This window comes from Pseudoxanthomonas taiwanensis (assembly GCF_010093135.1).
GTDB lineage: Bacteria > Pseudomonadota > Gammaproteobacteria > Xanthomonadales > Xanthomonadaceae > Pseudoxanthomonas > Pseudoxanthomonas taiwanensis.
On record NZ_PDWK01000004.1, the window covers coordinates 1 to 56,525 of the forward strand.

The window sequence follows — 56,525 nt, forward strand, 5'->3', positions numbered from 1 at the left end:
AATGACATTGCCCGCCTGCTCAACGGCCGACCGAGGGAAACGCTGGGGTGGAAAACCCCGGAAGAGGTCCTGGCCGAAGAGATGGCGAAATTCTCATCCGGTGTTGCGCTTGCAAGTTGAGACCAAGGTTCCAGTAGAGCTGGCGCTTGCCGGTCTCGGTGACGTACTCGACCCGCCCGCCATTGACCAGTACCCGGCAGTGCTCGAGGTAATAGAGGTTCGCCCGCTTGGAATGCAGGATCGTCCTGAGATCCGACGGCGACAGCTCGTCCATTGCAGCCTCCGCAGCTCCATCGGGGGCTGATGGCGCCAATCCGTTCCGCAGCCCCTCGCGGAAATCATCCGTGCGGAATGTCTCAGAGCGCGCGACGGATGCAAAGTGGGGGGCGCCGGACATCGTCGCCGGCGGCGGGCGGACTCAGAACACCTGCGGAGGCTCGCCGCCGACGATCACGATGTCGGCCGGACGGCGGGCGAACAGGCCCACGGTGACCACGCCGGGGATCTGGTTGAGCTCGGCCTCCAGTGCCACCGGGTCGGTGATGCGCAGGTTGTGCACGTCCAGGATCCAGTTGCCGTTGTCGGTGACCACGCCCTCGCGCCACACCGGCTGGCCGCCGGTCAGGGCCAGGATGCGGCGGGCCACCAGGCTGCGCGCCATCGGGATCACCTCCACCGGCAGGGGGAACCTGCCCAGCACCGGCACCTGCTTGCTCGGGTCGATGATGCAGACGAAGGTCTCGCTGGCCTCGGCGATGATCTTCTCGCGGGTCAGCGCGGCGCCGCCGCCCTTGATCAGGCGCTTGTGCGGGTCGCACTCGTCGGCGCCGTCCACGTACAGCTTCAGCGGGCCGGCGGCATTGGCGTCCAGCACCTCGATGCCCAGCGCCTTCAGCCGCGCGGTGCTCTGCTCGGAGCTGGACACCGCGCCGGCGATGCGGTCGCGGATCCGGCCCAGCGCCTCGATGAAGTAGGCCACGGTGGAACCGGTGCCGACGCCGACGACCATGCCGTCCTCGACGTACTCGATGGCCTTTTCGCCGGCCAGGCGCTTGGCTTCGCTCATGGATGTGCGGATGCGGGATGGAGGATGGGGCAGGTGGCGCGGCGGGCGCGGGTCATTCCAGCGACAGCAGCAGCTTCCACTGCGCGGCGGTGACCGGCATCACCGACAGGCGGTTGCCGCGCGCGACCAGCGGGAAGCCCTCGCCCAGCGCGTCGGCGTGGCGCTTGATCTCTTCCAGCGGGATCGTGCGGCGCAGCTTGCGCTCGAACTTCACGTCCACCAGGTACCAGCGCGGCTGCTCGCGGGTGGCCCTGGGGTCGTAGTACTCCGACTTCGGATCGAACTGGGTCTCGTCCGGGTAGGCGTGGCTGGCCACGCTGGCGATGCCGACGATGCCCGGCACCGCGGTGTTGGAGTGGTAGAACAGCACGCCGTCACCGACCTGCATGCCGTCGCGCATGAAGTTGCGCGCCTGGTAGTTGCGCACGCCGTTCCACGGCTCCACGCCCACGCGTTCCAGGTCGTCGATGGAGAAGGTGTCCGGCTCGGACTTCATGAGCCAGTAGCGCTTGCGGGGCGTCATGCGAGCAGGGCGTCGGGGTTGCGGAGCAGGGTGGCGGTCTCGGTGCAGATCGCGTCGGGCACCACGTCCCAGGCCTGCGGCTCCAGCCGCGGCACCTGCTGCACGTCGAAGCCGGCGCCGACCAGCCAGGGCGGCGCGGCGCGGCCGAGGCGGAACGCGAAGCTGCGATCATACCAACCGCCCCCCATGCCCAGCCGCTGGCCGGCCGCGTCGAAGCCCACCAGCGGCATCACCACCAGGTCCATCGCCTCGGCCGGCAGCGCCGAGGCCGGCGCCACGTCCGGCTCGGGGATGCCGTAGCGGTTGGTGACCAGCGGGTCGCCCGGGCGCCACGGCGCGAAGCGCAGCAGCCGGTCCGGTTCGTGCAGCACCGGCAGGCAGTAGACCAGGCCCGCCGGCAGGCGCAGCTGCAGCGCGTGCAGGGCGATCTCGCCGTCCAGCGCCCAGTAGCCGGCCACGTAGCCGCGCGCCGGCAGGAACGGCAGGGCGAGGATGCGCCCGGCCAGCGCGTCGGCGGCGGCGATGCGGGTCGCCGCGGGCAGTTCGCGGCGGCGTTGGCGCAACTGCGTGCGCAGCGTGGCCCGGTCCTGGGTCATCGGGGGTTCCGGCATGGGGGTGGCCGCATCATCGCGGACCGGGCGCGCCACGCCAAGCCGGGGCCCGGATACGACAACGCCTCCCGTCGGGGGGGAGGCGCTGTCCGGATGAGGCATTCTCCGCCATGCCGATGCGGCAAAACGACCTTGAACCCGAGGTTCAAGTGGGGAGGCTCAAGAGGCCATCGGGCTTCCCGCTGCGTGGCGGACATGCACTCCCGGCCCCATCGCGTCCCCGGTGTCGTTTTTAAGGGACAAGGTGAATGTTTGGCCAGCTGTCGCACACGGCAGAGAACGCGGGAGCCATTATAGCCGCCCGGCCGGGCGTGCCTAGTCCGGGCCGCGTGTTCAGGCAAGGGAATCTGTCGATCCGCGCGGCCGGACGGCCAAGACGTGGTCAATCGTGCACGGCCGGCGCCGGCCCCAGCAGGCCGTCCAGGCGCCTGTTCAGGGTGTCCAGGGTGCGGGCCAGCTCCCGGTCCAGCGCCTCGCGCTCCTGCCGCAGCTGCTGCAGCTCGTGGGCCAGGTTGAGCGCGGCCAGCACGGCGATCCGGTCCAGCGAGACCATGCGGTTGTTGCCGCGCAGCTCGCGCATGCGCGAATCCAGCAGGCGGGCGGCCGCCATCAGGCTGTCGCGCTCACCGCTGGGCACGCCCACGGTGTAGTCGCGGTCGAGGATCCGGACTTCGACCGGTTCGGTGGCGCTCACGTGTGCTGCTCCAGCGACTTCAGCCGCGCGATCATGGCCTCCACCCGCGACCGCGCCATCTCGTTCTTGTGCAGCAGCTGGGCGCGCTCGCCGATCAGCTGCTCCTGCTGCTGGCGCAGGCTGCGGTTCTCGTCGGCCAGGCGCTGGCAGCGGTCGGCCAGGGCCTCGACGCGCGCGGCCAGGGCACGGAGCTGGGCGATGACGTCGGTGGCGGGGTCCATGGCGGCCACGATAGGCAGCGCCCGCCGGCCCGGTCAAGCAGGCCGCCACGGCTCAGGCCGGCAGCGCTTCCTGCTGGCGGATGAAGGCCAAGCACTCGTCGCGGGGCATGGCCGCGGCGATGTAATGGCCCTGGATCTCGTCGCAGCCCTGCTCGCGCAGGAGCTGCAGCTGGCCGGCCGTCTCCACGCCTTCGGCGACCACGGTCAGGGCCAGCGAGTGGCCCATGGTGATGACCGTGCTGGTGATGGCCTCGTCGTCCGGGTCGCGGGTCAGGTCGCCGATGAACTCGCGGTCGATCTTGAGCGTGGTCAGCGGCAGGCGCTTGAGGTAGGCCAGCGAGGAGTAGCCGGTGCCGAAGTCGTCCACCGCCACACCCACGCCCAGGGCGCGGCAGGCATGCAGCACGCTGGCGCTGCGCTCGATGTTGGCCATGATCGCGCTCTCGGTCAGCTCAAGTTCGAGCAGGCCGGAGGCCACCCCGGTCTCGGCCAGGATCCGGGTCAGGGTGCCGGGCAGGTCGCCGCGCAGCAGCTGGATGGCCGAGACGTTGACCGACATGCGCAGGCCGTGCAGGCCGGCCTCGCGCCACTGGCGCAGGGTGGCGCAGGCCTCCTTCAGCACCCACTCGCCGATCTCCAGGATCAGGCCGGTGTCCTCGGCCAGCGGGATGAACTGGTCCGGCGGCACCGCGCCCAGCTCCGGGGTGCGCCAGCGCAGCAGCGCCTCGGCGCCGACCACGCGGCGGTCGCGCAGCGAGTAGCGCGGCTGGTAGACCACGGTCAGCTCGTCACGCTCCAGCACCCGCCGCAGCAGGCTGGTCAGGGTGGCGCGGCGGCGGACCGATTCGTCCATGTCGGCCGAGTAGACCTGCCAGGTGCGGCGGCCGGCGGCCTTGGCCTGGTACATGGCCGTGTCGGCGTGCTTGATCAGCTCGGTCGGCACCTGGGCGTGGTCGGGGAACAGGCTGATGCCGATCGAGGGGCAGATGCTGATCTCGTGGTGGTCGCCGAACACCAGCGGCGGCGCGAACGCCTCGATCACCCGGCGCGCGGCGTCCTCGGCCTGCTCCAGCGACTCCACGCTCTCCAGGACCACGGTGAACTCGTCGCCGCCCAGGCGGGCGACGGTGTGGTGCGTGCCGACCGCCTGCTGCACGCGCTCGGCCGCCGCGCGCAGCACCTTGTCGCCGGCGGTGTGGCCCAGCGAGTCGTTGACGTCCTTGAAGCGGTCCAGGTCCAGGAACAGCACCGCCACGCGGCCGCCCTCGCGGCGGGCGCGGACGATGGCCCGGGCCAGGCGCTCGGACAGCAGGGCGCGGTTGGGCAGGCCGGTGAGCGGGTCGTAGTTGGCCAGGTAGCGCAGCTCCTGCTCGGCACGCTTCTGCTCGGTGATGTCCGACAGCACCACCACGTGGAAGCTGTGGTCGCCGGCGGCATCCTGGATGCCGTTGTGGCGGACGTGGCAGAGGATTTCCTCGCCGTCGCTGCGGGTCATCCACAGGTTGCCCTGCCACTGGCCGTGGCGGTCGAACTCCATCTGCAGCGGCCGGGCGTGCTCGCTGCGGCTGTCGGCGTCCAGCAGGGCGAACGGGCGGCCCAGCACCTGCACGTCGCTGTAGCCGGTGATGCGGCTGAAGGCCGGGTTGACCGCGACGAAGTGCAGGTCGCGGTCCAGCACCGCCACCGCCTCGCTCATGCTGCGCAGCACCTCGCTGGCGATGCGCCGCTCGGCGTCGGCATGGCGGCTGGCGGTGGTGTCGCGCGCGGTGCCGGCCAGGCGGCGCGGGCGGCCGTAGTCGTCGCGCTCCACCGTGCGGCCGCGCACCCGTACCCAGATCCACTCGCCGCTGCCGTCCGGGTCGATGCGGTGCTCGGAGGTGAACAGCGGCTCGGCGCCGCGCAGGTGCGCGCGCAGGCGGCGCAGCACCTGCGGGCGGTCGTACGGGTGCACCGGTGGCAATGCGATGCGACGCGTGGTCACCGCCAGGCCGGTGCCGCCGCCCGGCTCGCCCTCGTCGCTGTGCAGCAGGTGCAGCTGGCGGCGGCGCAGGTCGAAGTCCCAGAAGTGCTCGCCCGAGCCCCACAGCGCCAGGGTCAGGTGTTCCTCGCGCGCGCGCAGTGCCTCGGCCTGTTCGGCGTGGCTGCTGCGCCAGTGCCAGAGCAGGACCAGCACCAGGAGCAGCAGCCCGACGGCGACCGACATCAGTAGCGCGGTCATGTGCGGCGGGTCCGGCGGCTGGGTCCACACGGGCGGATGCGCGCGGCGACGGACGGCATGGAGGACCGGTGGATTGGGGAGCTATTCAGGCGAGTGTAGGCACGGCCGCGTGCCGGCGACAAGCCATCCACGGGCGCGGTTGCTACACTGCGCGCATCCGGCGCGGCGCATGCCCGCCGCGCCCTTCCCGCCGGGAGCCAGGTGCCCATGCAAGAACGGCCCAACCCCCACGAGGTCGCCGCCGCCAGCCGCGAGCTGGGCCTGGCCGTGTCCGCCTCCGAACTGCACGGTGCCCTGTGCGGCTGGCTGGCCGGGGGCGGGGGCGACGGGGCCGACTGGCTGGGCAGGGAGATGGCCAACCCGGACCTGCCGGTGCCGCCGCGCGACGGCACCCTGGACCGTCTGCGCCGGGCCAGCGCCGCGCAGCTGGGCGACGGCGACTTCTCCTTCCAGCTGCTGCTGGAGGAGGCCGACGCGCCGCTGCGCCATCGCGCCCAGGCCCTGTTCGACTGGTGCCGCAGCTTCCTCGGCGGCTTCGGCCTGGCCGCCGGCGCCACCCCGCCGCTGTCGGAAGAGGGCGACGAGGCGCTCAGGGACCTGGCCAAGCTCGCCGCCGCGCGGGTGCAGGACATCGAGGAGGACGAGGAGGACGAGTCCGCCCTCTCCGAACTGGAGGAATTCGTCCGGGTGGCGGCGCTGCTGCTGCACGGCGACTGCGTCCTGGGGCCGCGTCACCGCCGCAGCCTGAACTGACCATGCTGCGCGCGCTCACCGGCATCCCGGCGGCCGAGTTCGCCCGCCGCCGCCGCCAGCTCATGCGCATGGCCGGCGAGGACGCCATCCTGATCCTGCCGGCGGCCCCGCAGCGGGTGCGCAGCCACGACACCCATTACCCGTACCGCCAGGACTCGGACTTCTGGTACCTGTGCGGCTTCCCGGAACCGGAGGCGGTGCTGGTGCTGGTGCCCGGCCGCCGCCACGGCGAGGCGCTGCTGTTCTGCCGCGAGCGCGATCCCGAGCGCGAGGCCTGGGACGGCCCGCGCGCCGGCCAGGAGGGCGCGGTGGCGGACTTCGGCATGGACGACGCCTACCCGATCGACGACCTGGACGACATCCTGCCGGGCCTGCTGGAAGGACGCTCGCGGGTCTACTACCACTTCGGCCGCGACGCCGAGTTCGACCTCAAGCTGATCGGCTGGGTCAACCGCGTGCGCGCCCAGGTGCGGCACGGCGCGCAGCCGCCGCACGAGTTCCTCGAGCTTGGCCACCTGCTGCACGAGATGCGCCTGTTCAAATCGCGCGAGGAGGTGCGGCTGATGCGCAAGGCGGCCGAGATCAGCGTGCGCGCCCACGAGGCGGCCATGCGCGCGGCGCGCCCGGGCATCCACGAGTACGAGCTGCAGGCCGAGATCGAGCGCGTGTTCCGCGCCGCTGACGCCTGGCCGGCCTACGGCACCATCGTCGGCGCCGGCGCCAATGCCTGCGTGCTGCACTACGTGGCCAACAACGCCCGCGCCCGCGACGGCGACCTGGTGCTGGTCGATGCCGGCGCCGAGTACCGCAACTACGCCGCCGACATCACGCGCACCTTCCCGGTGGGCGGCCGCTTCAGCCGCGAGCAGCGCGCGCTGCACGACCTGGTCGGCCAGGCGCAGGCCGCGGCGCTGGCGCAGGCACGGCCGGGTGTGCCGTTCGCGGCCATGCACGAGGCGGCGGTGGCGACCTTGACCGAGGGCCTGCTGCGCCTGGGCCTGCTGCGCGGCAGCCTGGAGGAGAACATCGCCGAGGGCCGCTACAAGCGCTTCTACCCGCACAAGAGCGGCCACTGGCTGGGCCTGGACGTGCACGACGTGGGCGACTACCGCATCGACGGCGAGCCGCGCCTGCTGGAGCCGGGCATGGTCCTGACCATCGAGCCGGGCCTGTACGTCCGTCCCGACGACACCGGCGTGCCGGCCAGGTGGCGCGGCATCGGCATCCGCACCGAGGACGACGTGCTGATCACCGCCGACGGCCACCGCGTGCTCACCGAGGGCCTGCCGCGCTCGGCCGACGAGATCGAGGCGTTCATGGCCGCGCGTGGCTGAAGGCCGGCGCATTGCGCACAAAACGCCGGCCAGGGCAATAAGCCGAAGATCGAAGGACGGGGCGCGCCCCGCGCCGGACCCCCTCGCGGTGGCGGCCGTTACAATCGGCTGTTCCCCTGCGTCTTGCTCCCCCACCACCATGACCAAAGAGCGCATCGCCCACGCCGGCCTGGCGTCCCGGCTCATGTCCGCGGAACAGGCCGCCGCCCTGATCGAACCGGGGATGGCCGTGGGCATGAGCGGCTTCACCGGCGCCGGCTATCCCAAGGCCGTGCCGCAGGCGCTGGCCGCCCGCATCGAGGCCGCGCGCGGGCGCGGCGAACCGTTCGCCATCCGCATCCTCACCGGCGCCTCCACCGCGCCGGAGCTGGATGGCGCCCTGGCGCGCGCCGGCGGCATCGAGTTCCGCCTGCCCTACCAGTCCGACCCGGAACTGCGCGGGCGCATCAACGGCGGCCAGATCGAGTACATGGACGTCCACCTGGGCCACGTCGCCCAGCATGCGCTGTTCGGTTTCCTCGGCCGGATCGACCTGGCCATCGTCGAGGTCACCGCGATCCTGCCCGACGGCCGCCTGGTGCCCTCCACCTCGGTGGGCAACAACAAGACCTGGCTGGACCTGGCCGACAAGGTCATCCTCGAGGTCAACCACCGCCAGCCGCTGGGGCTGGACGGCATGCACGACATCTACTACGGCACGGCCAAGCCGCCGCACCGCAAGCCGATCCCGCTCACCCATCCGGGCGACCGCATCGGTGAGCCGTACCTGAAGGTGGACCTGGACAAGGTGGTGGCGGTGGTGGAGAGCGACGCGCCGGACCGCATCGGCCGCTTCGCGCCGATCGACGAGGTTTCCCGCGCCATCGCCGGCCACCTCGTGGAGTTCTTCCGCCACGAGATCAGGGCCGGGCGCCTGGGCGAGCGGCTGCTGCCGCTGCAGTCGGGCGTGGGCAACATCGCCAACGCGGTGCTGGCCGGCCTGCACGAGGGCGGCTTTCGTGGCCTGACCGCGTTCACCGAGGTGATCCAGGACGGGATGCTGGAGCTGATCGGCAACGGCACCATCGAGGTCGCCTCGGCCACCTCGTTCTCGCTCAGCCCCGAGGGCGTGGAGGAGTTCAACCGCAACATCGAGCTGTACCGCAGGAAGATCATCCTGCGCCCGCAGGAGATCTCCAACCACGCCGAGCTGGTGCGCCGCCTGGGCGTGATCGGCATGAACGGCATGGTCGAGGCCGACCTGTACGGCAACGTGAACTCCACCCACGTCTGCGGCACCAGCATCATCAACGGCATCGGCGGCTCGGGCGACTTCGCCCGCAACGGCTTCATGTCCTGCTTCCTGAGCCCGAGCACGGCCAAGAACGGTGCCATCTCCGCATTCGTGCCGATGGTCAGCCACGTGGACCACACCGAGCACGACGTGGCGGTGCTGGTCAGCGAGCAGGGCCTGGCCGACCTGCGCGGCCTGTCGCCCAAGCAGCGCGCGCGGGCCATCATCAACCACTGCGCGCACCCGGACTACCGGCCGCTGCTGCAGGACTACTTCGACCGCGCCATGCGCGACAGCAAGGGCCGGCACACCCCGCACCTGCTGGCCGAGGCGCTGTCCTGGCACCAGCGCTACCTGGAGACCGGCTCGATGAAGCCCTGACCGCGGCTTCCCGCCGGGCGGAACGAAGAAGGGCGGCCGTCGGCCGCCCTGCCGGTCTTCCGGGCAACGCGGGCCGGATCAGCCCAGCGATTCCAGCCACTCGTCGTCCGAGCCTTCGTTGATGCCCTCGAACAGCGGGGTGGAGAAGTAGCGCTCGCCGGTGTCCGGCAGCATGGCCAGCAGCACCGAGCCTTCCGGGGCGTCCTCGGCCACCTTCAGCGCCGCGGCCACGGTGGCGCCGGCGGAGATGCCCACGAAGATGCCTTCCTCGGCCGCCAGCCGGCGCGCGGTGGCGATGGCGTCCTCGTCGGACACGCCGATGATGCGGTCGGCGACCTGGCGGTTGAGCACGGCCGGCACGAAGTCCGGGGTCCAGCCCTGGATCTTGTGCGGCTTCCACTCGTTGCCGGCCAGCAGCGAGGCGTTGGCCGGCTCGGCGGCGGTGATCTTCACCTCCGGGCGGGCGGTGCGCAGTACCTCGCCCACGCCGGTCAGGGTGCCGCCGGTGCCCCAGCCGCTGATGAAGTGGTCCAGGCGGCGGCCGGCGAAGTCGCGCAGGATCTCCGCCGCGGTGGTCTGGCGGTGGTAGGCCGGATTGGCCGGGTTCTCGAACTGGCGGGCCAGGAACCAGCCGTGCTTCTTCGCCAGTTCCTCGGCCTTGCGCACCATGCCGCTGCCGCGCTCGGCCGCCGGGGTGAGGATGACCTTGGCGCCGAAGGCGCGCATCAGCTTGCGCCGCTCCACCGAGAAGGTCTCCACCATGGTGGCCACGAACTTGTAGCCGCGTGCCGCGGCGACCATGGCCAGGGCCACGCCGGTGTTGCCCGAGGTCGCCTCCACGATGGTGTCGCCGGGCTTGAGCAGGCCCTTGGCCTCGGCATCGAGGATGATGGCCAGGGCCAGGCGGTCCTTCACCGAGCCGCCGGGGTTGAACGCCTCCACCTTGGCGTAGAGCTCCACGTGTGGCGGGGCGACGCGGTGCAGCCGCACGACCGGGGTGCGGCCGATGGTGTCCAGGATGCTGTCGTAGATGGCCATGGGAGTGTCCTTGGGTGATGCGGGGAATGGGGGATTCAGGCGGCGCGCGCGACGCCGGGCATGGGCGGCCCCGGCGGCGCGCCGCCGAACCAGTGCAGCCGCCCGGCCAGGGCGGCCACTTGGCCCAGTATCAGCAGCGCGGGTGAGGCCACTGCATGCGCGCGGGCGGTGGCCGGCAGCCCGTCCAGGGTGCCGGTGAGCACGCGCTGCCCGGAGTGCGTGCCGTTCTCGACCAGGGCGAAGGGCGTGGCCGGGTCGGCGCCGGCGGCCAGCAGCCGGTCCTGGACCTGCTCCAGGGTGCCCACGCCCATGTACAGGGCCAGGGTCTGGCGCGGCCGGGCCAGCGCCTCCCAGTCCAGCGTGTCCAGCGAATCGCGGCAGTGCGCGGTGGCCAAGCGCAGGGACTGGGCGTGGTCGCGGTGGGTCAGCGGGATGCCGGCGTAGGCGGCGCAGCCCAGCGCCGCGGTCACCCCCGGCACCACCCGGTAGGGGATGCCGTGGGCGCGCAGGAACTCCAGCTCCTCGCCGCCGCGGCCGAACACGAACGGGTCGCCGCCCTTGAGCCGGACCACGCGCCGGCCGGCGCGGGCATGGGCGAGCATCAGCTCGTGGATCTGTTCCTGGCGGACGCCGTGGCCGCCCGAGAGCTTGCCGACCGGCACCAGCCGCGCGTCCGGATGGGCCAGGGCCAGCACGCCCTCGCCGACCAGGCGGTCGTGCAGCACCACCTCGGCGGCCTCGAGGGCGCGCAGGGCATGCAGGGTCAGCAGGCCGGGGTCGCCCGGGCCGGCGCCGACCAGGGCGACGCTGCCGGGCGGGAAATCGGCAGGCGGCATGGTGGGGCGGGGCACGCGCACGTGGGGCTCGCTACGGTCCGGAACGGTGTTGGCGAACCTAGCGCCAGCTCATAACCAGCGGAAATTACCAAACGCCGCCTGTTTATAACTTTCAGTTATAAGAAACGCCGGCTGTTTCTTTTAAATTCAGGACGTCGCTGGCCAGGCATGCCCTCCATGACGCTCACCCAGCTGCGCTACCTCGTCGCCATCGCGGATGCAGGGTTGAACATCACCCTGGCGGCACAGCGCGTGCACGCCACCCAGCCCGGCCTGTCCAAGCAGATCAAGCAGCTGGAGGACGAGCTGGGCTTCCTGCTGTTCGTGCGCAAGGGACGCAGCCTGGAATCGATCACGCCCGCCGGGGCCGAGGTGCTGGAGCGGGCGCGCGTGATCCTGGCCGAGGCGGCCAACATCCGCGCCTACGCCGCCAACCGCCGGCGCGAGAGCCAGGGGCCTCTGACCCTGGGCACCACCCACACCCAGGCGCGCTTCGTGCTGCCGCCGGCCATCGCCCGGATCAAGCGCGAGTTCCCGCAGGTGAGCGTGCACCTGCAGCAGGCCGCCGAGGGCGCGGCGCTGGACCTGCTGGGGCGGGGCGATGCCGACATGGCGGTGGTCAGCACCGCCGGCCCGGCGCCGCAGGGCGGGGTGGCCGTGCCGCTGTACCGCTGGCGACGCCTGGTGGTGGTGCCGCGCGGCCATGCCCTCGACCGCGCCGGAACCGCGCCGGACATGCACGGGCTGGCGCGCCATCCGCTGATCAGCTACGAGTCGTCCACCCGGCCCGAATCCTCGCTGCGCCGCGCCTTCGCCGGCCTGGGCCTGGAGCCGCACATTGCCCTGACCGCGCTGGACGCGGACCTGATCAAGACCTACGTGCGCGCCGGCCTGGGCGTGGGCCTGCTGGCGGAGATGGCGGTCAGCAGCGGCGATGCCGACCTGCGCGCCTGGCCGGCGCCGGCGGCCATCCCCGAGTGCACCGCCTGGGCGGTGCTGCCGCGCGACCGCGTGCTGCGCGACTACGCGCTGGAACTGGTGCACGCGCTGGCTCCGCAGATCGACAAGCGCGACCTGCGCCGGGTGCTGGACGGCAACCTGGAGCCGCGCTGGCCCGAGCCGCCGAGCTGGGAGTCGCTCACCCAGACCATCACCAGCTGAGCCGGGCGCGGCGCAGGCCGCCGCGGCGACCCGGTCGGCCCGTCCGGCGGCGGCGCTCAGGCGCCCCATGCCGAATGCTTCCTGCGCGGGTGCACGCGCGGTGACCGGACGCATCCGTCGCCTCGCCGCTGCCCCGGTTCCTGTGGACGGGGGCTCAGATGTCATGGATGCCGCACTCGCGCTTGAGGCCGAAGAAGCGGGTGTCCTCCTCGCGCATGCCCGGTTCCCAGCGGCGGGTGGTGTGGACGTCGCCGATGGACACGTAGCCCTGGTGCCACAGCGGGTGGTAGGGCAGGTCGTGCTTCTTCATGTACCGCCACACGTCGCGGTCGCTCCAGTCGGCGATCGGGTTGACCTTCAGCCGGTGCCCGCGGCGCTGCAGGATCGGGGTGTTGGCGCGGCTGGCCGACTGGCTGCGGCGCAGGCCGGTGAACCAGGTGCCCACGTCCAGCTCGTCCAGGGCGCGGCGCATCGGTTCGACCTTGCGCAGCTGGTTGTAGTTGTCCAGGCCTTCCACGCCCTGCTCCCACAGGCGGCCGTGGCGGGCCTCCATCCATGCGCGGCTGATCAGCGGGCGGTACACCTTGAGGTTGAGCTGCAGCCGTTCGGTCAGCTCGTCGGCGAAGCGGTAGGTCTCGGGGAACAGGTAGCCGGTGTCGATCAGGATCACCGGGATGTCCGGCTTCTGCCGGGTGACCATGTGCAGGGTCACGGCCGCCTGCGCGCCGAAGCTGGAGGACAGCGCCGGATTGCCGTGGCCGTAGGCCAGGGCCCAGGCCACGCGCTGTTCGGCGTCCATGGCCTCCAGTTCGGCATTGAGCGCTGCCAGGTCCGGCTCTTCGGGGTCGGGGGCGTTGGCGGCGTCGCGCGGTGCGGTGAGGCTCATCGGGGCAACTCCGGAAGCAGGGGATGGTTTCAGGCGGTGGCGGCGGCGGGCTCGGCTTCGGCCTGCGCCGCTTCGACCTGGACGTGGGTGGGGTAGGGCGGCAGGGCGATGATCCCGGCGCGGTGCAGGAAATCGCCAAAGCGCTCGCCGGGCAGGCGCTCGGCGGCGTAGCGGCCCAACAGCGGGTCCAGCGCCTCGAGGATCTCGGTCTCGGTGACGTTCTCGCGGTACAGGGTGTTGAGCCGCGTGCCGCGGTGGTCGGCGCCCAGCATCAGGTTGTAGCGGCCCGGCGCCTTGCCGACCAGCGCGATCTCGCCCAGGTACGGACGCGAACAGCCGTTGGGGCAGCCGGAGATGCGCAGCAGGATCGGCGCCTCGGCCAGGCCGTGCCTGTCCAGCAGCGGCTGCAGCTTCGCGGTGAAGGCCGGCAGGTAGCGCTCGGCCTCGGCCATGGCCAGGCCGCAGGTGGGCAGGGCCACGCAGGCCATGGCCGTGCGCGCCAGCGCACTGGGCGCGCGGCCGTCGGCGTCCAGGGCGTGGGCGCGCACCAGCGCCTCGATGCGCGCGCGCTCGCCGGCCGGCACGTCGGCGATGACCAGGTTCTGGTTGGCGGTCAGACGGAAGTGGCCGCGGTGCACGTTGGCGATCTCGCGCAGGCCGGTCAGGTGCGGCCGCCCCGGCAGGTCGGCGATGCGGCCGCTGGCGATGGACACGGTCAGGTGCCAGCGGCCTCCTTCGCCCTCGACCCAGCCGAGGCGGTCGCCGTTGTGGTCGAAGCGGAACGGACGCGCCGGCTGCAGCTCCAGCCCGGCCTCGGCCTGCATGCGCGCGACCACCGTTTCCAGGCCGTGGCGGTCGATGGTGTACTTGAAGCGGGCGTGCTTGCGCTCGCCGCGGTCGCCCAGGTCGCGCTGCACCACCAGCGCGGCGCGGGCGATGTCCAGCACCTGCTGCGGTGCGACGAAGCCGACCACGCTGGCCAGGCGCGGGTAGGTCGCCGGATCGCCGTGGGTGGCGCCCATGCCGCCGCCGATGACGACGTTGAAGCCGGCCAGGCGGCCGTCCTCCCCGGCGATGGCGATCAGGCCGAAGTCGTTGGCGAACACGTCCACGTCGTTGGTCGGCGGCACCGCCACGGCCATCTTGAACTTGCGCGGCAGGTATGCGCGGCCGTAGACCGGCTCCTCCTCCTGGCCGCTGTCGGCCAGCTTCTCCCCATCCAGCCAGATCTCGTAGTAGGCACGCGTACGCGGCAGGAACGCCTCCGACAGCCGCCGCGCCCATTCGTGCACCTCGGCGTGCAGGCGCGACTGCAGCGGGTTGCTGCTGGCCACCACGTTGCGGTTGACGTCGCCGCAGGCGGCGATGGTGTCCAGCACCGCGGCGTGGATGGCCTGCATCGTCGCCTTGAGCTCGCGCTTGACCACGCCGTGGAACTGGAAGGTCTGGCGGGTGGTGATGCGCAACGAGTGGTTGGCGAAGGTGCGGGCGATGTGGTCCAGCTTCAGCCACTGCGCCGGGGTGAACACGCCGCCGGGGGCGCGGATGCGGATCATGAACTGGTAGGCCGGCTCCAGCTTCTGCCGGCGCCGCTCGTCGCGCAGGTCGCGGTCGTCCTGCTGGTAGCTGCCGTGGAACTTGATGATGCGCTGGTCCTCCTCCGACAGCCCGCCGGTGGTCGGGTCGGCCAGGCCCTCGGCGAGGGTGCCGCGCAGGCCGCGGCTGCGGATCTTGGTGTCTTCGACGGAGTGGCTCATGGCGGCTCAGTAGACGTCGCGGCTGTAGCGGCCGGCCGCCTGCAGGGCGGCGAGGTGTTCGGCGGCGGCTTCGGCGTCACCGCCGGTGTGCGCGGCCACGATCTCCAGCAGCGCGGCGTGCACGTCGCGGCCCATGGCCACGCTGCCGCACACGTACAGGTGCGCGCCGCCCTCGAGCCAGCTCCACAGCTCGCGGCCGTGTTCGCGCATGCGGTCCTGCACGTGGACGCGCCCCGGCTGGTCGCGGGAGAAGGCCAGGTCCAGGCGGTGCAGCAGGCCGCGGCGCAGCGCGTCCTGCCACTCGGCCTGGTACAGGAAGCCGGTCTCGAAGTGGCGCGCGCCGAAGAACAGCCAGTTGCGCCCGCTGGCGCCGGTCTCGGCGCGCTCCTGCAGGAAGCCGCGGAACGGGGCCACGCCGGTGCCGGGGCCGACCATGATCATGTCGACGCTGCCGTCGGCCGGGACGCGGAAGCGTTCGTTGGGTTCCAGGTACACCGGCACCCGCGCGCCTTCCTCCAGGGCGGCCAGGAAGGCGCTGGCCGCGCCGGTGTGGTCGTGGCCGTGGGCGTGGTAGCGGACCACGTCCACCGCCAGGTGTGCCTCCTCGCCCACGTGCTTGCGGCTGGAGGCGATGGAGTACAGGCGCGGCGCGGCCGGGCGCAGTGCCTCGACGAAGGCGGTCGGGTCCCAATCCGCCGGCCAGCGGCGCAGCAGGTCGACCAGCTGGTGGTCGGCCAGCAGCGCCGCCCGGCCGGCAGGCTGGGTCGGGTCGAGCAGCCGGCGCAGCGCCTGCGCCCCGGACCGCTCGGCGTGCGCGGCCAGGAACGGGCGCGACAGCCGGGTCAGCTCGCGGCGCGCGGCCAGCCACTCGTGCAGGGGGAGAGTCTCGCCGCCGAGCGTGACGGGCGTGTTGCCGTCCAGGCGCGCGGCCTGCAGCACGGCCTCCACCAGCGGCGCCGGGTTGCGGTGGACGATGCCCAGGGCATCGCCCGGCGCGTAGGCCAGGCCGGAACCCTCCAGCGACAGCTCAAGGTGGCGCACGTCCTTGTCCGGCCCGGCGTAGCGGCGGAAGCCGGTGCCGCGGAAGGCGCGCCCGGGGATCCGCTGCGGCGCCAGCAGTTCGGCGGGGAGCGGGCGTTCGCGCGACCGGGCCGCGGCGGGGCGCAGCGGGGTGACCGTGGCCGGCGGCACCGCCGGTGCCGGCGCACGTTGCAACAGCTCGCCGGCGCGGGCCAGCACCTGCTCGCGCCAGGGTGCGGCCACGGTGTCGATGTCCAGGTCGGCCAGCGCGGCCTCGGCCACGCGCTGCGCGCCCAGCTCGGCCAGGCGCGCGTCGATGCGCCGGGCGATGCCGCAGAAGTCCGCGTAGCTGCTGTCGCCCAGGCCCAGCACCGCGTACTTCAGCTCCGGCAGCTTCGGCGCGCGCCTGCCGAACAGGAACTCGGCGAAGCCGGCCGCATCGTCCGGCGGGTCGCCCTCGCCCTGGGTGCTGATGACGATGTACAGCAGGCGCTCGCCGGCCAGCTCGCGCGCCGGATAGGCGTCGGCGCGGACCAGACGCACCGCCAGGCCGGCCGCTTCCGCCGCCTGGGCCAGCTTCTCGGCCTCGCGGCGGGCGTTGCCGGTCTGGGTGCCGTACAGCACGGTCAGGCGCGCGCCGGACTGCGCCGCCGTGGCCGGTGCCGCGCCGCCCGGCAGCACCGCCAGCTGCGGCGCGCCGTGGCCCTGGGCCAGGCCGGCGGCGTAGCCGGACAGCCACCACAGCGAAGGGGCGTCCAGCCCGTCGACCAGGCGGGCCAGCAGGGCACGGCGGGTCTCGTCCAGCGGACTGGGCAGCGCGGTGGGCGCGGCGGTCATCTCGGGCGGCCTGGCGGAAGCGTCGGCTTCGACGGGGCATCGATCCTATGCAGGCGCGCGCCGCCACAGAAACGGCGCGTGGTTATTGGCTTATACTCTGGCCTTATTTCCGGACGTGACCGCGCGCCCGGATACTGGCCGGCCTGGCGGATGGCCCGCTCCGCCGGCCGCCAGCCCACGGGTCGCCGCGGCATACACGAACCGAGCCGAATGAGCCCAGCCCCCCTCTCCCACCTCGATCGCCTGGAAGCGGAAAGCATCCACATCCTGCGCGAGGTCGCGGCCGAGTTCCGCAACCCGGTGCTGCTGTATTCGGTGGGCAAGGACAGCTCGGTGCTGCTGCACCTGCTGCTGAAGGCCTTCGCGCCGGCGCGACCGCCGATCCCGCTGCTGCACGTGGACACCGGCTGGAAGTTCCGCGAGATGATCGCCTTCCGCGACCGCCGCGCCGCGGAAACGGGGGTCGAACTGCGCACCTGGACCAACCCGGAAGGCCTGGCCCAGGGCATCAATCCGATCACCCACGGCGCCACCGTGCACACCGACGTGATGAAGACCCGGGCGCTGAAGCAGGCGCTGGACAGGTGGGGCTTCGACGCGGCCATCGGCGGCGCGCGCCGCGACGAGGAGAAGTCGCGCGCCAAGGAGCGCGTGTTCTCCTTCCGCGACGCCAACCACCGCTGGGACCCCCGGCGCCAGCGCCCGGAACTGTGGAACCTCTACAACACGCGCATCCACAAGGGTGAGAGCGTGCGTGTGTTCCCGCTGTCCAACTGGACCGAGCTGGACGTGTGGCTGTACATCTACCGGGAGGGCATCCCGGTGGTGCCGCTGTACTTCGCCGCGCCACGGCCGGTGGTCGAGCGCGACGGCACGCTGATCATGGTGGACGACGAGCGCCTGCCGCTGCGCCCGGGCGAGGTGCCGCGGCTGCGCAGCGTGCGCTTCCGCACCCTGGGCTGCTATCCGCTGACCGGCGCGATCGAGTCGCGCGCCGACACCCTGGAGAAGGTCATCGCCGAGATGCTGGAGGCGACCACCTCCGAGCGCCAGGGCCGGGGGATCGACCACGATCCGTCCGCCTCGATGGAACGCAAGAAGCAGGAGGGCTACTTCTGATGGGCGCCGACGCCACCGCACCGGAAGCGGCCGGCGGCCTGGCCGCGCGGCTGCGCCAGCACGAGGCGCGCCCGCTGCTGCGCCTGATCACCTGCGGCAGCGTGGACGACGGCAAGAGCACCCTGATCGGGCGTCTGCTGTACGAGACCGGCCGGGTGCCCGAGGACCAGCTGGCCGCGCTGCGGGCCGACAGCCGCCGCCATGGCACCCAGGGCGGGCGCATCGACTACGCGCTGCTGCTGGACGGGCTGTCCGCCGAGCGCGAGCAGGGCATCACCATCGACGTGGCCTACCGCTACTTCGACACCGAGCGGCGCAAGTTCATCGTCGCCGACTGCCCCGGCCACGAGCAGTACACCCGCAACATGGCCACCGGCGCCTCCACCGCCGACCTGGCGGTGGTGCTGGTGGACGCGCGCAAGGGCCTGCTGCCGCAGACCCGCCGGCACAGCTACATCGTCTCGCTGCTGGGCATCGGCCACGTGGTGCTGGCGGTCAACAAGATGGACCTGGTCGGTTACGACCAGGCCACCTTCGAGGCCATCGCCACCGGTTACCGCGCGCTGGCCGCGCAGCTGGGCATCCCGCACGTCCAGGCCATCCCGCTGTCGGCGCTGGAGGGCGACAATCTGCTTGCACGCTCGCCCAACACGCCCTGGTACGACGGTCCGGCGCTGCTGGAGCACCTGGAGTCGGTGGAGGCGGGCGGCGCCGCGGACGCCGGCCCGCGGCGCCTGCCGGTGCAGGGGGTCAACCGCCCGCACCAGGACTTCCGCGGCTTCGCCGGCACCATCGCCGCCGGCAGCGTGGCCCCGGGCGACGAGGTGGTGGTGCTGCCCTCCGGCCGGCGCTCGCGGGTGGCCGCGGTGCTGGGGCCGGACGGCCCGCTGCCGCGCGCCCGTGCCGGCCAGGCGGTGACCCTGACCCTGGCCGACGAGATCGACGTGGGCCGCGGCGACGCGCTCGCCGCCGCCGGCGACCCGCCGCAGGTGGCCGACCAGTTCGCCGCGCACGTGCTGTGGATGGGCGAGGCGCCGCTGCTGCCCGGCCGGCCGTACTGGCTGAAGATCGGCACCCGCACCGTGGCCGCCAGCATCAGCGAGATCAAGCACCGGGTGGACGTGGACACCCAGGAGCGGCTGGCGGCCAAGCGCCTGGAGCTGAACGAGGTCGGCTACTGCAACCTGGCGCTGGAGGCGCCGGTGGCCTTCGCCCCGTACCGGGAGAACCGCACCCTGGGCGGCTTCATCCTGATCGACCGGCAGAGCCACGACACCGTCGGCGCCGGCACCCTGGACTTCGCCCTGCGCCGGGCCAGCAACGTGCACTGGCAGCACCTGGACGTGGACCGGGCCGCGCGCGCCCGGCTCAAGGGACAGGTGCCGAAGGTGGTGTGGTTCACCGGCCTGTCCGGCGCCGGCAAGTCCACCCTGGCCAACCTGGTGGACAGGCGCCTGCACGCGATGGGCTACCACACCTTCGTGCTGGACGGCGACAACGTGCGCCACGGCCTGAACCGCGACCTGGGCTTCACCGACGAGGACCGGGTGGAGAACATCCGCCGCGTGGCCGAGGTGGCCCGGCTGATGACCGACGCCGGCCTGATCGTGCTGGTCAGCTTCATTTCCCCGTTCCGGGCCGAGCGCCGGATGGCGCGGGAGCGCTTCGCCCCCGGCGAGTTCATCGAGGTCTTCGTGGACGTGCCGCTGGAGGTGGCCGAGGCGCGCGACGCCAAGGGCCTGTACCGCAAGGCCCGCGCCGGCCTGATCCCCAACTTCACCGGCATCAGCTCCCCCTACGAGCCGCCGGAGCGGCCGGAGCTGCACCTGGACGCCACCGCCCCGCCGGAGGCGCTGGTGGAGCAGGTCCTGGCGGCCCTGGACCTGGACGGACACGGCGGCGTCACGCCTCCCGCCTGACCCTGCGACCATGCGCCGGCGTTTGCCGGGCTTGGTCCCGCCCCCGTGCGGCGGCGCATGTCAACCATCGGCACATCCGGGCGCCGGCGGCCCCGGCTAGACTCGGTGGTTTGTCATGGTTGCAGTCCCGAGGGTTTCGATGTCGTCACGTTTCCTGGCCATGGGCGCGGTCCTGGCGGCCGCCATCGCGGTTGCCGCATGCAGCCGCGAGGCGTCCGGCCCGCGGGCCCCGTCCGCGGTGACGGTCACCACCCGGACCGTGCAGCCGGTGGCCTGGAGCGACACGGTGCAGGCCCTGGGCACGGCCCGCGCCCGGGAGTCGGTGGAGCTGACCGCCAAGGTCAGCGAGATCGTCGAGCAGGTGCACTTCGAGAGCGGCCAGCAGGTGCGCGCCGGCCAGCCGCTGGTGACCCTGCGCGGCGAGGCCCAGGAGGCCGCGCTGCGCGAGGCCCAGGCCGCCTATGAGGAGGCCGAGCAGCAGCTGCGCCGGCTGGAGGGCCTGGCCGCCCAGCAGCTGGTCTCGCGCCAGACCCTGGACACCCAGCGCGCCACCCGTGACGCCGCCGCCGCGCGCGTGCGGCAGATGCAGTCGGACATCCGCGACCGTCACGTGCGCGCCCCGTTCGACGGCGTGCTGGGCATCCGCCGGATCAGCCCCGGTGCGCTGCTGACCCCCTCCACGGTGATCGCCACCCTGGACGACATCTCGCGCATGTACGTGGACTTCCAGGTGCCGGAGACGGCGCTGGCGGCCATGGTCCCGGGCGCGCGGGTGGTGGCCACCGCCGCGGCCTGGCCGGACCGGGAATTCAGCGGCGTGGTCGAGACCGTGGACGCACGGGTGGACCCGGAAACGCGCGCGGTCACCGTGCGCGCGGTGTTCGACAACCCCGAACGCCTGCTGCGCCCGGGCATGCTGCTGCAAGTGCACCTGTTCCGGCCCGAGCGCCAGGCCCTGGTGGTGCCGGAGATCGCGGTGACCCAGATGGGCCGCGACTCCTACGTGTACCGCGTGGACGCCGAGGACAGGGTGCAGCAGGTGCCGGTGCGCACCGGCGTGCGCCGCGACGGCCAGGTGGAGATCGTGGAGGGCCTGGCCGCCGGCGACCGCATCGTGGTCCACGGCACCGGCAAGGTGCGTCCCGGGATGAAGGTGGCCGAGGCCCAGGCCGGGGCCCCGGCGGCGGCGCGGGACTGAAGCCATGAAGCTGTCCGACCTGTCGATCCGGCGGCCGGTGCTGGCCGTGGTGATCAGCCTGCTGCTGATCGTGCTGGGCGTGATGTCGTTCACCCGGCTGACCCTGCGCGAGCTGCCCAACATCGACCCGCCCATCGTCTCGGTGCAGGTCAGATACCCGGGCGCCTCGGCGGCGGTGGTGGAGACCCGCATCACCCAGATCCTCGAGGACGCGCTGTCGGGCATCGAGGGCATCAACACCATCCAGTCGCAGAGCCGCAACGGCCGCGCCGACGTCACCATCGAGTTCCGCCTGACCCGCGACATCGAGGCCGCGGCCAACGACGTGCGCGACCGTGTCAGCCGGGTGATGGACCGCCTGCCCGACGAGGCCGACCCGCCCGAGGTGGCCAAGGTCGAGGCCGACGCCGACGTCATCCTCTGGCTCAACATGCGCTCCACCACCATGGACACGCTGGAGCTGACCGATTACGCCGAGCGCTACGTGGTGGACCGGCTGTCCTCGCTGGATGGCGTGGCCCGCGTGCAGCTGGGCGGCAGCCAGCGCTATGCCATGCGCATCTGGCTGGACCGCGACGCCATGGCCGCGCGCGGCATCACCGCCAGCGACGTGGAGGCGGCCCTGCGCGCGGAGAACGTCGAGCTGCCGGCCGGCCGCCTCGAGTCGGAGGCGCGCGACTTCACCCTGCGCGTGGAGCGCGGCTACCGCAGCGCCGAGCAGTTCGCCCAGCTGCCGATCCGCAAGGGCGCGGACGGCTACGTGGTGCGCCTGGGCGACGTGGCCACCGTCGAGCTGGGCCCGGAGGAGCGCCGTTCCTACCTGCGTAGCAACGGCGTACCCAACGTCGGCCTGGGCATCGTCCGCACCTCCACCGCCAACGCCCTGGACGTGGTCCGCGCCGCGCGCGCCGAGGCCGAGCGCATCCAGCAGTCGTTGCCGGAGGGCACCGACATCTTCGTGGCCTACGACAGCACGGTGTTCATCGACGCCTCGATCAAGCGCGTGTACTGGACCCTGGTCGAGGCCATCGTGCTGGTGGTGGCGGTGATCTGGCTGTTCCTGGGCAGCCTGCGCGCGGCGCTGATCCCGGCGGTGACCGTGCCGGTGTGCGTGATCGCCGCGTTCATGGGCCTGTACGCGTTCGACTTCTCCATCAACCTGCTCACCCTGCTGGCCCTGGTGCTGTGCATCGGCCTGGTGGTGGACGACGCCATCGTGGTGCTGGAGAACGTGCAGCGGCGCGCCGACCTGGGCGAGCCGCCGCTGGTGGCCGCGCGCCGCGGCACCGCGCAGGTGGCCTTCGCGGTGATCGCCACCACCGCGGTGCTGGTGGCGGTGTTCCTGCCGGTGGGCTTCATGGAGGGCAACACCGGCCGCCTGTTCCGCGAGCTGTCGGTGGCCCTGGCCACCGCGGTGGCGCTGTCGGCGTTCGTGGCCCTGACCCTGACTCCGATGATGTGCTCCAAGCTGGTGCGCCCGCACGCGCGCCAGTCCGGCTTCAACGCCTGGATGAACCGCCAGCTCGCGCGCCTGAGTGCCGGCTACGGGCGCCAGGTGGCGCGCCTGGTGGCACTGCCGCCACGGCGCGTGCTGCTGATGGTGGTGCTGGCCATGGCGGCGTGCCTGGCGCTGACCGCGCTGCTGTTCTGGAAGGTGCCCAGCGAGCTGGCCCCGGCCGAGGACCGTGGCCGCTTCTTCGTGATGGTGGACGCGCCCGAGGGTGCCGGCTTCGACTACACCGTCGAGCAGCTCCAGCAGGTCGAGAGCATCATCGCCGCGCACACCGGCGAGGACCAGCCGATCCAGCGCGCCAATTCGCGGGCCCCGCGCGGCTGGGGCGGCGGCGAGGAGATGCACACCGCTCAGGTGGTGGTGTTCATGCAGGACTGGCGCGAGCGCACGGTCAGCACCGAGGAGGTGGCTGCGCAGCTGCGCCGCGAGTTCGCCCGGCTGCCGGGCGTGCAGGCGCGCGTGAACCTGCCCGGCGGCCTGGTCGGCAGCCGCGGCCAGCGCTACCAGCTGGTGCTGGGCGGCCCGGACTACGAGGAGCTGGTGCAGTGGCGCGACCGCATGCTGGCGCGCATCGCCGAGAACCCGGGCCTGGTGGACATCGACACCGACTACAAGGAGACCCGCCCGCAGATGCGCGTGGTCATCGACCGCCAGCGCGCGGCCGACCTGGGCGTGTCGGTGCAGGAGATCGGCCGCACCCTGGAGACCATGATGGGCTCGCGCCGGGTGACCACCTTCGTGGACAACGGCGAGGAGTACGAGGTGATGGTGCAGGCCGGGCGTGAGCGCCGCGCCTCGCCGGCCGACCTTGCCAACACCTACGTGCGCGGCCGCGGCGGCGCGCTGGTGCCGCTGTCCAACCTGGTGACCCTGACCGAGATCGCCGAGCCGGGCACCTTCAACCGCTTCAACCGCCTGCGCGCCATCACCATCAGCGGCGGCCTGGCGCCCGGCTACACCATGGGCGAGGCGCTGGCCTGGACCCGCCAGGTGGCGGCCGAGGAGCTGCCGGACTACGCGCAGATCGACTGGAAGGGCGAGTCGCGCGAGTACCAGGAGGCCGGTGGCGCGATCGTGGTGACCTTCACCCTGGCGCTGCTGGTGGTGTACCTGGTGCTGGCCGCACAGTTCGAGAGCTTCATCCACCCGTTCGTGATCATGCTCACCGTGCCGCTGGCGGTGCTGGGCGCGCTGATCGGCCTGTGGGTGACCGGCGGCACGCTCAACCTGTTCAGCCAGATCGGCATCGTCATGCTGGTGGGCCTGGCGGCCAAGAACGGCATCCTGATCGTGGAGTTCGCCAACCAGCTGCGCGACGAGGGTCGCAGCGTGGTCGCGGCCATCGCCGAGGCCTCGGCGGTGCGCCTGCGCCCGATCCTGATGACCGCCGCGGCCACGGTGATGGGCGCGGTGCCGCTGGTGGTGGCCGGCGGCCCCGGCTCGGCCAGCCGCGCGACCATCGGCGTGGTGGTGATCTTCGGCGTCAGCTTCGCCACGCTGCTGACCCTGTACGTGGTGCCGGCGTTCTACGCGCTGCTGGCGCCGTTCACCCGCTCGCCGGAGGCGGTGGCGCGCGAGCTGGAGGCGCTGGAGCGGCAGACCCCGCCGGTGGGCGGCCATGGCTGAGGCGGGGTGCCCGGACGCGGTTCGGCGGCAGGGCCCCGGCTTCGTCCCGCGCCGCCGGCGGCGGGCAGCCTGGCGGCACCGTGCTGGACGGCCCCCGGCCCCAGCCCGGGTGCCGCCGAAGAACGGTTTCCGGAGGAGGGCGTGCGGTGCGCCGTGCCGGGATGGACGGCACGCACGACGTGCGCCTGTTCGGCCGCCCGCGGGGCGGAACGCGGGTTTTCCGCCGCCGGCCAATTGGTAGAGAATCGGACCGCCCCGCCGCGGGGCGTTTTCATCATCTGGGGGAGCCAGTGCAATCCATCATCAATGCCATCAACGGCATCATCTGGAGCGATGCCCTGATCGCGCTGTGCCTTGGCGCCGGCCTGTGGTTTTCCTTCCGCACCCGCTTCATGCAGGTGCGCGGCTTCCCCGAGATGTGCAGGCTGACCGTCGGCGGGCAGAAGTCCGAGGCCGGCGTGTCCTCGTTCCAGGCCCTGGCCATCTCCATGGCCGGGCGCATGGGCATCGGCAACATCGCCGGCGTGGCCACCGCCATCGGCTACGGCGGCCCGGGCGCGGTGTTCTGGATGTGGGTGATGGGCCTGCTGGGCGCCTCCACCTCCTACGTCGAGTGTACCCTGGCGCAGATCTACAAGGAGAAGGACGCCGAGGGCCGCTACCGCGGCGGCCCGGCCTACTACATCGAGAAGGCCATGGGCCTGAAGGCCTACGCCATGGTCTTCGCGGTAGCCACCATCGTCGCCGCCGGCTTCCTGATGCCGGGCGTGCAGGCCAATGCCATCGCCGACAGCGCCAGCAACGTCCTGTGCGGCAGCCAGGCCGCGCTGTGCGATTCGCTGGGCGGCACGCCCTGGCTGAAGCTGTGGGTCGGCCTGGCCGTGGCCGGCCTGCTGGCACTGATCATCTTCGGCGGCATCAAGCGCATCGCCGCCTTCGCCGAGCTGGTGGTGCCGTTCATGGCCGCCGCCTTCATCCTGATGGCGGTGCTGGTGATGCTGTTCAACCTGGAGAAGGTGCCGCGCATGTTCGCCGACATCTTCTCCAGCGCCTTCGGCGCGCACGCCGCCTTCGGCGCGATCATCGGCCAGGCCGTGGCCTGGGGCGTCAAGCGCGGCGTCTACGCCAACGAGGCCGGCCAGGGTACCGGCCCGCACGCGGCCGCCGCCGCCGAGGTCTCGCACCCGGCCAAGCAGGGCTTCGTGCAGGCCTTCGCCATCTACTTCGACACCATGCTGGTGTGCACCTCCACCGCCTTCCTGCTGCTGTCCACCGGCATGTACAACACCTTCCGCGTGGTGGTCGAGGACGGCGCCGAGAAGCTGGAGGCGGTGGTGACCGGCGTGCCGGGCCTGCTGCCCTCCGAGGGTGCGCAGTTCGCCCAGGCCGCGGTCGAGTCGGTGCTGCCGGGCTGGGGCGCGGGCTTCGTGGCGCTGGCGCTGTTCTTCTTCGCCTTCACCACGATCATGGCCTACTACTACATGGCCGAGACCAACCTCACCTACCTGGCCGGCGTGCGCAAGACGCATCCGCTGGCGACCTTCCTGCTGCGCGTCGGCATCATCGGCATGGTCGTGTTCGGCGCCTACCACAACGCCGCCACGGCCTGGACCCTGGGCGACATCGGCGTGGGCGTGATGGCCTGGCTCAACATCATCGCCATCCTGATCCTGCAGAAGCCGGCGCTGCTGGCCCTGCGTGACTACGAGCGGCAGAAGAAGCTGGGCGTGGACCCGGTGTTCGATCCGGACGCGCTGGGCATCCGCAACGCCGACTTCTGGAAGCGGCAGGGCTGAGATGGCCGCCGGGGAGCGCCGCATGCCGCCCCGTGGCGGGACCGGCGGCGCCCCGCGGCGGGCGTCCCCGCCGCCGCGCCCGCCGGCCGCGCGCACTGAGGAGGTGCGCCTGTACGGCCTGAACGCGGTGCGCGCGGTGTTCGAGCGCCGCCCGCAGGCCATCCGCAAGCTGTACCTGGCCGAGGCGCGCATCCCCGCGCTCAAGCCGCTGCTGGCCTGGTGCGTGCGCCAGCGGGTGGGCTACCGTGTGGTGGACACGCAGGACCTGGACCGGCTGGCCGGCAGCACCCACCACGAGGGCGTGGTGGCCGACGTGCTCAGGTCGGCGCCGCTGCCGCTGCAGGCCTGGCTGCAGGCGCTGCCGGCCGGACCGGCACTGGCGATATGGCTGGACGGCGTGGGCAACCCGCACAACTTCGGCGCCATCCTGCGCTCGGCCGCGCACTTCGGCGCGGCGGTGCTGTTGCCGCCGCAGTCCGCCCTGGCCGTGTCCGGCGCCGCCGCGCGCGCGGCCGAGGGCGGCGCCGAGGCGGCGCCGCTGGTGCGCCTGGACGAGGTGGCCGTTGCGCTGGCGCGGCTGCGCCGGGCCGGCTTCAGCCGGGCGGCGACGGTGGTGCGCGAGGGCGCGGACCTGTTCGCCACGCCGCTGCCGGCGCGGCTGGTGTACGTGATGGGCGCCGAGGGCGAGGGTATGGATCCGGCGCTGGCCGCGGCCTGCGACCTGCGGCTTTCGATCCCGGGCACCGGTGCGGTGGAGAGCCTCAACGTGGCCGCCGCCACCGCGGTGTTCCTGGCGCAGTGGGCCGCGCGCGGGGACCGCCTGTAGGAGCCGCACCGGCGGCGACGCGACGGGGCATCCGGTCGCGTCGCCTGCCCCCGTATCGATGGTGCGTGCGTGCCGCTCCGGTTGGGGTGGTGCTTGGCGCGGGCAGCGGATGCGGCGGCCGGGTCGCCGCGTACGTGCTGTCTGCAGGGGCGCAGTGCATGCCGGGCGCGCCGTCCGTGGCGCGCCGTGGGGTCACCTGGCCGGGGTGGCCACGTGGCTGCCGAAATCGCCCTCGGCCTCGGCGGCCAGCCAGGCGAACACCGCCCAGGCGGCGCCGTTCTGCGCCAGCGCCTCCGGGTCCACCTTGTCCAGGGTGTCGTCGGCGGTGTGGTGCAGGTGGAAGTAGTCGCTGCCGTCCTGCGCCAGCCAGGCCCAGGTCACGCCCCTGGCCGCCAGCGGGCCGATGTCCGGGCCCGGGCCGCCCTCGCCGGGCGCGTACTCGATGCCCAGCGGGGCCAGCGCTTGGGCGATCTGCTCGGTGGCCTTGCGCGCGTGCTCCGGCGCGCCGGTGTTGAAGGCGTAGACGCGGCCGGCACCGAAGTCGCTCTCGGCAGCCAGGACGTGGCGCGCGGCCTCGCCGGCGTGGCGCTCGGCGTAGGCACGCCCGCCCAGCAGGCCCTGCTCCTCGTTGGCGTAGGCCACCACCCGGATGCTGCGCGCCGGGCGCCGCGGCATCTGCCTGATCAGGTGCGCGGCGGCCATGGTGATGCCGATGCCGGCGGCGTCGTCCACCGCGCCGGTGCCCAGGTCCCAGGAGTCCAGGTGCGCGCCCAGCAGCACCACCTCCTGCGGGCGGCTGCGGCCGGTGATCTCGCCGATCACGTTGTACGAGGTGTAGGTGCCGTCCCAGCCGCAGTCCAGGGCCAGGCGCACGCGCACCGGTCCGCGCTCGAGCAGGCGCGCCAGCTGGTCGGCGTCGGGATTGGCCAGGGCGGCCGAGGGCACCGGTTCCAGACCCTCGTCGAAGCGGGTGATGCCGGTGTGCGGCAAGCGGTGGCTGTCGGTGCCGGCCGAGCGCATCAGGAAACCGGCCGCGCCCTTGCGGATGGCCAGCGACGGGCCGCGCGAACGCACCGCGCCGCCGGGGCCGTAGCCGCGGCCGTCGCGCGCGGCTTCCATGCGGTAGTCCACGAAGGCGATCTTGCCGGCCAGCGAGCCTTCCGGCGCGGCCTCCAGCGCGGCCAGGTCGGCGAAGCGCACCACCTCGCCCTCGACCGTGCCGCCGGGGCTGCCACCCAGCGCGGTCACCGCCAGCGGCTGGGCGTGCGGACCCAGCACCTGCGCGCTCTCGGCGCGGCGCTCCCACTTCGGGAAGGTGACCGGCTCGGTCCAGACCTTGTCGAAACCCAGCTCGCGGAACTTGGCCTGGGCCCAGGCCACGGCGCGCGCGTCGGCCTCGCTGCCGGCCAGGCGCGGGCCGATCTCGGTGGTCAGCGACTCGGTGACCTGCCAGGCGGTAGCGTCGGCCAGGGCGCGCTCGCGCAGCTGCGCGGCCGCTTCCAGGGCCGGGGCGGGGATGCGGGTTTCCTTCGGCGCGGCGTGCGCGCAGCAGGCGAACAGGGCGGCGGCAAGCAGTGCGAGGCGTGGCATGCGGGCTCCGGCTCCGGGTTGGGATTCCGCGAAGCCTAGCAAAGCGCCCGCGGCCGCTCCCGTGCACCTGGTCACGGGAGCGGCGGGGCCGTGCCTCAGCGCTTGAGCGCGTCGCGGATCTGGCGCAGCAGCAGCACTTCCTCGCTCGGCTCCGGCGGCGCGGCCGGGGCTTCCTCTTCCTGCTTGCGGCGACGGGCCAGGCGGTTGACGCCCTTGACCAGCATGAAGATGGCGAAGGCCACGATCAGGAACTGGATGACGGTGTTGAGGAACTCGCCATAGCCGATCACCACCGCCGGGATCTCGCTGCCGTCGGCGGCCACGCGCGCCGGCGCGAGGGTCCAGGCCAGGTCGGAGAAGTCGACGTTGCCGATCAGCCAGCCCAGCGGCGGCATGATGACCTTGTCCACCAGCGCGGTGACGATCTTGCCGAAGGCGCCGCCGATCACCACGCCCACGGCGAGGTCGATGACGTTGCCGCGCATGGCGAATTCCTTGAACTCGCTGATCATGCCCATCTCGTTCTCCTTCTCTGTCTACGGGTGCCCGCGGCACGGGCGCGAAGCGTAACCCGCGCCGGGCGCGGGCGGCGATCAGGCGGCGACGCGGCCGTGCAGGGTGGCGATGCCGTCCAGGCTGGCGGCGAAGGCGTCACCGGGTCGCAGCGCGGCCACTCCGGCCGGGGTGCCCATGAACACCAGGTCGCCGGCGCGCAGTGCGTACAGCCTGGACAGCTCGTGCAGGATCTCCGGCACGTTCCAGATCAGGTCGTCCAGCGAGCCGCGCTGGCGCGGCTGGCCGTTGACCTCCAGCTCCAGCACCCGGCCGTCGAGCGCGCCGGCCGCGGCGGCCGGCACCAGCTCGCCCACCGGCGCGGAGTGGTCGAAGCCCTTGGCCGTGTCCCAGGGCAGGCCCTTGGCCTTGGCCGCGGCCTGCAGGTCGCGCCGGGTCAGGTCCAGGCCCACGGTGTAGCCGAACACCAGTGCCTGAGCCTGCTCCACCGGCAGCACGCCGGCCGGGGCGTCGGCGCCGATGGCCACCACCAGCTCCACCTCGTGGTGCAGGTCGGCGGTGGCCGGCGGGTACGGCACCACGCCGTCCACCACCACGGCGTCGGCCGGCTTCATGAAGAACACCGGGGTGCCGCGCTCGGCCTTGCTGCCCGGCACCGCGGCGCCCATCTCGCGGGCGTGGTCGGCGAAGTTGCGGCCCACGCAGTAGATGCGGCGCACGGGGAACTGGCCGCCGCCGCGCACCGGGACGCGCGGGACGGACGGAGCGGGGATCACGTCGTCGGTCATCTGGGGTATCCGGCCGGAGGAACGGGCCGGACAGTCTACGCGTTGCGGCCCTCAGCGCGAGGCCGGCAGCACCGGCTTGCGCAGCACCCGGTACTCGGCGTCCACCACCTGGGCGCCGTTGCGCACCGGCGAGCCGCCGCCGCGGCGCAGCAGCTTCCAGGCCAGGCCGCCGGCCACCATCGCGGTGCCGACGAACAGGCCCACCACCACCAGGCACGCCAGCAGCACCACGCCCACCAGCCCCAGGGCCAGGCGCACCAGCGGCGAGCGCGGCTTGCGCGGGGCCGCGAACAGGGAGTGCAGCCGGGTGGTGTGGAAGCGGAAGGAGCGGAATTGCATGGGAGCTGCCGTGCCAGAATGGCGGGGTGGCCGGCAGTATCGGCCGGAAGCCTGTCGAGGTTGTGATGAGTTCGTTAAACGCGCCGCCCTTGGTCAGCCTGGAGGCGATTCCCGACGGCGGCCTGGTGGCCGTGGACGCGGTGCTGGACGGGGAAACCGAGTCGCTGGTGGTGCACCGCGCCGGCGCGGCGGTGCGGGCCTGGCTCAACGTCTGCCCGCATGCCGGGCGCCGCCTGGACTGGGCGCCAGGGAAGTTCCTGCTCAGCCGCGAGGGCCAGCTGGTGTGCGCCGCACACGGGGCCAGCTTCGAGCTGGAGGGCGGCCAGTGCGTGGCCGGACCGTGCCGCGGCGACGCGCTGCGCGCGGTGCCGGTGGCGGTGCGCGATGGCCAGGTGTGGCTGGCGGAGGCCTGAGCCGGCTCAGCGGCCCCAGAACATCAGGTTGACCACGCTCACCGCGATCACGGTGTACAGCAGCGACAGCGGACCGCCCACGCGCCACAGCTGGCGCGAGGTGTAGCCGGCCGGGCCGGTGATCATCGAGATCACCGGGTTGGAGGCGGTCATCAGGTTGTTGGAGGCCGACAGCGCCGCGACCAGGGCGAAGGCGGTCGGATCGCCGCCCACCGCCAGGGCCAGGTTGATGGCGATGGGCACCATCACGATGGTCGCACCCACGTGGCTGATCACCAGCGAGAAGCCGGTGGTCAGCAGCGCCACCACCACCTGCAGGACCCACGGCGGCGTGCCCTCCGGCAGCCGTTCCAGGGTGTTGCCGGCCACCCAGGCGGCCGCGCCGCTGCTGTCCATGGCCCAGCCCAGCGGGATCAGGCAGGCGGTCAGGAACACCGTCTTCCAGTTGATGGCGGCGTAGGCCTCGTCCATCTTCAGCACGCCGGCCAGCAGCATGCCGGCCACGCCGGTCATCAGGGTCAGCGACACCGGCAGTTTGCCGGTGAGGGCGATGGCGATGGTCGCCGCGAAGATCGCCATGGCGATCTTGAACTTGTGCGGGCGCTGCTCGCCCTTGGGGTAGTCGGTGACCACGGCGAAGTCGCGGCTCTCGGCCGCGCGCGCCAGGTCCTGCCAGAAGCTGTGGAACACCAGCATGTCGCCGGCGCGCAGCGGCACCGAGCGCACGTCCTCGCGGATGACCTGCTTGTCGCGGTTGATCGCCAGCAGGCTGATGCCGTGGCTGTGGCGCAGGCGCAGCTCGCGCGCGCTCTTGCCGATGAAGCGCGAGGTCGGCGGCACCACCGCCTCGGAGATGCCGGCGCGCGCCGGGTTGAACAGGTCGCCGAGGTGGCGCAGGCGCGAGGACATGCGCAGGAACTGGTTCTGGGCGAAGTCCGCGACCTGCTGGCGCGGGCCCATCACGCCCATCACGCTGCCCACCCAGATGCGCATGTCCGCCGGCGGCGCCAGGCGGGTGTCGTTGCCGGTCTTGAGGGCCAGCAGCAGCGGCGCGTCGTGCAGCGACTCGGCCTCGGCCACGGTCATGCCCACCAGCGGGCTCTCGGTGGTGACGGTCAGCTCGAACACGTCACCCTCGATGCCGTAGGTGCGGGCGAAGTAGCTGTCGGTGCGCGCGGGGGTGACGTTCTCCCCGCCGGCCGCGGTCTCCAGCTCGGCCAGCTTGCGGTTGCCGTAGAAGCGGAAGTACAGCAGCGAGGCCACCAGCAGGGTGATGCCCACCGGCGCCGGCGCGAACATCGGCAGCTGCTCCAGGGTGGCCATGCCCGAGGGCAGGTTGGCGTTGGCCGACACCAGCAGGTCGTTGAGCAGGATCAGCGGCGAGTTGCCGACCATGGTCAGCGCCGCGCCCATGACGATGGCCGCCGAGATCGGCAGCAGCAGCCGCGACAGGGCCAGGCCGGTACGCGAGGCCAGACGCGAGGCGACCGGCAGGTACAGCGCCATCACCGACGGGTTCTGCATGAACGAGGAGTTGAGGCCGGCGATGGCCGAGGTCATCAGCAGCAGCCGCTGCTCGATGCCGTGGCCGCGCCGCAGCAGCCAGGCGGCCAGGCGGTTGAGCGCGCCGGTGCGGTCCAGACCCGCGCCCAGGACCATGGTGGCCATGATGCTGATGACCGCGTTGCCGGAGAAGCCGCTGAAGATCTCCTCCGGCGCGATCAGACCGGTCACGCCGAGGACCACGAGGACCACCAGCGCCACCAGGTCGGCGCGGATGCGGTCGAACACGAACATGGCCATCGTGAACCCGACCAGGCCCAGCACCAGGCGCATGTCGTTGGTCAGGGTCAGGCCGGATTCCATTGGCGCCGCAGGTCCTTATGGCGTGGCGGTGGAACGCCGCATGCGGCGGGGGGCTGCGCTGCCGGCGTCGGGTCCGTGGCTCATGTTCCCGGCGAGTTTAGCTCCGGCAGGGCGACGCGGTCATACAGCAGGTCCCAGACCCCGTGGCCCAGGCGCAGGCCGCGCCGCTCGAAATGGGTCTCCGGGCGCCATTCCGGCCGGGGCACGTGGCCGCGCGGGCCGGCGCGGTTCACCAGGCCGGGGGTGGCGTCGAGCACGTCCCACATGTGCTCGGCGTAGTCCTGCCAGTCGGTGGCCAGGTGCAGGCGCCCGCCCACCCGCAGCTTGCGCACCAGCAGGGCGGCGAACTCCGGCTGCACCAGGCGGCGCTTGTGGTGGCGCTTCTTGTGCCAGGGGTCGGGAAAGTAGATGCGCACCTCGTCCAGGGCGCCATCGGCGATCTCGTTGCGCAGCACCTCCACGGCGTCGTGGTGGTACACGCGCACGTGGTGGCTGCCGTCGGCCTTGAGGGCGTTGAGCAGCCGGCCCACACCGGGAGCGTGGACCTCCAGGCCGATGTAGTCGCGGTCCGGGTCCTGCCGCGCGGCGAAGCGCAGCGCCTCGCCGTTGCCGAAGCCGATCTCCATCACCTTCGGCGCGCTGCGGCCGAACACCGCGTCCAGGTCGCGCGGCCGGCCGGTGTACTCCAGGCCGAACAGCGGCCAGGCCTCGTCGAAGGCGCGCTGCTGGGCCGGGGTGAAGCGGCCCTGGCGCAGCACGAAGCTGCGCACCGCGCGGCGGCCTTCCTCGACCGTATAGGGTTTGGGTGGCGTCTTGCTCACGTCGTTTCAGTCCATGCGGCGGCGTGGCCGCCTCCCCGGGCAGGGCGGGGCGCCGCCGGCCGGCGGCGCGCCCGGCTCATTCGATCAGGCCGTCCACCGGCGAGGAGGCGCTGGCGTGGCGCTTGCGCGGGATACGGCCGGCCAGGAACGCCTCGCGCCCGGCCTCGACCGCCTTGCGCATGGCGCTGGCCATCAGCACCGGGTCCTTCGCGCCGGCGATGGCGGTGTTCATCAGCACGCCGTCGCAGCCCAGCTCCATGGCGATGGCCGCGTCCGAGGCGGTGCCCACACCGGCGTCCACCAGCCCCGGCCCCCTGGCGTTCTCGATGATTTCCAGCAGGGTGTAGCGGTTCTGGATGCCTAGGCCCGAGCCGATCGGCGCGGCCAGCGGCATCACCGCCACGCAGCCGATCTGCTCCAGCTGGCGGGCCACGATCGGGTCGTCGGAGGTGTAGACCATCACGGCGAAGCCGTCGGCCACCAGCATCTCGGCCGCCTTCAGCGTCTGCACCACGTCCGGGTACAGGGTCTTCCGGTCGCCCAGCACCTCCAGCTTGACCAGGTTGTGGCCGTCCAGCAGCTCGCGCGCCAGGCGGCAGGTGCGCACCGCCTCCTCGGCGGTGTAGCAGCCGGCGGTGTTGGGCAGGATGGTGTACTTCTCCGGCGGCAGCACGTCGAGCAGGTTCGGCTCGCCGGGGTTCTGGCCGATGTTGGTGCGGCGGATGGCGACGGTGACGATTTCCGCGCCGGCCGCCTCGGTGGCCAGGCGGGTCTGTTCCAGGTCCTTGAATTTGCCGGTCCCGGTGAGCAGGCGCGAACGGAAGGTCCGGCCGGCGATGACCAGCGGATCGCGTGGGGGCGTGGTGTTCATCACGCGATTATGGCCCGGCGTGGCGGTGCCGGGGTAGCCGCGGGCTCAGCCGCCGCCCAGGGCGTGCACGATCTCCACCCGGTCGCCGGGCTGCAGCGCGTGGCTGGCATGGGCGCCGCGCGGCACGATCCGGCCATTGACCTCCACCGCCACGCGGCGGCCGGCCAGGCCCTCGCGCTCGAGCAGGGCGGCCACGGTGGTGCCGGGTTCCAGGGTGCGCGGTTCTCCGTTCAGTGCGATCTCCATGGCGCCTATTGTGGCACCGGGCGCGCGTTGCCGCAGCGCAGCGTGAACGGCGCCGGCCTGATCTGGGACCATCCGCGGCCGTACGCGGCGTGCCCCCGGCGCGCCACCGGCCCCACAAAGGAGAATCCATGACCCTGCGTCCGCACCGTTCGGCGCTCGCCGTCGCCCTGGCCCTGGCGGCCACCCCGGCCTTCGCCGGCGAGTACTCCGGCACCGTCTTCTTCGGCGACAGCCTGACCGACTCGGGCCACTTCCAGTCCCAGATCCCGGCCGAGGCACGCCCGGTGACCGGCAAGTTCACCACCAACCCGTCCTGGGTGTGGGCCGAACACCTGGCCAAGTACTTCGGCGGCAACGGCCGCACCGCCAATCAGGGCGGCGACAACTACGCCCAGGGCGGCTCGCGCGTGACCGTGCAGAACGGCCCGGCCGAATCCACCCTGGCCCAGGTCGGCGCCTACCTGGCCGCCCACGGCGGCCGCGCCGATCCGGACGCGCTGTACACCGTCTGGACCGGCGCCAACGACCTGTTCGCCGTGGCCGCCGGCACGGAACCGGCCGCCGAGACCATCGCCACGGCCGTGGGCGGCGTGGTCCGGATCGTCGGCACGCTGCAGGGTGCCGGTACCCGCTACGTGCTGGTGCCGAGCCTGCCGGACATGGGCCTGACGCCCGATGCCCGCGCGGCCGGTCCGGTCGGCCAGGCCGCCCTCAGCCAGCTGTCGGCCAACTACAACAGCGCCATGTACGGCGCCCTGGCCCAGGCCGGGTACCGGGTGATCCCGCTGGACACCTACACCATGCTGCGCGAGGTCGTGGCCAACCCGGCCGAGTTCGGCCTGCGCAATGTGACCGACGCGGCCTGCCAGCCGCCGGGCAGCAGCTCGCTGACCTGCATGCCGCCGTCCTACGTGAGCCCGGACGCCGGCAACACCTACCTGTTCGCCGACGGCGTGCATCCCACCGGGGCGGCGCACGAGGTGCTGGCCGACTACGCCATCTCGGTGCTGGAGGGTCCGCGCCTGGCGGCGATCATTCCGCATTCGGCCGCCGTCATCGGCCGCTCGCGCGCCGAACAGGTGGCCGGCCACGTCGCCGGCCGTCCGGAGGCCGGCACCCGCTGGTGGGGCGGCCTGCGCGCCGACAACCAGCGCTACGACCATGCCGACCTGTACGACGGCCTGGCCCCGGCCGGCCTGTTCGGCGTGGACTGGAGCAACGGCAGCGGCCTGGTGTGGGGCGGCTTCCTCGGCTACGGCCGCATGGACGCCGACTTCGGCGGCCGCCGCGGCGGCTTCGAGCAGGCCGGCACCACCCTCGGCGGCTTCGCCGGCTGGTACGGCGAGCGCGCCTGGGTGAACGGCCAGGTCAGCTACACCCGCCTGGACATCGACGTGGACCGCCGCGTGCAGATGGGCAAGGCGGTGCGCCACCACGGCGGCTCCACCGACGGCACCAACACCGCGGTGGGCGTGTCCGGCGGCTACCTGTTCGGCGAGGGCGTGGTCCGCCACGGCCCGGTGGCCAGCCTGCTGTGGCAGAAGGTGGAGGTGGACGGCTGGACCGAGGGCAACCGCTCCTCCAGCGCGCTGGCCTTCGGCGACCAGGAGCTGGATTCGCTGGTCGGCAGCCTGGGCTGGCAGGTCATGATCCACGGCCAGGCGCTGTCCCCGTACGCCCGCCTGACCTGGGACCACGAGTTCAAGGACGCCCCGGAGCAGGCCTTCGCCCGCCTGCAGACCCTGCCGGACATCGAGTACGCCGTGCCGGGTCTGGGCATCGACGACGACTACGGCACCGCGGTGCTGGGCGCGCGCCTGGGCCTGTTCGGCCTGGACGCCGACGTGGGCCTGCGCAGCACGCTCGGCCGCCAGGGCGGGCAGGACACCGGGGTGTTCCTGAGCCTGTCCGGCCGCTTCTGAACGGCGCCCGCGGCGCGGCGGGGGGACCGTTGCGCCGCGGCTCCCGCGTCCATAGACTCTTGGACCGCGCGGGTGTAGTTCAATGGTAGAACTGCAGCTTCCCAAGCTGCTAACGTGGGTTCGATTCCCATCACCCGCTCCATTTTCCCGGAACGCCGCGTCCCGACGCGGCGTTTCGCTTTCCAGGCGCGGCGTCCCGACGGCGGCATGAAGCTGGCGATCCTCTCCCGTAACGGCTCGCTGTACTCGACCCGGCGCCTGGTCGAGGCCGCCCGCGCCCGCGGCCACTCGGTGCGTGTGCTCGACCCGCTGCGCTGCTACATGCGCATCGCCCCCGGCGGCTTCGCCATGCACTACAAGGGCCGGCCGGTGTCCGGCTACGACGCGGTGATCCCGCGCATCGGCACGTCCATCACCCGCTACGGCACCGCGGTGCTGCGCCAGTTCGAGCTGATGGGCAGCTACAGCCCCAACCCGTCCGACGCCATCCTGCGCGCCCGCGACAAGCTGCGCACCCACCAGATCCTGGCCGCGCAGGGCATCGACCTGCCCACCACGGTGTTCGGCGACAACCCGGACGACACCCAGGACCTGCTTTCGCTGCTGGGCCCGCCGCCGCACGTGATCAAGCTCACCGAGGGCACCCAGGGCGCCGGGGTGATGCTGGCGGAGAAGGCGTCCGCCTCGCGCGCTGTGGTCGAGGCGCTGCGCGGGCTGTACGCCAACTTCGTGGTCCAGGAGTTCGTGGCCGAGGCCGGCGGCTCGGACCTGCGCTGCCTGGTGGTCGGCGACCGGGTGGTGGCAGCCATGCGCCGGCAGGCCCCGGAGGGCGAGTTCCGCTCCAACCTGCACCGTGGCGGCCAGGCCAGCGCGGCCGAGGCCAGCCCGGAGGAGCGGGCGGTGGCGGTGCGCTCGGCGCGCGCGCTGGGCCTGGGCGTGGCGGGAGTGGACCTGGTCGCCTCGGCGCGCGGCCCGTTGGTGCTGGAGGTCAATTCGACCCCCGGGCTGGAGGGGGTGGAAGGTGCCTGCGGGGTCGACGTGGCCGGCGCGATCATCGATTACGTGGCCGAAAAAGCCAAGAAGAATCAATAAATTGAACGGTAGTTCAAGGCGTCTCACAGGGTGTGAGACGGCGCCGTTTAACACCCCCTTAATCGAGCCGGGCTTAGGCTTCCCCGGACCGCAGCTCCTTCGTCAGCCGGGAGCGCCGCGCTTCCGGAAGCAGCGAGAGATACGGTAATCGGGGCAACAACGTTGGGCCCAGGCGGTGTGCTGCCGTCTGGGCCTTTTTCTGTCCGCCGTCCGCACCGCCGGTCACGTGTTTGCCCGCTCACGCGGGCCCCGGCAGAATCGGGCAACCGGCGCGCGCGCCATTGAGATGGACTCCGAGGTGGCAATGAGGAAGCTGCTCGCGTTCGCCCTGCTGGCACTGGCTGCCGGCGCCCAGGCCGCGGCCGTCGCCGGGGAGGGGTTCCCGCCCGAGAAGGGACTGGACGTGGCCACGCCGTTCGAGGTGCAGCGGACGGCGATCCTGCAGGCCCTGCAGGAGGGCAGGGTTTACGCCGAGATCACCCCGGACAACCGCCGGCGGGTGCTCGCCTCGCTGGACCGGATGGTGGAGCTGCTGGCCGGCCGGCCGGTCGCGGAACTTTCCGAGGCCGACAGGATCGAAGTGTTCAACCACCAGGAGCTGGTCAACACCCTCCTGGCCGGGGCCCGCGAGGACAGCCGCCTGGTGTGCAGGCGCGAGACCCGGGGGGGCTCGCACCGCCCCACCAACCGCTGCATGACGGTGGCCGAGCGCCGCCGGGCGCGCGAGGAGTCGCAGGTCGCCCTGGACGAGATCCAGCGCGCCGCGACCCGGGCCCGGGAACCGAACTGAACCAGACAACCCAGCCGGAGCCGCCCGTGCGCATCCTGGTCATCGAAGACAACAGCGACATCGCCGCCAACCTCGGCGACTACCTCGAGGACCGCGGCCACACCGTGGACTTCGCCGCCGACGGCGTCACCGGGCTGCACCTGGCCGTGGTCCACGATTTCGACGCCATCGTCCTGGACCTGAACCTGCCGGGCATGGACGGCATCGAGGTCTGCCGCAAGCTGCGCAACGAGGCGCGCAAGCAGACCCCGGTGCTGATGCTCACCGCCCGCGACAGCCTGGAGAACAAGCTGGCCGGCTTCGACTCCGGCGCCGACGACTACCTGATCAAGCCGTTCGCGCTGCAGGAGGTCGAGGTCCGGCTCAACGCCCTGGCCCGGCGCGGCAAGGGCGTGCAGACCCGGGTGCTGACCGTCGGCGACCTGGAATACAACCTGGATACCCTGGAGGTGCGCCGCGAAGGGAAGCTGCTGCAGCTCAACCCCACCGCGCTGAAGATCCTGCAGGCGCTGATGGAGGCCTCGCCGGCCGTGGTCACCCGCCAGGAGCTGGAGACCCGGGTTTGGGGCGAGGAACTGCCCGACTCGGACTCCCTGCGCGTGCACATCCACGGCCTGCGCGCCGTCGTGGACAAGCCGTTCGCCGTCCCCTACATCCAGACCCGGCACGGCATCGGCTACCGCATCGCGGCTCCCGATGGCGGCAGCTGAGGCTTCCCCGCCGCCCCCGCGCCGGAGCCGCCGCTTCCGGCGGCGGCTGCGCACCCGCATCATCCTCTCGTTCCTGCTGCTGGGCACGGGCCTGACGGCCCTGTTCGCGTTCCTGACCGACTACGCGCGCCAGCGCGTGGAGAACCAGCTGGTCGAGGACGTGATGAACCGCAACATCGACGAGTACGCGCGGCGGTTCTACTCCGACCCGAGCGGCAACCCGGCCGTGCCGATGGAGCAGATCCGCGCCTACGTGTTCTCGCCGGCCAGCGAGCGCCTGCGCCGCGACTTCCCGGAGTGGGTGGACCTGAGTGACGGCATCTACGGCATCACCGGCAGGGACGTGGACGGCAAGCCCTACGCCTACAAGCTGGCGGTGCGCAAGGCGCCGGACGCCTGGTTCTACCTGGCCTACGACCTGACCGAGACCCAGCGCAGCCAGACCCAGCTCAAGCGCACCCTGTACGCGGCGGTGGTGCTGTTCTCCGGACTGTCGCTGCTGATCGGCTGGTGGTCGGCGTCGCGGGTGATGCGGCCGGTGTCGGACCTGGCCGCGCGCCTGCGCGCCTACCGCAGCAGCAGCGATCCCAAACCGCTGGCGCCGCACTTTCCGGACGACGAGGTCGGCCAGCTGGCCGAGGCCCTGGACGACTACGCGGCGCGCCTGACCGAGGTGGTGCGGCGCGACCGCGAGTTCAACGCCGACGTCAGCCACGAGTTGCGCACGCCGCTGGCGGTGATCAAGGGTGCGGTGGAGCTGCTGCTCTCGCGCCCGGACCTGGACGAGCGCACCCGCGCGCGCCTGCTGCGCATCCAGCGCGCCGAGCAGCAGTGCAGCGACCTGATCGGCTCGCTGCTGCTGCTCTCGCGCAACGAGCGCGGCCAGGGCTGCAGCGACGTGGTCAAGGTGGCCGAGCAGCTGCTGGACTCGCACCGCGCCCAGCTCGGCGGCAAGCCGCTGCAGCTGCGCCTGGAGGGGCGCGAGGCCGGTTTCACCGTGGAGGCGCCGGAGGCGGCCGTGTCGGTGGCCCTCGGCAACCTGATCGGCAACGCGGACAAGTACACCCCGCGGGGCGAGGTGGTGGGGCGCCTGCTGCCGGGCGCGGTGCAGGTGCTGGACACCGGCCCGGGCCTGAGCGAGGAGGACGCGGCCGGCCTGTTCCGGCGCGGCTACCGCGGCACCCATGCCGGCCACTCGCAGGGTGCCGGCATCGGCCTGTCCATCGTCAGCCGCCTGTGCGACCTGTATGGCTGGGAGGTGAGCGTGCGCCCGCGCCAGGACGGCACCCGCGGCGTGGTGGCCACCATCACCTTCGGTCCTTCCGCCGCGGAGGCGGGAACCGCGACCTGAAGCCCGGGGCGCGGCGATTCAGAGCCGGATCCAGAAACAGCCGTAGTGGCGACGCAGCCCGAACACGGTGCGCACCGGCGTGGCCGTGCCGGCCAGGGTCTGCTCCAGGCGCAGCCCCACCGGGCGCGGCGGCCGTGGCGCGGCCGGCGGTGATGCGGCGGGGTCGGGGGGGGCGTCCGCGGGGGCGGGCGCCGGTGCGCCGGGGTCGGCCGGGGGCGCGGCGAGGTGGCCGGCCCAGCTGGGCATCCAGGCCGCCTCCGGCGGCGCGGGCGCCGGCGCTTCGGCCGCCGCGGGGGGCGGGGCCGGTGGCGCCGGTGGCGGTGCGCTTTCGGCACGGACCGGTGCGATGTCCACCAGCGGCCTGGCCACGATCGCCTCCAGCTGGTCGAACACACGCGCGGCCTGGCGCGCGTCCACGCCGTTCCAGTCGTACACCGCCGACAGCCGGTTCACGTCGCGGCTGCGCACCGCCGCGGCGATCTCCTGCACCAGCGCGCCCAGCGTGCGCGGGCAGCCACCCGGGCGCGGCGGCGGCGCCGTGGTGCCCCCACGCGCGCCGGCGGGCGCGGCCGGCACGCGTTCGTATGCGCCGATGTCGGCGCAGCGCTGGTCGCTGAACCCGGGACGGCCCTCGGCATCCGTGCAGCGGTGCACCTGGGCCGGGGCGGGGGCCGGCAGCGCGGGCAGCGCGGCCAGCAGCACGGGGGCGGTGGAACGGGGGGGCATGCCCGCAGCCTAGCCGTGTGCGGCGGGCGCGGGAAGGCGGCACGGGGCGTGCGCGCCGGTTCAGGCCAGGCGGCGCAACACCGCCTCGGTGGGCCGGGCCAGGTTGAGGGTGTAGAAGTGCAGCGCCGGCGCGCCCCCCTCGACCAGGCGCCGGCACAGCCCGGCGACCACGTCGGCGGCGAACTCGCGCACCGCCGCCACGTCGTCGCCCAAGGCCTGCATGCGCTTGCCGATCCAGCGCGGGATCTCCGCGCCGCAGGCCTCGGAGAAGCGGCGCAGCTGGGTGAAGTTGGAGATCGGCATGATCCCCGGCACGATCGGGACGTCCACGCCGGCGCGGCGGGCGTCGTCCACGAAGCGGAAGTAGGCGTCGGCGTTGTAGAAGTACTGGGTGATGGCGCCGTCGGCGCCGGCCTCGACCTTGGCCTTGAAGTGGCGCAGGTCGGCCAGCGCGTCCTCGGCCTGCGGGTGCACCTCGGGATAGGCTGCCACCTCGATGCGGAAGCGGTCGCCATGCTCGGCGCGGATCAGGGCCACCAGCTCGGCGGCGTAGCGCAGGTCGCCCGGATGCCCCATGCCGGAGGGCAGGTCGCCGCGCAGGGCGACGATGCGGCGGCAGCCGATGGCCCGGTACAGCTTGAGCAGCTCGCGGATCTCCTCGCGCGTGCCGCCCACGCAGGACAGGTGCGGCGCGGCCTCCAGGCCCAGGTCCTGCTGCAGGTGGCGCACGGTCTCGGAGGTGTAGCTCAGGGTGGAGCCGCCGGCGCCGAAGGTGCAGGACACGTACTCCGGGGCGAAGGCGCGCAGGCGCGCCACGGTGCGGTCCAGCTGGGCGCGTTGTTCGTCGGTCTTGGGCGGGTAGAACTCGAAGCTGATCGGGACCATGCGGGCGGCCGGGCGCGGGACGGGTGTCATCATATCTCTTTATCGCGATGGAAGCATGGCTTGCCGGCGGCCCGCGTCCGCGCGCCGGGCGGCGGCGGCCGCGCCGCGCGGTTCTGCGACAATGGCCGGATGAGCATCGTCATGACGCCTTTCGCCCGCGCGCGCCTGTTCCCGCGCGACGGCCGCGCCACCGCCATCCAGGACTGCACCGCCGAGGAGTTCGTGCGCCGGCTCAACGAGGAGCTGCCGTTGAAGGTGCTGCCCGGCTACGCCCCGTTCTGCCGGCTGCACGTCCACCGCAACTGGACCTCGACCCGTTGCTCGGTGATCCCCATCACCGACGACAACCGCCACCTGCTGCGCAGCGCCTACGAGGCGCGCACCAGGGAGGAGCTGCCGGTGCTGGTGCGCTGGTTCGAGGGCCTGCAGCCGCCGGTGGCCAGGTACCTGATCCCGATCCTGTACAGCGCCGAGCAGATGGCCAGGGAAGGCAGCCCGATCGACGGCGACTGGGGCATCGTCGGCTGCCTGTACACCATGGAGCCGGAGGAGATCCCGATGGCGCCGATCACCATGATGCGCAACGCCCTGGGCGTGGAGGAGGGCGGTTCGGGCGTGCCGCTGGACCGCCAGGCCTACCTGCGCTCGGTGGCTTTCTGGGAGCGGCATGCCAACTGGCGCTGAGTCCGCCGGCGGCCCGCGCGGCTGCCTGTAGAATGACCGCCTTTTGGGCTGCCAGAGCCATGGAGACAGCACTGCCGCGGTCCGTCGCCGGTCCCGCCTTCGTCCGCCTGCTGGCCTCCGTGGTGCAGCTGGAGGGGGCCGCTCCCGAGGCGGGCCTGCTGGAGAAGCTGGGCCAGTGGGTGGACTGGAACCGCGCCGTGTCGCTGGCGCGCGCGCTGGATGGCCGCGTCGCCCCCGCGTCCGCGCCGGCCGCCGCGCTGGACGGCCTGCGCGCGGAGGCGGCGCGGGTCCGCGCGGCCCTGGCCGCGGCCATCGCCGACGCCCGGGCATGGGACGAGGCCGCGGTGGATCCGGCCGGCCTGCCGGAACCGGATGCCGCGGCCGAGTTCGCCGGCCTGCGCAGGCGCTACCTCAGGTTGCAGGACGCCATCGCCGCCGCCACCGGCCGCCTGCGTGGCCAGCTGCGCGAGGCGCTGGCCGCGCGCTCGCCGGAGCTGGCGCGGCTGGGCGAGATCGACGCGGTGCTGGAGGGGGTGCTCAGCCCGCGCGAGCACGCCCTGCTGGGCGCGGTGCCCGCCCTGCTCGAACGCGCCTTCCTGCGCCTGCACGCGCAGGCCCACGACCACCCGGCCGGGGACGCGGATGCCCCGGCCTCCCCGCCGCCGGGCGACTGGCGCGCACGCTTTCGCCGCGACCTGCAGGCCCTGCTGCAGGCCGAGCTGGAGGTGCGCTTTTCGCCCATCGACGCCCTGCTGGCGGCGGCCTGACCTTGCCGAATTCCCCCCAGATGACCCACAAGCTGCTGCATTCGACCGCTTCCTTCCTCGGCCTGGCCGCCATCGCCTGGGTGGCGATCGCCTACGCCGGCACCAGCGCCTGGATCCTGCCGGTGCTGGCGCTGATCGCCGCCGCCTTCCTGGCCGGCGCGCTGGAGCTGCACCGCTACCGCCGCGACAGCGCGGGGCTGGCCGCGGCCCTGGATGGGCTGGCCTCGCCGCCGGCCTCGCTGCAGGCCTGGCTGGAGCAGGTGCCGTCCGGTCTGCGCCATGTGGTGGCCCTGCGCGTGGAGGGCGCACGCGGCGGTCTGCCGGCCCCGGTGATGTCGGGAGCACTGGCCGGCCTGCTGGTGCTGCTGGGCATGCTCGGCACCCTGCTGGGCATGATGAGCACCCTGCGCGGCACCGGCATCGCCCTGGAGACGGCCGCCGACCTGCAGACCGTGCGCGACGCCCTGGCCGCACCGGTCAAGGGCCTGGGCTTCGCCTTCGGCACCTCGATCGCCGGCATCGCCACCTCGGCCATGCTCGGCCTGATGGCGGCGCTGGCGCGGCGCGAGCGCCAGGCCGTGGCGCGCAGGCTGGAAGCGGCCATGGTCGGGCCACTGCACGCCTACACCCACGCCCGCCAGCGCGAGGACACCTACCGCGCGCTGCAGGAGCAGGCGCGCCACATGCCGGCGCTGGTGGAGCGGCTGGAGGCGCTGGCCCGGACCCTGGAGGAGCAGGCCCGCGCCGGCCACGAGCGCCTGGACGCGCGCCAGCGGGAGTTCCACGCCCGTGCCGAGGCCGCCTACACCCGCCTGGCGGACTCGGTGGAGCAGTCGCTGCGCGAGAGCATCGCCGGCGGCGCCGAGGCCGCCGGCCGCGCCCTGCAGCCGGTGCTGGAGGCGACCCTGGCGCGGATCGCCGAGGGCACGCGCGCGCTGCAGGACACGTTGGCGCAGACCGTGCAGCGCCACGTGCAGGAATCGGCCGCCGGCTTGGAGCAGGCCACCGCGCGCATCGCCGCCACCTGGGACGCGGCGCTGGCGGAGCACCGCCAGGCCGGCCAGGCGCAGGCGCAGGGGCTGGAACAGGCCCTGCAGCGGTTCGGGGACGGCTTCGAGCAGCGCAGCCGCGAGCTGGCCGAAGGCCTGGCCACGCGCCTGGACGGCAGCGTGGCTGCCATCGCCGCCGGCTGGGATGCCGCGCTGGCGCGCCAGCAGGCGCTGCAGGCACAGGCCGCGCAGGAACAGCGCGCCACCGTGGAGGACGCGGCCGCCGCCTTCGCCCGCCAGGCGCAGGAGCTGCTGGCTGCGATGCGCGAGGCGCAGGTCGCGCTGCAGGCGGCGCAGCAGCGCCAGGTGGACGAGGGCCGTGCGGCCCTGGCCGCGGCCGCCGAGGCCTTCCGCGGCCAGGCGGAAGCCCTGGCCGACACCCTCGGCCAGTCGCAGGCGCGCCTGGAGGCGGTGCTGGCCGCGCGCGAGGGCGAGCGCCTGGCGGCGTGGACGCGGTCGCTGGCCGAGCTGGGCACGGCGCTACGTGAGGAGTGGCGGCAGCTGGGCCAGGCCGCGGCGCAGGAGCAGCGCCAGGCCTACGCGGCCATCGCCGAGAGCGCGCAGGCCGCCGCCGAGCAGGCGCGCGCGCACGGCGCGCAGACCATCGCCGAGGTCGGCCGCCTGGTCGAGGCCGCCACCCGGGCCCCGCGCGCGGCGGCTGAGGTGGTGGAGAGCCTGCGCCAGTCGCTGTCCGAGAGCATGGTGCGCGACACCGCCATGCTGGCCGAGCGCAACCAGCTGATGGAGACCCTGGCCACCCTGCTGCAGGCGGTCAACCATGCCTCCACCGAGCAGAAGGCGGCCATCGACGCGCTGGTGGCGGCCTCGGCCGAGCTGCTGGAGCGGGTCGGTGCGCGCTTCGGCGAGCAGGTGGAAAGCGGTACCGCGCGCCTGGACGCGCTGGCCGCGCGGGTGGACGCCGGCGCGGCGCAGGTGGCCGGCCTGGGCGAGGCCTTCGGCGCCGCGGTGGAGGCCTTCGGCGAGGTCAACGGCCGCCTGGCCGAGCGCCTGGAGCGGATCGAGGGCGCGCTGCAGCAGGCGCTGGCGCGCAGTGACGAGCAGCTGGCCTACTACGTGGCGCAGGCGCGCGAGGTGGTGGACCTGAGCCTGCTGGCGCAGAAGCAGATCGTCGAGGACCTGCGCCAGCTGGCGGCGGCGCGCGCGGAACAGGCGGCATGAGCATGGACCACGAGCTGGATGCCGCGCTGGACGAAGGCGCTCCGGTCTGGGCCAGCTTCGGCGACCTGATGGCGGTGCTGCTGGGCGTGTTCGTGCTGATCCTGGCCGGCGTGATCGGCGTGCAGCTGCACCTGGAGACCCGGCTCAAGGACGAGATCCGCCAGCGCGAGCAGGCCGAACAGCGCCGCCAGGCGCTGGAGCAGGCCCTGGCCGCGCCGCTGGCCGGAGGCCGCATCACCCTGGTGGACGGGCGCATCGGCATCCGGGGCAGCGTGCTGTTCCCGCGCAACTCCGACCGTCTGTCGGAGGAGGGCGGGAAGGTGCTGGCCGAGCTGGCCGGGCCGCTGAAGGAATACCTGCAGGCGCGTGGCGAGATCCTGATGGTCAGCGGCTTCACCGACGACCGCCCGATCCACGAGGACAACGCGCTGTACCGCGACAACTGGGAGCTGTCGGCCAAGCGCGCGCTGACCGTGACCCGTGCGCTGATCGACGCCGGCGTGCCCAGTTCGCAGGTGTTCGCCGCCGCCTTCGGCGCCGAACACCCGGTGGCCTCCAATGCCGACGAGAAGGGCCGGGCGCAGAACCGCCGCGTGGAGATCGCCCCGATGCCGCGTCCCGGGCAGGGGCAGGAGGGGCGATGAGCCACGCCGGCGACCGCACCGGCGGCATGCAGGCGCCGGACGGCGTCCGCGGGCTGCTGCTGGAGGCGCTGCGCCGCCGCCGCGACCGCGCCGCGGGCCCGGTGCGCGCGCTGCTGGATGCGCGCATCGCCGCGCTGGAACAGGCCGCGGACGCTGCATCCGCGGAGGCCGGCACACCGCCGGGCCTGGCCGCGCTGGCGGCGCTGGTGGCCGGGCTGCGTGCCCGGCAGGCGCCGGCTTCGCCCGACCACGACGTGGCCGGGGACGCCGCCGCCGCGCCCGCGTCCGATCCGGCGGCCGCGCCGCCGGCGCCGCCGCTGCTGCGGGAGGCGCGCGCGATGTGGCAGACGGTGCGCACGCGCAGCCAGCTGCGGCGCGCGCGCAGCCAGCCGCTGGAACATGCCGGGCCGCTGAACTCGGCCAAGCTGGCCGGGCGCGCGCTGGACACCATCGGCAACATCGCGCCCGGCTACCTCGAGCATTTCGTCGCCTACCTGGACGTGCTGGCCGGACTGGAGGCCCTCCTGGGCGCCGCGCCCGCCGCCGCGCCGGCCTTCCCGGCGCGGCGTCCGCCGCGTCCGCGCACTCCCCGCAGGAAGACGGCGCGCAGGAACGAAACGGGCGCCTGAAGGCGCCCGTCCATTGCCCGTCGCGCTGCCCGCGCTCAGTAGCGGTAGTGCTCGGGCTTGTACGGCCCGTCCACCGGCACGCCGATGTACTCGGCCTGCTCCGGCGTCAGCTTCGTCAGCTTCACGCCGATCTTCTCCAGGTGCAGGCGCGCCACTTCCTCGTCCAGCTTCTTCGGCAGGCGGTAGACCTTCTTCTCGTACCGGTCGCGGTTGGCCCACAGGTCCATCTGCGCCAGGGTCTGGTTCGAGAACGAGTTGGACATCACGAAGCTGGGATGGCCGGTGGCGCAGCCCAGGTTGACCAGGCGGCCCTCGGCCAGCAGGAACAGCGAGCGGCCGTTGGGCAGGTCGTAGCGGTCCACCTGCGGCTTGATGTTGACCTTCTTCACGCCATCCAGGGCGTTGAGGCGGTCCACCTGGATCTCGTTGTCGAAGTGGCCGATGTTGCAGACGATGGCCTGGTCCTTCATCTGCAGCATGTGCTCCAGGCGGATGATGTCGCGGTTGCCGGTGGTGGTGACGTAGATGTCGGCCTCGCCGAGGGTGTCCTCGACAGTCTTGACCTCGTAGCCTTCCATCGCCGCCTGCAGCGCGCAGATCGGGTCGATCTCGGTGACGATCACCCGGCAGCCGTAGGCGCGCAGGCTCTGCGCCGAGCCCTTGCCCACGTCGCCGTAGCCGCAGACCACCGCCACCTTGCCGGCCAGCATCACGTCCATGGCGCGCTTGAGGCCGTCGGCCAGCGACTCGCGGCAGCCGTACAGGTTGTCGAACTTGCTCTTGGTGACCGAGTCGTTGACGTTGATCGCCGGCACCAGCAGCTTGCCGCGCTCGGCCAGCTGGTAGAGGCGGTGCACGCCGGTGGTGGTCTCCTCGGAGACGCCCTTCCAGTCGGCGACCACGCGCGCCCAGAAGCCCGGGCGCTCCTTCGCCACGCGCCTGAGCAGGTTCTTGATCACCTGCTCCTCGTGGCTGGAGGAGGGCGATTCGACCCAGCTGGCATCGCCCTGCTCGTACTCGTAGCCCTTGTGGATCAGCAGTGTCACGTCGCCGCCGTCGTCCACGACCAGCTGCGGGCCGAGGAAGCCGCCCTGGCCGTCGGGGAAGGACAGCGCGGCGAGCGTGCAGTCCCAGTACTCCTCCAGCGTCTCGCCCTTCCAGGCGAACACCGGGGTGCCGGTGGCGGCAATGGCCGCGGCGGCGTGGTCCTGGGTGGAGAAGATGTTGCACGAGGCCCAGCGCACGTCGGCGCCGAGGTCCTTGAGCGTCTCGATCAGCACCGCCGTCTGGATGGTCATGTGCAGCGAGCCGGTCACGCGCACACCCTTGAGCGGGGCCTGCGGCGCGTACTTGCGGCGGATCGACATCAGGCCGGGCATCTCGTGCTCGGCGATGTCGATCTCCTTGCGGCCCCAGTCGGCCAGGCTGATGTCGGCGACCTTGTAGTCGCCCGCGGTCGGGAGGTTCTGGATCTGGGCATTCATGGCTGGGTCTCCGTAGTGGCGAGCCTGTGGCTCTGCATTACGGGCGCCGTTGAATGGAAAGCGGTGCCGAGCCTGGCCATCGGGCGGGCGCGGGACGCGGTCCCGGGCCCGCGAGGTCGCAGCGCCCCTCGGCGGAAGCGGCCAGTATATCGCCTGATGGGGATGGAAGGATGAAGCCGTGACTTACGGACCATGGGGGGCGCGGAGGCGCTTGCTATGGTCGGCAGCTCACGCGCCCGCGGCGCGAGGACAACACGGATCAAGCCGAATGAGCCACCCACTCCCCGCCGTGGCCCTGCGCCACGGCCTGCGCCTGTTCTCCCTGCTGTTCCTGCTGGTGCCCGTGCTGGCCTCGGCACGGGACGACGGCGGTTACCGGCTGCCGTCACCGGAGCTGCAGGCCATCGTCGACGCGCCGCGTGCGCCGGCGCTGCTGCCCAGTCCGCGGCGTGACCTGGCGGCCCTGACCCGGATCCCGCCGCTGCCGTCCATCGCCGAGGTCGCGCAGCCGGAACTGAAGCTGGCCGGCATGCGCATCAACCCGCGCACCTGGTCGGCCAGCCGCTTCTCCTTCGCCAGCGACCTGTGGCTGATGGAGCTGGCCAGCGGCCAGGAGCGGCGCATCCAGGGCCTGCCGGAGCCGCTGCGCCTGGCGGAGCTGGAATGGTCGCCGGACCAGAAGTACCTGGCCTTCACCCGCGAGGACGCCGCCGCCGGCACGGTGGAGCTGTGGCTGGTGGACGTGGCTGCCGGGCGCGCGCGCAGGCTGCTGCAGCGCCCGCTGAACACCATCGCCGGCCGGGGCTTCGCCTGGCTGCCGGACAGCCGCCGACTGCTGGTGCGCCTGCGCCCGCGCGGGCAGGGCGAACCGCCGAAGGACGACGGCATCCCCACCGGCCCGAACGTGCAGCAGACCGGTGCCACCGGCGTGGTGCGCGGCGTGCGCACCTATCAGGACCTGCTGAGGAGCGAGGCCCACGCGCGCCTGTTCGCCCACTACCTGACCTCGCAGCTGGCGGTGGTCGGCGTGGACGGCAAGGGCGCCGAGGCCGGCGGCCCGGACCTGTGGCTGGAGGCCAGCGTCTCGCCGGACGGCCGGCACCTGCTGACCACGCGCCTGGAGCGGCCGTTCTCGTTCCTGGTGCCGTACTACTACTTCCCGCGCCGGATCGAGGTGCGGGCGCTGGACGGCAGGCTCGAGCACGAGGTGGCGGCGCTGCCGCTGGTCGAGGGCCTGCCCACCGGCAACGACGCGGTGCCCGCCGGCGTGCGCGCGGTGGCCTGGCGCGAGGACGCCCCGGCCACCCTGGTCTGGGCTGAGGCCCAGGACGGCGGCGATCCGGCGCGCGAGGCGCCGGTGCGCGACCGGGTGTACATGCAGGCGGCGCCCTTCGACCAGCCGCCGCGCGTGCTGGCCGAGCTGGGCTCGCGCTACCGCGGCATCGCCTGGGCGCGCGGCGACCTGGCGCTGCTGACCGAGCGCTGGTGGAAGAACCGCCGGGTGAAGGTCTGGCGCATCGCCCCCGACCAGCCGGACACCGCGCCGGTGCTGGTGCAGGACCGCTCCTACGAGGACCGCTACAACGACCCGGGCACGCCGCTGACCGCGCCGGACGCGGCCGGCCGCCAGCGCCTGCTCGTGGCCGCCGACGGCGAGAGCCTGTTCCTGCGCGGCCAGGGCGCCTCGCCGGAGGGCGACCGCCCGTTCCTCGACAGGGTCAACCTGCGCACCGGCGAGAAGACCCGGCTGTTCCACTCGCAGGCGCCGTACTACGAGGTGCCGGTGGCGCTGCTGGACGACGAGGGCCGGCGCGCGCTGATCACCCGCGAGTCGCCCACCGAGCCGGCCAACTACTACCTCAGGGACCTGTCCGATCCGGCCGCACAGCCGGTGGCGCTGACCCGCTTCCCGCACCCGACGCCGCAGCTGAAGGACGTGCGCAAGGAGCTGATCCGCTACCGGCGCAAGGACGGCGTGGAACTGACCGCCAACCTGTATCTGCCGCCGGGCTACGACCCGCAGCGCGACGGCCCGCTGCCGACGCTGATGTGGGCCTACCCGACCGAGTACAAGTCGGCCGAGGCGGCCAGCCAGGTCACCGGCTCGCCATACCGCTTCAACGCGGTCAGCTACTGGGGCCCGCTGCCGTTCCTGGCGCGCGGCTACGCGGTGGTGGAGGGCTTCTCGGTGCCGATCGTGGGCGAGGGCGAGGCCGAGCCCAACGACACCTACATCCCGCAGCTGGTGGCCAGCGCCGAGGCGGCGATCGAGGAGGTCGTGCGCCGCGGCGTGGCCGACCGCGACCGCATCGCCGTGGGCGGCCATTCCTACGGTGCGTTCATGACCGCCAACCTGCTGGCGCACTCGCGCCTGTTCAAGGCCGGCATCGCCCGCAGCGGCGCCTACAACCGCACCCTCACCCCGTTCGGCTTCCAGTCCGAGGAGCGCAACTACTGGCAGGCGCAGGACGTGTACCTGGCCATGTCGCCGTTCAACTACGCCGACCGGATCAAGGACGCGCTGCTGCTGATCCACGGCGAGGACGACAACAACCCGGGCACCTTCCCGATGCAGAGCGAGCGCCTGTTCGCCGCGGTCAAGGGCCTGGGCGGCAACGCCCGCCTGGTGATGCTCCCGCGCGAATCGCACGGCTACCGCGCGCGCGAGTCGATCATGCACATGCTGTACGAGACCGAGGCCTGGCTCGAGCAGCACCTGCGCCAGGCACCACCGGCCGTCACGGCCGACTGAGGGCAGGGCCCATGCGACGGCCGGCGCCATGCCGGCCGTCGTCTTTCGGTGCGCCTGAAACTTTTGCGGCGCAGCACGCGCCCCGGCTAAGCTGCACGATGCCTGTCCCCCGCAGAGGCATTGCGTGCAACGATGAACGCTCCACGCAACCTGGAGTTCGCTCCGCCGGACCTGCCCCTCCGCGACGACGTGCGCCGCCTTGGCGCGCTCGTGGGCCGGATGCTCGCCGAGCAGCAGTCCCCCGCCTTCCTCGAGGAGGTCGAGCGGGTGCGCACCACGGCCATCGCCCGGCGCCAGAACGGCGAGGGCATCGACAAGCTCGCCGCGCTGCTGGACGGTCTGCCGCCGCAGCACGCGCTGGCGCTGATCCGGGCCTTCTCCACCTACTTCCAGGTGGTGAACATCGCCGAGCGTGTGCACCGCATCCGCCGCCGGCGGGACTACCAGCGCAAGGGCGGCGCCCGCCCGCAGCCGGACAGCCTGCTGGACGCGCTGCAGCGCCTGCGCCAGGCCGGGGTGGACGCGGCCGAGGTGCGCGACTGGCTGGAGCGCATCGACGTCGAGCCGGTGTTCACCGCCCATCCGACCGAAGCGGTGCGGCGCGCCCTGCTGGAGAAGGAGCAGATCATGGTCGCCGCGCTGATCGACGGCCTGGACGGGCAGCGCACGCCCGGCGAGCAGGCCGCCGACACCGCGCGCTTCCGCATGGCCCTGACCTCGGCCTGGCAGACCGCCGACTCCTCGCCGGTGCGGCCGACCGTGGACGACGAGCGCGAGCACGTCGGCTTCTACCTGACCGAGGTGCTGTACCGGGTGATCCCGGTGTTCTATGAGTCGCTGGAGGAGGCCCTGGGCCAGACCTTCGGCATCGCCACCGAGCTGCCGCGCATGGTGCGTTTCGGCACGTGGGTCGGCGGCGACATGGACGGCAACCCCAACGTGGACGCCGGCACCATCCGCGCCACCCTGGAGGCGCAGCGCCGCGCCATCCTCGGCCGCTACGCGGGCGAGCTGCAGCAGCTGGCACGCGTGCTCACCCAGTCCATCGGCGTGGTCGGCGTCGACCGCCAGGTGCTGGAGCGGCTGGAGCACTACCGCGCGCTGCTGCCCGAGGCCGCCGCCGCGGCGCGCCCGCGCCACGCCGACATGCCGTACCGGTTGCTGCTGGACCTGATGCGCGCGCGCCTGCAGGCCACCCTCGACGACCGGCCCGAGGGCTACGCCGGGCCGGAGGAGTTCGCCGCCGACGTGGACCTCATCCGGCGCAGCCTGGAGCACAACCGCGGCATCCACGCCGGCTGGTTCCCGGTGCGGCGTCTGGTGTGGCGGTTGCGCACCTTCGGCTTCCACCTGGCGCGCCTGGACGTGCGCCAGGAGTCCGGCGTGCACGCGCGCGCCATCGCCGCGGCCCTGGGCGACACGCAGTGGGAGGCGCACGACCCGGCCGCGCAGGCGTGCGTGCTGGCGCCCTTCGCCGGCGGGGAGTCCGTGCTGCCGCAGGTGGAGGAGGAGGGCAACCGGCGCCTGGACGCGGTGTTCGCGGCGCTGGCCGAGGCGCGCCGGCGGCACGGCCCGGACGCGCTGGGCGCCTACATCATCAGCATGGCGCGCAGCCGCGCCGACGTGCTGGCGGGGCTGGCCCCGGCCCCGCGCGGCGGGCTGGGGGACGGGGACGGGCGCGTGCCGCTGGACGTGGCGCCGCTGTTCGAGACGGTGGACGACCTGCGCCACGGCCCGGACACCCTGCGCGACCTGCTGGCCGACCCGGTGTACCGGCAGCACCTGGCCGCGCGCGGCGACATGCAGATGGTGATGCTGGGCTATTCGGACAGCGGCAAGGACGGCGGCATCGCCGCCTCGCGCTGGAGCCTGCAGCGCGCCCAGGTCGAGCTGCTGCAGGTGGCGCGCGAGGCGGGCGTGCGCCTGACCTTCTTCCACGGCCGTGGCGGCTCGCTCAGCCGCGGCGGCAGCAAGACCACCCGCGCGGTGGACGCCTCGCCGCGCGGCAGCGTGGACGGGCGCCTGCGCGTGACCGAGCAGGGCGAGGCCATCCACCGCAAGTACGGCATCCGCGCCCTGGCGCTGCGCTCGCTGGAGCAGGCCACCGGCGCGGTGCTGGTCTCCAGCATCCGCCCGCGCCCGCCGGAGCCGCGCGAGGAACTCTGGCGCCGGGTGATGGACACGGTGGCCGAGGCCAGCAGCCGCGCCTACCGCGACTTCGTCGGCGCGCCGCGTTTCATGGACTACTTCCGTGGCGCCACGCCGATCGACGTGATCGAGCGCATGACCCTGGGCTCGCGGCCCTCGCGCCGGCTGGGCGAGGACGCGGCCCTGTCCAACCTGCGCGCGATCCCGTGGGTGTTCGCCTGGAGCCAGGCGCGCGCGGTGATCCCCGGCTGGTTCGGCGTCGGCAGCGGCCTGCAGGCCGGCGTGCAGGCTTTCGGCGAGGACGTGCTGCGCGAGATGGCGCGCGACTGGCCATTCTTCCGCACCTTCCTGGACGACGTGTCCATGGTCCTGGCCAAGGGCGACATGGGCATCGCCGAGGTGTTCTCGCGCCTGGCCGGGGAGGAGCTGCACGCGGCGTTCTTCCCGCGCATCCAGCACGAGCACCGCCTGACCGTGGACTGGGTGCTGCGGATCAGCGGCGCGGCCTTCCTGCTCGAGCACGACCAGCGCCTGGCCCTGTCCATCCGCCTGCGCAACCCGTACGTGGACCCGATCAGCGTGCTGCAGGTGGACCTGCTGCGCCGCTGGCGCGCCTCCGGACGCGAGGACGGGGCCCTGCTGCAGGCGCTGGTGGCGGCGGTCAACGGCGTCTCCCAGGGCGTGCAGAACACCGGCTGAGGGCCGCGGCGGGGCCTTGAAAAGGCGCCGGCCCGTCCCCAACTCGGCCGCCAGCGGCGGCGGCCCACGGCCGGCCGCGGAGACACCGCTTCCCCTTGTACGCCTGCGCGCGCCCCCGGCACGCGGGCAGGGGGCTGGCCGTGCCGTGCCCATCCCGTTTGCGACAGTCCGACCCACGGACGCAGGGCCCCGTCGTGGCCCGCCGCCGGTCAAAGCGCAATGCGAGGAGGTGCATGATGAACGTCAGGCCGTTGATCTTCTCCAGCTGTGCGCGCGGGCTGGCCGTGCGCAGGGAACCCGTCGGCCCCGTGCCATGGCGGCCGCGCCCGCTCCCGTCCGGCCACGTCCGCCGCGCCGGCCGTTGAGGAGGCAAGGCCATGCGCATCGCCCACGTCGCCCCGTTGTACGAGGCGGTGCCGCCGCGCCTGTACGGCGGCACCGAGCGCATCGTCGCCTACCTGGCCGACGCCCAGGTCGAGCTCGGCCATGACGTGACCGTGTTCGCCAGCGGCGACAGCCACACCCGCGCGCGCCTGGTGGCCTGCCGCGACCAGGCCCTGCGCCTGGACCCGCAGCCGCTGAAGTCCGACATCGCCGCACACCTGGCCATGCTGGACGAGGTGCGCCGCCGCGCCGACGAGTTCGATCTGATCCACTTCCACGTGGATCTGCTGCATTTCCCCATGTTCGAGGACATCGCCGGGCGCACCGTGACCACGCTGCACGGCCGCCTGGACCTGGCCGGCCTGGCGGAGGCCTACCGGCGCTGGTCGCGCTACCCGCTGGTGTCCATCTCCGACCAGCAGCGCGCACCGCTGCGCTTCGCCCACTGGATCGGCACCGTGCACCACGGCCTGCCGGAGCGGCTGCTGACGCCGCCGCAGGCGCCGCGCGGCGACTACGTGGCCTTCCTCGGCCGGATCTCGCCGGAGAAGCGGCCGGACCGCGCCATCGACATCGCCCGCCGCGCCGGCATGCCGCTGCGCATCGCCGCTAAGGTGGACACGGCCGACTCGGCCTACTTCCGCGAGCGCATCCTGCCGATGCTGGCCGGCGGCGGCGTGGAGTTCATCGGCGAGATCGACGACACGCGCAAGTCCGACTTCCTCGGCCACGCCGCGGCGCTGCTGTTCCCGATCGACTGGCCCGAGCCGTTCGGCCTGGTGATGATCGAGGCCATGGCCTGCGGCACGCCGGTGGTCGCCTGGGACTGCGGCTCGGTGCGCGAGGTGGTGGAGCCGGGCGTGACCGGCTTCATCGTCCGCTCCGAGGAGGAGGCGGTGGCGGCCCTGGCACGCGTGCACGAGCTGGACCGCGCCACCATCCGCCGGGTGTTCGAGCGGCGCTTCTCGGCCACCACCATGGCCCGCGCCTACCTGGACCTGTACCACCGCCTGGTGACCCCGGACGCCGCGCAGGCCGCCTCCGCGACCGCCACGGTGGCCCGCCTGGCCTGAGCGATGCGCATGGCCCCGACGATCCCGGTCAGCCGCCAGGTGAGCTACTCGCTCAAGGACGGCGACAGCTTCCTGGTCTGCGACGCCCTCGGCGACATCCACGGCGGGGGCGAGGCCGACGGCCTGTTCCACGACGGCACGCGGGTGCTCTCGCGCCTGCGGCTGTCGCTGGACGGGACCACGCCGGCCCTGCTCAGCGCGGCCATCGCCCAGGACAAGGTGGTGTTCAGCGCGCACCTGACCAACCGCCCGCTGCCGCCGATCGGCGACAGCCCCTCGGCGCAGGGCGTGATCCACATCGAGCGTTCGCGCTTCCTGTGGGAGGGCCGCCTGCACGAGCGCATCGTCTGCACCAACTACGCGCGCGCGCCGGTGTTCCTGCCGCTGGTCCTGGAGTTCGGCGCCGATTTCCGCGACATGTTCGAGGTGCGCGGCATGGAGCGCCCGCGCCGCGGCAGCTACCCCCAGGCCGAGACCGCCGGCGACCGGGTGGTGCTGCGCTACGACGGCCTGGACGGCGTGGCGCGGCGCACCGTGGTGGCCTTCTCCACCGTGCCGACCCGCCTGGACGGCGCCACCGCGCGCTTCGAGCGCTGGCTGGCGCCACGCGAGGCCTTCGCCCTGTACCTGGAGATCGGCGCCGACGTGGCCTGCCCGGGCGGGGAGCGGCACCGCCGCGCCATGGTCCAGGCGCGGCGGGCCTTGCGCGCGCGCCGGCGTTCGGGCGCGCGCCTGCGCGGCGGCGGCCTGCTGTTCGACGCCTGGGTGGAGCGCTCGCGCACCGACATCGCCCTGCTGGCCAGCGACCTGCCCTCCGGCCGCTACCCGTACGCGGGCATCCCGTGGTTCTCCACGCCGTTCGGCCGCGACGCGATCATCACCGCGCTGCAGACCCTGTGGCTGGACCCGGGCCTGGCCCGCGGCGTGCTGGCCTACCTGGCCGAGCGCCAGGCCGAGGAGACCTCCAGCTTCCGCGACTCGGCCCCGGGCAAGATCCTGCACGAGACCCGCAAGGGCGAGATGGCGGCCCTGGGCGAGGTGCCGTTCGGCCTGTACTACGGCGGTGTGGACACCACGCCGCTGTTCGTGGTGCTGGCCGGGCGACATTTCCGCCGCACCGGCGACCGCGCCTTCCTCGACGCGCTGTGGCCGGCGCTGGAGCGCGCCACCGGCTGGATCGAGCGCAGCTGCGACGCCGATCCGGACGGGCTGCTGGCCTACGCGCGCGGGCAGGAAAGCGGCCTGGCCAACCAGGGCTGGAAGGACAGCGACGACTCGGTGTTCCACGAGGACGGCACCCTGGCGGAAGGGCCGATCGCGCTGGTGGAGGTGCAGGGCTACGCCTTCGAGGCCTTCCACGCCATGGCGGAACTGGCGCGGGCGCGCGGCGACGCCGGCGCGGCCGCGCGCTGGCACGCCCGGGCCCTGCGTCTGCGACAGACCGTGGAGGCGCGCTTCTGGGACGAGGCGCTGGACTTCTACGCCCTGGCGCGCGACGGCGCCG

Annotated in this window: 46 protein-coding genes, 1 tRNA gene, 1 other RNA gene, 2 pseudogenes and 1 riboswitch (1 of these 51 running past the window's edge); of the genes and pseudogenes, 27 read left to right on the forward strand and 23 right to left on the reverse strand. The window is 73.0% G+C overall.

Translation table 11 applies throughout. The annotated features are described in order from the left end of the window. Positions 1 to 120, forward strand: a pseudogene (locus tag CR938_RS14920) (IS30 family transposase); the annotation flags it as partial. A gap of 298 nt (positions 121 to 418) precedes the next feature. Here the strand turns inward: CR938_RS14920 and rpiA are convergent. From rpiA to CR938_RS01505, 7 genes are all read right to left on the reverse strand, one after another. Continuing rightward, the gene (gene rpiA, locus CR938_RS01475) at positions 419 to 1,066 is read right to left on the reverse strand and encodes a ribose-5-phosphate isomerase RpiA (protein WP_162123311.1); all 648 of its coding nucleotides are present in this window, start codon (positions 1,064 to 1,066) and stop codon (positions 419 to 421) included. Positions 1,067 to 1,118: 52 nt separating this feature from the next. Continuing rightward, complete coding sequence (locus tag CR938_RS01480; RefSeq protein WP_162123312.1) at positions 1,119 to 1,589, reverse strand: EVE domain-containing protein; 471 nt, start codon at positions 1,587 to 1,589, stop codon at positions 1,119 to 1,121. Continuing rightward, positions 1,586 to 2,185, reverse strand: a complete 600-nt coding sequence (locus tag CR938_RS01485; RefSeq protein ID WP_162123313.1) for a 5-formyltetrahydrofolate cyclo-ligase — start codon at positions 2,183 to 2,185, stop codon at positions 1,586 to 1,588. Before CR938_RS01485 ends, CR938_RS01480 begins: the two co-directional genes overlap by 4 nt. A 113-nt stretch (positions 2,186 to 2,298) precedes the next feature. Next, positions 2,299 to 2,482: non-coding RNA, 6S RNA (ssrS, locus tag CR938_RS01490), on the reverse strand. 100 nt (positions 2,483 to 2,582) lie between these two features. After that, a complete protein-coding gene (locus CR938_RS01495) occupies positions 2,583 to 2,894 on the reverse strand; it encodes a cell division protein ZapA (RefSeq protein ID WP_162123314.1) in 312 nt (103 codons plus the stop codon). Further along, entirely contained in the window at positions 2,891 to 3,115 is a 225-nt protein-coding gene (locus CR938_RS01500) for a TIGR02449 family protein (protein ID WP_162123315.1), read from the reverse strand. The genes CR938_RS01495 and CR938_RS01500 overlap by 4 nt, the downstream gene beginning before the upstream one ends. 52 nt (positions 3,116 to 3,167) lie before the next feature. Further along, complete coding sequence (locus CR938_RS01505) at positions 3,168 to 5,333, reverse strand: putative bifunctional diguanylate cyclase/phosphodiesterase (protein WP_162123316.1); 2,166 nt, start codon at positions 5,331 to 5,333, stop codon at positions 3,168 to 3,170. A gap of 207 nt (positions 5,334 to 5,540) precedes the next feature. Here CR938_RS01505 and CR938_RS01510 point away from each other — a divergent pair, with 207 nt between their 5' ends. From CR938_RS01510 to scpC, 3 genes are all read left to right on the forward strand, one after another. Beyond that, positions 5,541 to 6,086, forward strand: coding sequence for a UPF0149 family protein (locus tag CR938_RS01510; protein ID WP_162123317.1), 546 nt, complete (start codon positions 5,541 to 5,543; stop codon positions 6,084 to 6,086). Between the two features lie 5 nt (positions 6,087 to 6,091). Then, a complete protein-coding gene (gene pepP / locus CR938_RS01515; RefSeq protein WP_162123373.1) occupies positions 6,092 to 7,420 on the forward strand; it encodes a Xaa-Pro aminopeptidase in 1,329 nt (442 codons plus the stop codon). 139 nt (positions 7,421 to 7,559) lie between these two features. Continuing rightward, positions 7,560 to 9,074 (forward strand): succinyl-CoA:acetate CoA-transferase ScpC, encoded by a 1,515-nt coding sequence (gene scpC, locus CR938_RS01520; protein ID WP_162123318.1) that lies wholly within the window; start codon positions 7,560 to 7,562, stop codon positions 9,072 to 9,074. A gap of 78 nt (positions 9,075 to 9,152) precedes the next feature. Here the strand turns inward: scpC and cysK are convergent, their stop codons facing one another. Both cysK and cobA read right to left on the reverse strand, forming a co-directional pair. Further along, positions 9,153 to 10,112, reverse strand: coding sequence for a cysteine synthase A (cysK, locus tag CR938_RS01525; RefSeq protein ID WP_162123319.1), 960 nt, complete (start codon positions 10,110 to 10,112; stop codon positions 9,153 to 9,155). A gap of 35 nt (positions 10,113 to 10,147) precedes the next feature. Beyond that, positions 10,148 to 10,996: pseudogene (gene cobA / locus CR938_RS01530) on the reverse strand (uroporphyrinogen-III C-methyltransferase); the annotation flags it as partial. 129 nt (positions 10,997 to 11,125) lie between these two features. Between cobA and CR938_RS01535 the strand changes: the two are divergent. After that, positions 11,126 to 12,109, forward strand: a complete 984-nt coding sequence (locus tag CR938_RS01535) for a LysR family transcriptional regulator (RefSeq protein ID WP_162123320.1) — start codon at positions 11,126 to 11,128, stop codon at positions 12,107 to 12,109. Between the two features lie 154 nt (positions 12,110 to 12,263). Here the strand turns inward: CR938_RS01535 and CR938_RS01540 are convergent, their stop codons facing one another. Genes CR938_RS01540 through CR938_RS01550 form a run of 3 tightly spaced genes read right to left on the reverse strand, consistent with a single transcriptional unit; the run spans position 12,264 to position 16,609 of the window. Next, entirely contained in the window at positions 12,264 to 12,995 is a 732-nt protein-coding gene (locus CR938_RS01540; RefSeq protein ID WP_162123321.1) for a phosphoadenylyl-sulfate reductase, read from the reverse strand. 29 nt (positions 12,996 to 13,024) lie between these two features. Continuing rightward, positions 13,025 to 14,752, reverse strand: a complete 1,728-nt coding sequence (cysI, locus tag CR938_RS01545) for an assimilatory sulfite reductase (NADPH) hemoprotein subunit (protein WP_162123322.1) — start codon at positions 14,750 to 14,752, stop codon at positions 13,025 to 13,027. A gap of 6 nt (positions 14,753 to 14,758) precedes the next feature. Then, entirely contained in the window at positions 14,759 to 16,609 is a 1,851-nt protein-coding gene (locus CR938_RS01550; RefSeq protein ID WP_162123323.1) for an assimilatory sulfite reductase (NADPH) flavoprotein subunit, read from the reverse strand. Positions 16,610 to 16,819: 210 nt separating this feature from the next. On the opposite strand from CR938_RS01550, the gene cysD reads away from it, so the two are divergent. From cysD to CR938_RS01580, 6 genes are all read left to right on the forward strand, one after another. Then, positions 16,820 to 17,728 carry a sulfate adenylyltransferase subunit CysD gene (gene cysD, locus CR938_RS01555; RefSeq protein ID WP_162123324.1) on the forward strand — a complete coding sequence of 303 codons (909 nt, stop codon included), beginning with the start codon at positions 16,820 to 16,822 and terminating at the stop codon, positions 17,726 to 17,728. Further along, positions 17,728 to 19,647 (forward strand): sulfate adenylyltransferase subunit CysN, encoded by a 1,920-nt coding sequence (cysN, locus tag CR938_RS01560; protein ID WP_162123325.1) that lies wholly within the window; start codon positions 17,728 to 17,730, stop codon positions 19,645 to 19,647. The genes cysD and cysN overlap by 1 nt, the downstream gene beginning before the upstream one ends. A gap of 139 nt (positions 19,648 to 19,786) precedes the next feature. Beyond that, positions 19,787 to 20,845: an efflux RND transporter periplasmic adaptor subunit gene (locus CR938_RS01565; RefSeq protein ID WP_425502400.1), complete on the forward strand. Its 1,059-nt coding sequence runs from the start codon at positions 19,787 to 19,789 to the stop codon at positions 20,843 to 20,845. A gap of 4 nt (positions 20,846 to 20,849) precedes the next feature. After that, entirely contained in the window at positions 20,850 to 23,984 is a 3,135-nt protein-coding gene (locus tag CR938_RS01570; RefSeq protein WP_162123327.1) for an efflux RND transporter permease subunit, read from the forward strand. 290 nt (positions 23,985 to 24,274) lie between these two features. Continuing rightward, positions 24,275 to 25,780, forward strand: coding sequence for an alanine/glycine:cation symporter family protein (locus CR938_RS01575; protein WP_162123328.1), 1,506 nt, complete (start codon positions 24,275 to 24,277; stop codon positions 25,778 to 25,780). 22 nt (positions 25,781 to 25,802) lie between these two features. After that, complete coding sequence (locus CR938_RS01580) at positions 25,803 to 26,606, forward strand: TrmH family RNA methyltransferase (RefSeq protein ID WP_343038552.1); 804 nt, start codon at positions 25,803 to 25,805, stop codon at positions 26,604 to 26,606. A 192-nt stretch (positions 26,607 to 26,798) separates the two neighbouring features. On the opposite strand, the gene CR938_RS01585 is transcribed toward CR938_RS01580, so the two are convergent. The 4 genes from CR938_RS01585 to CR938_RS01600 form a co-directional block, all read right to left on the reverse strand. Next, entirely contained in the window at positions 26,799 to 28,196 is a 1,398-nt protein-coding gene (locus tag CR938_RS01585) for a M28 family peptidase (RefSeq protein WP_162123330.1), read from the reverse strand. Between the two features lie 95 nt (positions 28,197 to 28,291). Continuing rightward, a complete protein-coding gene (gene mscL / locus CR938_RS01590; protein ID WP_162123331.1) occupies positions 28,292 to 28,714 on the reverse strand; it encodes a large-conductance mechanosensitive channel protein MscL in 423 nt (140 codons plus the stop codon). A 75-nt stretch (positions 28,715 to 28,789) separates the two neighbouring features. Beyond that, positions 28,790 to 29,497, reverse strand: a complete 708-nt coding sequence (locus CR938_RS01595) for a fumarylacetoacetate hydrolase family protein (RefSeq protein WP_162123332.1) — start codon at positions 29,495 to 29,497, stop codon at positions 28,790 to 28,792. A 51-nt stretch (positions 29,498 to 29,548) separates the two neighbouring features. Continuing rightward, complete coding sequence (locus CR938_RS01600) at positions 29,549 to 29,836, reverse strand: hypothetical protein (protein ID WP_162123333.1); 288 nt, start codon at positions 29,834 to 29,836, stop codon at positions 29,549 to 29,551. 65 nt (positions 29,837 to 29,901) lie between these two features. Here CR938_RS01600 and CR938_RS01605 point away from each other — a divergent pair, with 65 nt between their 5' ends. Further along, positions 29,902 to 30,249: a Rieske (2Fe-2S) protein gene (locus CR938_RS01605; protein WP_162123334.1), complete on the forward strand. Its 348-nt coding sequence runs from the start codon at positions 29,902 to 29,904 to the stop codon at positions 30,247 to 30,249. Between the two features lie 6 nt (positions 30,250 to 30,255). Here CR938_RS01605 and CR938_RS01610 read toward each other — a convergent pair whose 3' ends face one another. The 4 genes from CR938_RS01610 to thiS form a co-directional block, all read right to left on the reverse strand. Beyond that, a complete protein-coding gene (locus CR938_RS01610) occupies positions 30,256 to 32,115 on the reverse strand; it encodes an SLC13 family permease (RefSeq protein ID WP_162123335.1) in 1,860 nt (619 codons plus the stop codon). A gap of 80 nt (positions 32,116 to 32,195) precedes the next feature. Beyond that, complete coding sequence (gene trmB / locus CR938_RS01615; protein ID WP_162123336.1) at positions 32,196 to 32,936, reverse strand: tRNA (guanosine(46)-N7)-methyltransferase TrmB; 741 nt, start codon at positions 32,934 to 32,936, stop codon at positions 32,196 to 32,198. A gap of 76 nt (positions 32,937 to 33,012) precedes the next feature. Next, positions 33,013 to 33,807, reverse strand: a complete 795-nt coding sequence (locus CR938_RS01620; protein WP_162123337.1) for a thiazole synthase — start codon at positions 33,805 to 33,807, stop codon at positions 33,013 to 33,015. Positions 33,808 to 33,852: 45 nt separating this feature from the next. Next, positions 33,853 to 34,053, reverse strand: coding sequence for a sulfur carrier protein ThiS (thiS, locus tag CR938_RS01625; RefSeq protein ID WP_162123338.1), 201 nt, complete (start codon positions 34,051 to 34,053; stop codon positions 33,853 to 33,855). 128 nt (positions 34,054 to 34,181) lie between these two features. Between thiS and CR938_RS01630 the strand changes: the two genes are divergently transcribed. The 6 genes from CR938_RS01630 to CR938_RS01655 all read left to right on the forward strand — a co-directional run bounded on the left by CR938_RS01630 (position 34,182) and on the right by CR938_RS01655 (position 39,918). Then, a complete protein-coding gene (locus CR938_RS01630) occupies positions 34,182 to 35,975 on the forward strand; it encodes an autotransporter outer membrane beta-barrel domain-containing protein (protein WP_162123339.1) in 1,794 nt (597 codons plus the stop codon). A 68-nt stretch (positions 35,976 to 36,043) separates the two neighbouring features. Continuing rightward, positions 36,044 to 36,117: transfer RNA gene (locus CR938_RS01635), tRNA-Gly, on the forward strand. Positions 36,118 to 36,182: 65 nt separating this feature from the next. Further along, positions 36,183 to 37,067 carry a 30S ribosomal protein S6--L-glutamate ligase gene (gene rimK, locus CR938_RS01640; RefSeq protein WP_162123340.1) on the forward strand — a complete coding sequence of 295 codons (885 nt, stop codon included), beginning with the start codon at positions 36,183 to 36,185 and terminating at the stop codon, positions 37,065 to 37,067. Positions 37,068 to 37,371: 304 nt separating this feature from the next. Further along, a complete protein-coding gene (locus tag CR938_RS01645; protein WP_162123341.1) occupies positions 37,372 to 37,857 on the forward strand; it encodes a hypothetical protein in 486 nt (161 codons plus the stop codon). Positions 37,858 to 37,883: 26 nt separating this feature from the next. Continuing rightward, positions 37,884 to 38,567, forward strand: coding sequence for a response regulator transcription factor (locus tag CR938_RS01650; protein ID WP_162123342.1), 684 nt, complete (start codon positions 37,884 to 37,886; stop codon positions 38,565 to 38,567). Continuing rightward, positions 38,554 to 39,918, forward strand: a complete 1,365-nt coding sequence (locus CR938_RS01655; protein WP_162123343.1) for a sensor histidine kinase — start codon at positions 38,554 to 38,556, stop codon at positions 39,916 to 39,918. Before CR938_RS01650 ends, CR938_RS01655 begins: the two co-directional genes overlap by 14 nt. An 18-nt stretch (positions 39,919 to 39,936) precedes the next feature. Here the strand turns inward: CR938_RS01655 and CR938_RS01660 are convergent, their stop codons facing one another. Then, positions 39,937 to 40,644 (reverse strand): DUF4124 domain-containing protein, encoded by a 708-nt coding sequence (locus CR938_RS01660; RefSeq protein WP_162123344.1) that lies wholly within the window; start codon positions 40,642 to 40,644, stop codon positions 39,937 to 39,939. 60 nt (positions 40,645 to 40,704) lie between these two features. Continuing rightward, the gene (metF, locus tag CR938_RS01665; protein ID WP_162123375.1) at positions 40,705 to 41,529 is read right to left on the reverse strand and encodes a methylenetetrahydrofolate reductase [NAD(P)H]; all 825 of its coding nucleotides are present in this window, start codon (positions 41,527 to 41,529) and stop codon (positions 40,705 to 40,707) included. 129 nt (positions 41,530 to 41,658) lie between these two features. On the opposite strand from metF, the gene CR938_RS01670 reads away from it, so the two are divergent. The 5 genes from CR938_RS01670 to CR938_RS01690 are packed head-to-tail and all read left to right on the forward strand — an operon-like array spanning position 41,659 to position 46,481. Beyond that, positions 41,659 to 42,213 (forward strand): DUF3228 family protein, encoded by a 555-nt coding sequence (locus tag CR938_RS01670; RefSeq protein WP_162123345.1) that lies wholly within the window; start codon positions 41,659 to 41,661, stop codon positions 42,211 to 42,213. 59 nt (positions 42,214 to 42,272) lie between these two features. Continuing rightward, positions 42,273 to 42,980: a DUF3348 family protein gene (locus tag CR938_RS01675; RefSeq protein ID WP_162123346.1), complete on the forward strand. Its 708-nt coding sequence runs from the start codon at positions 42,273 to 42,275 to the stop codon at positions 42,978 to 42,980. A 20-nt stretch (positions 42,981 to 43,000) separates the two neighbouring features. Further along, a complete protein-coding gene (locus CR938_RS01680; RefSeq protein WP_162123347.1) occupies positions 43,001 to 45,208 on the forward strand; it encodes a DUF802 domain-containing protein in 2,208 nt (735 codons plus the stop codon). Between the two features lie 2 nt (positions 45,209 to 45,210). Continuing rightward, a complete protein-coding gene (locus CR938_RS01685) occupies positions 45,211 to 45,852 on the forward strand; it encodes an OmpA family protein (RefSeq protein WP_162123376.1) in 642 nt (213 codons plus the stop codon). Then, positions 45,849 to 46,481, forward strand: a complete 633-nt coding sequence (locus tag CR938_RS01690; RefSeq protein WP_162123348.1) for a DUF2894 domain-containing protein — start codon at positions 45,849 to 45,851, stop codon at positions 46,479 to 46,481. The genes CR938_RS01685 and CR938_RS01690 overlap by 4 nt, the downstream gene beginning before the upstream one ends. A gap of 35 nt (positions 46,482 to 46,516) precedes the next feature. On the opposite strand, the gene ahcY is transcribed toward CR938_RS01690, so the two are convergent. Next, positions 46,517 to 47,965, reverse strand: coding sequence for an adenosylhomocysteinase (ahcY, locus tag CR938_RS01695; protein ID WP_162123349.1), 1,449 nt, complete (start codon positions 47,963 to 47,965; stop codon positions 46,517 to 46,519). A gap of 34 nt (positions 47,966 to 47,999) precedes the next feature. Beyond that, positions 48,000 to 48,101: riboswitch (S-adenosyl-L-homocysteine riboswitch) on the reverse strand. 132 nt (positions 48,102 to 48,233) lie between these two features. Here ahcY and CR938_RS01700 point away from each other — a divergent pair. The 4 genes from CR938_RS01700 to CR938_RS01715 form a co-directional block, all read left to right on the forward strand. Further along, on the forward strand, positions 48,234 to 50,717 hold the full coding sequence (locus CR938_RS01700; RefSeq protein ID WP_162123350.1) for a S9 family peptidase: 2,484 nt from the start codon (positions 48,234 to 48,236) through the stop codon (positions 50,715 to 50,717). A gap of 132 nt (positions 50,718 to 50,849) precedes the next feature. Further along, positions 50,850 to 53,564: a phosphoenolpyruvate carboxylase gene (ppc, locus tag CR938_RS01705; RefSeq protein ID WP_162123351.1), complete on the forward strand. Its 2,715-nt coding sequence runs from the start codon at positions 50,850 to 50,852 to the stop codon at positions 53,562 to 53,564. Positions 53,565 to 53,941: 377 nt separating this feature from the next. Further along, complete coding sequence (locus tag CR938_RS01710) at positions 53,942 to 55,021, forward strand: glycosyltransferase family 4 protein (protein ID WP_162123352.1); 1,080 nt, start codon at positions 53,942 to 53,944, stop codon at positions 55,019 to 55,021. 9 nt (positions 55,022 to 55,030) lie between these two features. Continuing rightward, a protein-coding gene (locus tag CR938_RS01715) for an amylo-alpha-1,6-glucosidase (RefSeq protein ID WP_246190934.1) crosses the window boundary here: on the forward strand, positions 55,031 to 56,525 show its 5' portion. Its footprint extends 623 nt past the window's final position; the window shows 1,495 of its 2,118 coding nt (coding positions 1–1,495); it begins with the start codon at positions 55,031 to 55,033; the stop codon falls past the right edge of the window.

Bases quoted from the DNA above. Each gene is read 5' to 3' on its own strand.
- cysN (WP_162123325.1), top strand. From the start codon at position 17,728: ATGGGCGCCGACGCCACCGCACCGGAAGCGGCCGGCGGCCTGGCCGCG.
- rpiA (WP_162123311.1), bottom strand. From the start codon at position 1,066: ATGAGCGAAGCCAAGCGCCTGGCCGGCGAAAAGGCCATCGAGTACGTC.
- CR938_RS01685 (WP_162123376.1), top strand. From the start codon at position 45,211: ATGGACCACGAGCTGGATGCCGCGCTGGACGAAGGCGCTCCGGTCTGG.
- CR938_RS01630 (WP_162123339.1), top strand. From the start codon at position 34,182: ATGACCCTGCGTCCGCACCGTTCGGCGCTCGCCGTCGCCCTGGCCCTG.
- CR938_RS01535 (WP_162123320.1), top strand. From the start codon at position 11,126: ATGACGCTCACCCAGCTGCGCTACCTCGTCGCCATCGCGGATGCAGGG.
- CR938_RS01675 (WP_162123346.1), top strand. From the start codon at position 42,273: ATGGAGACAGCACTGCCGCGGTCCGTCGCCGGTCCCGCCTTCGTCCGC.
- CR938_RS01680 (WP_162123347.1), top strand. From the start codon at position 43,001: ATGACCCACAAGCTGCTGCATTCGACCGCTTCCTTCCTCGGCCTGGCC.
- cysI (WP_162123322.1), bottom strand. From the start codon at position 14,752: ATGAGCCACTCCGTCGAAGACACCAAGATCCGCAGCCGCGGCCTGCGC.
- CR938_RS01655 (WP_162123343.1), top strand. From the start codon at position 38,554: ATGGCGGCAGCTGAGGCTTCCCCGCCGCCCCCGCGCCGGAGCCGCCGC.
- CR938_RS01600 (WP_162123333.1), bottom strand. From the start codon at position 29,836: ATGCAATTCCGCTCCTTCCGCTTCCACACCACCCGGCTGCACTCCCTG.
- rimK (WP_162123340.1), top strand. From the start codon at position 36,183: ATGAAGCTGGCGATCCTCTCCCGTAACGGCTCGCTGTACTCGACCCGG.
- ppc (WP_162123351.1), top strand. From the start codon at position 50,850: ATGAACGCTCCACGCAACCTGGAGTTCGCTCCGCCGGACCTGCCCCTC.
- CR938_RS01690 (WP_162123348.1), top strand. From the start codon at position 45,849: ATGAGCCACGCCGGCGACCGCACCGGCGGCATGCAGGCGCCGGACGGC.
- CR938_RS01660 (WP_162123344.1), bottom strand. From the start codon at position 40,644: ATGCCCCCCCGTTCCACCGCCCCCGTGCTGCTGGCCGCGCTGCCCGCG.
- metF (WP_162123375.1), bottom strand. From the start codon at position 41,529: ATGGTCCCGATCAGCTTCGAGTTCTACCCGCCCAAGACCGACGAACAA.
- CR938_RS01580 (WP_343038552.1), top strand. From the start codon at position 25,803: ATGCCGCCCCGTGGCGGGACCGGCGGCGCCCCGCGGCGGGCGTCCCCG.
- ahcY (WP_162123349.1), bottom strand. From the start codon at position 47,965: ATGAATGCCCAGATCCAGAACCTCCCGACCGCGGGCGACTACAAGGTC.
- CR938_RS01610 (WP_162123335.1), bottom strand. From the start codon at position 32,115: ATGGAATCCGGCCTGACCCTGACCAACGACATGCGCCTGGTGCTGGGC.
- CR938_RS01710 (WP_162123352.1), top strand. From the start codon at position 53,942: ATGCGCATCGCCCACGTCGCCCCGTTGTACGAGGCGGTGCCGCCGCGC.
- scpC (WP_162123318.1), top strand. From the start codon at position 7,560: ATGACCAAAGAGCGCATCGCCCACGCCGGCCTGGCGTCCCGGCTCATG.
- CR938_RS01505 (WP_162123316.1), bottom strand. From the start codon at position 5,333: ATGACCGCGCTACTGATGTCGGTCGCCGTCGGGCTGCTGCTCCTGGTG.
- CR938_RS01540 (WP_162123321.1), bottom strand. From the start codon at position 12,995: ATGAGCCTCACCGCACCGCGCGACGCCGCCAACGCCCCCGACCCCGAA.
- CR938_RS01485 (WP_162123313.1), bottom strand. From the start codon at position 2,185: ATGACCCAGGACCGGGCCACGCTGCGCACGCAGTTGCGCCAACGCCGC.
- cysD (WP_162123324.1), top strand. From the start codon at position 16,820: ATGAGCCCAGCCCCCCTCTCCCACCTCGATCGCCTGGAAGCGGAAAGC.
- CR938_RS01620 (WP_162123337.1), bottom strand. From the start codon at position 33,807: ATGAACACCACGCCCCCACGCGATCCGCTGGTCATCGCCGGCCGGACC.
- thiS (WP_162123338.1), bottom strand. From the start codon at position 34,053: ATGGAGATCGCACTGAACGGAGAACCGCGCACCCTGGAACCCGGCACC.
- CR938_RS01565 (WP_425502400.1), top strand. From the start codon at position 19,787: ATGTCGTCACGTTTCCTGGCCATGGGCGCGGTCCTGGCGGCCGCCATC.
- CR938_RS01500 (WP_162123315.1), bottom strand. From the start codon at position 3,115: ATGGACCCCGCCACCGACGTCATCGCCCAGCTCCGTGCCCTGGCCGCG.
- CR938_RS01670 (WP_162123345.1), top strand. From the start codon at position 41,659: ATGAGCATCGTCATGACGCCTTTCGCCCGCGCGCGCCTGTTCCCGCGC.
- mscL (WP_162123331.1), bottom strand. From the start codon at position 28,714: ATGGGCATGATCAGCGAGTTCAAGGAATTCGCCATGCGCGGCAACGTC.
- CR938_RS01570 (WP_162123327.1), top strand. From the start codon at position 20,850: ATGAAGCTGTCCGACCTGTCGATCCGGCGGCCGGTGCTGGCCGTGGTG.
- CR938_RS01550 (WP_162123323.1), bottom strand. From the start codon at position 16,609: ATGACCGCCGCGCCCACCGCGCTGCCCAGTCCGCTGGACGAGACCCGC.
- cysK (WP_162123319.1), bottom strand. From the start codon at position 10,112: ATGGCCATCTACGACAGCATCCTGGACACCATCGGCCGCACCCCGGTC.
- CR938_RS01605 (WP_162123334.1), top strand. From the start codon at position 29,902: ATGAGTTCGTTAAACGCGCCGCCCTTGGTCAGCCTGGAGGCGATTCCC.
- CR938_RS01585 (WP_162123330.1), bottom strand. From the start codon at position 28,196: ATGCCACGCCTCGCACTGCTTGCCGCCGCCCTGTTCGCCTGCTGCGCG.
- CR938_RS01480 (WP_162123312.1), bottom strand. From the start codon at position 1,589: ATGACGCCCCGCAAGCGCTACTGGCTCATGAAGTCCGAGCCGGACACC.
- CR938_RS01510 (WP_162123317.1), top strand. From the start codon at position 5,541: ATGCAAGAACGGCCCAACCCCCACGAGGTCGCCGCCGCCAGCCGCGAG.
- CR938_RS01700 (WP_162123350.1), top strand. From the start codon at position 48,234: ATGAGCCACCCACTCCCCGCCGTGGCCCTGCGCCACGGCCTGCGCCTG.
- CR938_RS01645 (WP_162123341.1), top strand. From the start codon at position 37,372: ATGAGGAAGCTGCTCGCGTTCGCCCTGCTGGCACTGGCTGCCGGCGCC.
- CR938_RS01595 (WP_162123332.1), bottom strand. From the start codon at position 29,497: ATGACCGACGACGTGATCCCCGCTCCGTCCGTCCCGCGCGTCCCGGTG.